This is a genomic window from Pseudomonas sp. 43NM1 (genome assembly GCF_002836905.1).
Taxonomy (GTDB): Bacteria; Pseudomonadota; Gammaproteobacteria; order Pseudomonadales; family Pseudomonadaceae; genus Aquipseudomonas; species Aquipseudomonas prosekii.
Genome location: NZ_MKGS01000151.1, coordinates 57,672 through 115,342, shown reverse-complemented (window position 1 = coordinate 115,342; position 57,671 = coordinate 57,672). Strand labels below are relative to the sequence as shown.

Below are 57,671 nucleotides of genomic sequence, written 5' to 3'. Positions count from 1 at the left end.
TTACCGTTGTCAGTGATTTCCGCAGCCGCGACGTCGCTGCCGGCGGCCAAGGCGCGCCGCTGGTGCCAGCCTTCCACGAAGCGTTGTTTGAACAGCAGCCGGGCAATCGTGCGGTGTTGAACGTAGGCGGTTTCAGCAATTTGAGCCTGATCGAACCGGGCAAAGCGGTCGCCGGTTTTGACTGCGGCCCGGGTAATGTCTTGCTCGATGCCTGGATTCACCAGCAACGCGGCGACAACTTTGATCGCGACGGTCAATGGGCGGCCAGCGGCAAGGTTGAGCCGACATTGCTGAGCGAATTGTTGAGCGATCCCTTCTTCGTGACCAAAGGCCCGAAGAGCACCGGCCGCGAAGTGTTCAACCTGCCGTGGCTGATGCAGCATCTGTCGCACTTGCCGACCTTCGCTGCTGAAGACGTGCAGGCAACGCTGCTCGAACTGACCGCCCTGACGATCATCGAGTCACTGCAAAGCGCCCAATCAAACACCCGGGAATTGCTGGTCTGCGGTGGCGGCGCGCACAACGCTGCGCTGATGGCGCGTTTGACGAGCCTGTTGCCGAACGCCAAGGTCAGCAGCACTGCCGCGTACGGCGTTGATCCGGACTGGGTCGAAGCGATGGCGTTTGCCTGGCTGGCGCATTGCTGCCTCGAAGGCATCGCCGCCAACCGCCCGAGCGTCACCGGCGCGCGCGGCTTGCGCATCCTTGGCGCGATCTATCCCGCGTAGCTCTTCATAAAGGATCCTGGTCATAAAGAGTCCTGGCCACCGCGAATCCCGGACAGCAAAACGCCGCAGAGCTTTTAAGCCATGCGGCGTTTTTTGTTGCGGTAACGCGGATCAGATCGAGAACGACGAACCGCAACCACAGGTGGTGCTGGCGTTCGGATTCTTGATCACGAACCGCGAACCTTCCAGACCTTCCTGGTAATCCACCTCGGCACCTGCCAGGTATTGGAAGCTCATCGGGTCAACGACCAGACTGACACCTTCGCGCTCGACGATGGTGTCGTCATCGGCCACTTCTTCATCGAAGGTGAAGCCGTACTGAAAACCTGAACAACCACCGCCCGTAACAAATACGCGCAGCTTCAAGCGATCATTCCCCTCTTCATCGACCAGGCTCTTCACCTTGTGCGCGGCACCGTGGGTGAATTGCAAAGCCGTGGGGGTGAAGGATTCGACGCTCATGTTAACTATCTCCCGGCGTTACGCCGCCATAATGCGTGATGACGCGCATTATCCGCTTCTCCTAGAAAATTGGTCAACTATTGTTACGGTATATCAATCGATCTAATTGTCAGACCAAAATGCAAGAAGGCCCGAATCACGGGCCTTCTTGTGTAGCGCGATAAAGCCTTAAGGCAACATACCCGCGTGGGACAGACCAAAACGCTCATCGAGGCCGAACAGGATGTTCATGTTCTGCACCGCTTGGCCCGACGCGCCTTTGACCAGGTTATCGATCACCGACAACACCACCACCAGGTCGCCATCCTGCGGACGGTGCACGGCGATTCGGCAGACATTCGCGCCGCGTACGCTGCGGGTTTCCGGGTGACTGCCGGCCGGCATGACATCGACGAACGGTTCGTTGGCATAACGCTTTTCAAACAGTGCCTGCAGATCCACCGAACGATCAACCACAGTGGCGTAAAGCGTCGAGTGGATGCCACGAATCATCGGCGTCAGGTGCGGAACGAACGTCAGGCCGACATCCTTGCCCGAAGCGCGACGCAGACCCTGGCGAATTTCCGGCAGGTGACGGTGACCTTTCACCGCGTAGGCCTTCATGCTTTCCGACGTCTCGGCGTACAAAGAACCCACCGCCGCGCCACGACCGGCACCGCTGACGCCGGATTTGCAGTCAGCGATCAGGCGCGAAGTGTCGGCCAGACCTGCTTCAAGCAACGGCAGGAAACCCAATTGCGTGGCAGTCGGGTAGCAACCCGGCACGGCGATCAGGCGCGCTTGCTTGATCTGCTCGCGATTGACTTCCGGCAGACCGTAAACCGCCTCTTCCAGCAATTGCGGCGCACCGTGCGGCTGGCCGTACCACTTGGCCCACTCATCGGCGTCATCCAGACGAAAGTCCGCCGACAGGTCGATGACTTTGGTGCCCGCCGCCAGCAACTCACCGGCCAGAGCGTGCGCCACACCGTGCGGCGTGGCGAAGAACACCACGTCGCAGGCGCCTAGGGTTTTGGTGTCCGGAACGCTGAACGCCAGGCCGTCGTAATGACCGCGCAGGTTCGGGTACAGATCAGCCACGGCCAGACCGGCCTCGGATCGGGAAGTGATGACCACCACTTCTGCTTGCGGATGCTGCGCCAACAGACGCAGCAGTTCGACACCGGTGTAACCCGTGCCGCCGACGATACCGACCTTGACCATAAACCTGCCCTCAACGAACCACTGGAAAGCCGTCGATAATAGGGGCCGCGCGGCCCTGCGACAACCGCCAAGGTGACGCGCGGCGGCACAAGCCTCTACTATCCCCGCTACCGTGAACCTGGGAATAACTAAAAAATGCTCTATCTATGGATCAAAGCGCTTCACATCATCAGCATGGTCTGCTGGTTTGCCGGCCTGTTTTACCTGCCGCGCCTGTTCGTCTACCACGCGCAAAGTGAAGACACTGTCAGCAAGGAACGCTTCAGCCTCATGGAGCGCAAGTTGTACCGCGGCATCATGGGCCCGGCGATGATTGCCACGCTGATCTTCGGCGGTGCACTCATCTACCTCAACCCGAGCATCTTCAGCAGCGGTGCGTGGATTCACGCCAAGTTGACGCTGGTGGTCCTTCTGATCGGCTACCACCACATGTGCGGCGCGCAGGTAAAACGTTTTGCCCGTGGCGAAAACACCCGCAGCCATGTCTTTTATCGCTGGTTCAATGAAGTGCCGGTTCTGATATTGCTGGCTATCGTAATTTTGGTCGTGGTCAAGCCGTTTTAAACTCAATCAGCCGCAATTAACCGGGGTACTTCCAATGTCGCTGCCCGCTCTGCTCGAACAACGTTTGCGTTTGCCCGTGGTGGTCGCGCCGATGTTCCTGATTTCCAATCCGCAGCTGGTGCTGGCCTGCTGCCGCAATGGCGTGGTCGGCAGCTTCCCTGCGTTGAACCAACGCGAAAGCAGTGGCTTCAAGGCCTGGCTGGAAGAGATCGAAGCCGGGTTGGCGACCTTGGAAAACCCGGCGCCTTACGCGGTGAACCTGATCGTCCACAACAGCAATCCGCGCCTGCAAGCGGATCTGCAGATCTGTATCGAACACAAAGTGCCAATCGTCATCACCAGCCTCGGCGCCGTCAAAGAACTGGTGGACGCCGTGCACAGTTATGGCGGCCTGGTGTTTCACGACGTAACGACCCGCCGTCATGCCGAGAAAGCTGCCGAGGCCGGCGTCGATGGGCTGATCGCCGTGGCTGCTGGGGCTGGGGGTCACGCCGGGACCTGGAGCCCGTTCTCGCTGATCGCCGAGATCCGCCAGTTCTTCGACAAAACGTTACTGCTGGCCGGCTGTCTGAACCATGGCCACGAAGTGCTTGCGGCACAATTGCTCGGCGCTGATTTGGCCTACTTCGGAACGCGATTTATCGGCACCACCGAAAGTCATGCGCCTGACGCCTACAAGCAGATGTTGCTGACATCCAAAGCGGCAGACATCGTCCATACTCCTGCGGTGTCGGGGGTTCCGGCGAGTTTCATGCGCCAGAGCCTGGAAGCGGCCGGTTTTGATATGGCGGCGCTGCAAGGCAAGGGTGAAGTGAATTTCGGCTCCAAATTGAAACCCTTGAGCGACGAAGCCAAAGCCTGGAAGACCGTTTGGTCAGCCGGCCAAGGTGTTGGTGACATCCATGATTTGCCGAGCGTCGACGAATTGGTCGCACGCCTCGACGCGGAGTATCGCCAGGCGCTGGAACGCGCTGCTCAGCTGCCGCAACGCTGGCCACGCTAGCGGTAAAACTTGGCCAGCCACTCGCGGCTGGCCGTACACTGCTCGACCGCCACACCCCACTTTCCAAAATTGCGCGACAAGGATGCCCCGGACATGAGCGAAAACCGTTACAAGATCGTCTTTGACGGCACCCTGTTGCCGGGCGTTGACCTCAGCACAGCCAAACTCAACCTCGCCGACCTGTTCAAAAGTGAAGTCGCGGCCATCGAACGACTGTTCACTGGGCGCACGGTTGCGCTCAAACGCGACTTGTCACAACTCGACGCACAAACTTACCTGCAGGCACTGAGAAAAACCGGGATCGACGCGCGCATCGAAGCCGAACCAGCGATCGAGCTGAACCTGGCCGATGTTCCTGAACATGCGCCGGTCAGTCTGCACAAGGCGCCGGCCGACCCGGAATCGCCTTATGCGCCACCACGGGCCACCGTCGGTGAGGCCGTGCCGGCATTCGCCACACTACGCCCCTTCAGCTTTACCGGCCGCATCGGTCGTGTACGTTTCCTCGCATGGACGATGGCGCTGACCCTGGTAACGCTGGGCATCGGTTCGGTTCTGGCGATTTTCGGCATCGCGCTGATTGGCGCGGACTCGACTGCCGGGCTGATTCTCGGTGGGCTGCTGCTGTTTATCCTGCTGCTGGTGCTGGCGGTCATCAGCATTCAGTTCAGCGTCCAGCGCTTGCACGACATTGGCTGGTCGGGCTGGTTGTGGCTGATCAACCTCGTGCCGTTCGTGGGCAGCTTCTTCCCGTTCGTGATCATGGTGGTTCCCGGCAACACCACGGCCAACCAGTACGGCCCGCCGCCGCCGCCGAACAGCACAGTGGTCAAGGTTCTGGCCTGGTTGTGGCTGGCATTTATCGCGCTGATCTTCGTTGGCGCACTGGCCGGCGGCATCACGGCGCTGCAGCAAGAGTACGAAACGGCTGCCGAGACCAGCTACGACAGCAGCACGGTGATTACCGACGACGTCGAAGTCGAGTCTGCCGACGAGGCTGAAGAGACACCAAATTCCGCCGACGACGCAGCGGATGCAGCCGAAGAAGCCCAGCCCCCTGTAGACTCTGCGCAAGAATGAACAGCGCTCCCCGCCCGTGACACCTGCGTCGCGGGCGCGGAGCTGTTGCGATGGAGAACTGCATGACCCGTTACGCTCTGATCACTGGCGCTTCCAGCGGCATCGGCCTGGCGATGGCCGAAGCGCTGGCCCGGCGCGGCCGCAGCCTGATTCTGGTGGCCCGACAACGTGATCAGCTGGAAAGTATTGCGATTGAACTGACTCAGCGTTTTGGCGTGGAAGTGTTGTTCCGCGCCTGTGACCTCGGCGAACCGTTACGGCTCTCCGGGTTTTTGCTGGAACTGGAAGAAGGTGATCGGCAGATTGATCTGCTGGTCAACTGCGCCGGCATCGGCACCTGCGGACCGTTTCTGGCGCAGGACTGGATGACCGAGCAGGACCTGATCGAAGTCAACATCCTCGCGCTCACGCGCCTGTGCCACGCGATTGGCAACAGCATGGCGTTGCAGGGCGGCGGGCAGATTCTGAATGTCGCCTCGGTGGCCGCGTTCCAGCCCGGCCCGTGGATGAGCACCTACTACGCGAGCAAGGCTTACGTGCTGCATTTTTCCGAAGGCTTGCGCGTCGAGCTGAAGAAATGCGCGGTCAAGGTTTCGGTGTTGTGCCCAGGCCCGACGCGTACGGCGTTTTTTCGCACGGCGCAACTGGACACGGCCAAGGTCAACAACAGTCGAGCGCTGATGAGCCCGGAAGAAGTGGCGCTGTATACCGTTCGCGCACTGGAAAAGAACCGCGCGATCATTATTCCGGGCCGGCGTAATCGCTGGATCACCTGCCTGCCGCGCTTCGGCTCACGGTGGCTGACCCGGACCATCGCCGGCATGGTCAACAAGGCCCATTGCCCGCGCTGAAGCTCAAACAGGTAAAAGGCTGGGCTCCGGTCGACCCCATGGTTACACTCGGGCCAGCCCAAACAACGGAGAAAACAGCTGTGGATACTCTGTTCACCAAGATCATCAACCGGGAAATCCCGGCCAAGATCATCTACGAGGACGACCAGGTTCTGGCCTTCCACGACATCGCCCCACAGGCCCCGGTGCATTTTCTGGTCATCCCGAAAAAACCGGTGCGCACCCTCAATGACCTGACCGAAGACGACAAGGCGCTGGCTGGGCACATCCTGTTCACCGCCCAACGCCTGGCACTGGAACTGGGCTGCGAAGAAGGCTTCCGCGTGGTCATGAATTGCAATGAACTTGGTGGGCAGACGGTCTATCACATTCATATGCACGTGCTGGGACAGCGCCAGATGACCTGGCCACCGGGCTGATTCACCGCCCTGCCATCTGTAGGAGCGAGGCTTGCCCGCGAAGAACGATCACGCGGTCGATCCAAATGACCGCATGAGGCTATTCGCGGGCAAGCCTCGCTCCTACAGGTTCGTGGTGATTGCCACAAATGACCCAGCGCAATCCTTACCCGGCCGATTCAGTTAAACTGGCCGCCGAGATTCCACCGGAGGTCAGCATGACTACCCAGCGTCACTACTCGCCAATTGATCGTCTTCTGCTGCAAGCCGATGCCGCGATGCGCACTTTGCTGCCCTTCAGTGGCCAGCCCTATCGCCCGTCGCCCGCCATCGTGAAGCCCGAAGTGCAAATGAGCGACGAAGACACCCGGCACGTTGCCGGCCTGATGCGCATCAACCATACCGGCGAAGTCTGCGCCCAGGCGCTGTATCAGGGCCAGGCCCTGACCGCCAAGCTGCCGCAAGTGCGCGCCGCCATGGAACATGCCGCTGAAGAAGAAATCGATCATCTGGTGTGGTGCGAACAACGCATTCACCAGTTGGGCAGCCACACCAGCATTCTCAATCCACTGTTTTATGGCATGTCGTTCGGCATCGGCGCCGTTGCCGGGTTGATCAGCGATAAAGTCAGCCTTGGATTTGTCGCGGCGACCGAGCATCAAGTGTGCAAGCACTTGAATGAACATCTGGAGCAACTGCCGGCCGAGGATGAAAAGTCCCGGGCGATTCTCGAGCAGATGCGCATCGATGAAGAACACCACGCGGAAAGCGCGCTGGATGCCGGCGGTTTTCGCTTCCCGGCACCGGTGAAGTTCGGGATGAGCTTGTTGGCCAAGGTGATGACCAAGAGCACCTACCGGATCTGACCGCCGGGCTTTGCTCCCACAAGCCATAAAAAAAGGCGACTGCCGTGAGGTAGTCGCCTTTTTTTGTGCTCGAAAATCTTAAGTCGGCATATTGCGCGCGTAGAAGATTTCCAGCATTTCGTGTTTCACACGGTCGGTCACCTGGGCGCGTTGCTCGGATGACAGGCTGTTGGTCGCGTCGCCGAACAGGTAATCGTCCAGTTCGAAGTTCTTCAACAGCATTTTGGTGTGGAACAGGTTTTCCTGGTACACGTTCACGTCAGTCATCTGGTAACTGTCGCGGGTGTCTTCGGAAAGGTAGTTCTGGATCGAGTTGATCTCGTGATCGATGAAGTGCTTTTTGCCTTCAACGTCACGGGTGAAACCGCGCACGCGGTAATCCACGGTCACGATGTCCGAATCGAACTGGTGAATCAGGAAGTTGAGCGCTTTAAGCGGTGAAATGACGCCGCAGGTCGACACGTCAATGTCCACACGGAATGTTGCAATACCGTCCACCGGATGGATTTCCGGATAGGTGTGCACCGTGATGTGGCTCTTGTCGAGGTGGGCCAGGATAATTTCCGGCAGCGGGCCCGGAGACTCTTCGATCTGGCTGTCGGTCGGCGTGACCGGCTCTTCAGAGATCAGAATCGTGACGCTGGCGCCCTGTGGATCATAGTCCTGACTGGCAATGTTCAGGATGTTGGCACCAATGATATCGACAACTTCCGTGAGGATCTGCGTCAGGCGTTTCGCGTTGTACTCTTCATTGATGTACTCGACGTAAGCCTGCTGGTCTTGCGGAGTTTCCGCGTAGCAGATGTCATAGATGTTGAAGCTCAAGGTCTTTGTCAGGTTATTGAACCCGTGGAGCTTGAGTTTGCTTTTCACCGTTAAAAACTCTCTATGTATTGCGGCCCGGCCGCGTGATCAAGCATGCCCGTCAGATGCGAACAACGCACCTGCGTAGGACGGTTAACACCTCTTCGCGATGGCGATTTTGGTTGTCTGTTCGGGTGCGGGACCTGTCGGAGTGACGGGCCACGACCCTGAAAAAAGTGGCGCATTATGCAGACGTCAGCTGGGGATCGCCAGAGTCTGCACTGCTTTTATGATAGTTGAATGTCGATTCAACCCAGTTCGATGATTTCGTAGTCGTGCGTAATGGCCACGCCAGCCGCGCCGAGCATGATCGAGGCCGAGCAATATTTCTCGGCGGAGAGTTCAATGGCCCGTTTGACCTGGGCTTCTTTCAAGCCACGGCCCTTGACCACGAAGTGCATGTGAATCTTGGTGAACACCTTCGGGTCTTCGCTCGCGCGCTCGGCTTCGAGGAAGGCTTCGCAGCTCTCGACCGCCTGACGGGATTTCTTGAGAATGCTGACCACATCGAAATTGCTGCAACCGCCGACACCCAGCAGGAGCATTTCCATCGGGCGTACACCCAGATTGCGGCCGCCGGCGTCGGGCGGGCCATCCATGACTACCACGTGACCACTGCCGGATTCGCCGAGGAACATGGCTTCGCCAGCCCATTGGATGCGTGCCTTCATCGCCAAGACTCCACTGTATAAAAAAGGGTCGCCAGCTTAGCACAGGGCCCCGCCCGCACAGCGCTCGCGCGTCCTCGGACCGATGTGCCGAGCTTGTAGGCAAATTCTCGAATCATGAGCGAATGTGTCTGTTAAGCTGGCGCCAATTCACTGGCGCATAGCCAGCTATCAAGCGAATGAAAAAATCGCAGGCTTCGCCCGCTCCCACAAAAACACTAAAACACCGTGCAGTCTTTTCGGGATACAACCATGGTTGCTATTACCCCCACACCCAAAATCAAGAACCTCGACAAACTGTTGATGCATTGCCAGCGCCGTCGTTACGCGGCCAAGAGCAACATCATCTGCGCTGGCGACCGCTCTGAAAGCCTGTTCTTCATCATCAAGGGCTCGGTCACCATCCTGATCGAGGACGACGACGGGCGCGAGATGATCATCTCGTACCTGAACGCCGGGGACTTTTTCGGTGAGTTGGGTTTGTTCGAACAGGCTGGCCTGGAACAGCAACGCAGCGCCTGGGTGCGCGCCAAGGTTGAATGCGAAGTTGCGGAAATCAGCTACGCCAAGTTTCGCGAACTGTCCCTGATAGATCCGGACATTCTTTACGTGCTTAGCGGACAAATCGCACAACGCCTGCGCAACACCACGCGCAAGGTCGGCGACTTGGCGTTCTTCGACGTCACCGGACGTGTCGCCCGTTGCCTGCTGGAATTGTGCAAGCAACCGGACGCCATGACTCACCCGGACGGCATGCAGATCAAAGTCACGCGTCAGGAAATCGGGCGGATTGTCGGGTGTTCACGCGAGATGGTCGGTCGCGTGCTCAAGGATCTTGAGGAACGCAACCTGGTGGATGTCAAAGGCAAGACCATGGTGGTCTTCGGCACGCGTTAAGCGCCGAACATCTGCGCCAGCAAGTGGCGATACAACGCGTCGAGACGCTCCAGCGCATCCGGCGCGGCGAACTTCTCATGCAGCGCAATGTGGCTTTCGGCGCGCACCCGCTGCTCGAGGCCGCAGGCTTGATTGAAGCGATTGACCGCCGCCACCATCGAGTCCCGTTCGTTATCCAGCAACAAAGCCCCGTGCACCAAACCGACCGGCCGCGTTCCGCCCTTGCTCTGGCGCCAGCGCTGAGCGGTGCCGACCATCTTGCGCCGATCAAGATTGACGTTGAATCGGCCATCGCAGAATGCGCCTTCGATTTCGCCCAGCGACGCGACGCCGCCCAACTCATCCAGCAACTGACAAATCGGATCGCAGAGTCTTCGGTAGGCAGTTTCGATGCGGTTTTGATCGCCTTCGCTGCGCGGCGCCGCGTAGACCAGGGCGATGTTGACGGTGGCGGCCGATTGCGGAACGGGTTCACCACCGGTTTCGCGCAGTAGCACTGGCCAACCGGCGGCGGCTGATACTTCACACGCAGATTCGAACAGCGGCAAACGGCTCAAGCGACGCGGCATAACCAGTGCGCGGTCGCTGGGTTGCCAGAACAGCAGAGCAAAATCCGAGTCGCCAGCGCACACCGAGGCGAGCAGATCCTGTTCGGCTTGCAGGCCGGCTTCGATGGTCAGCGAGGTAATCAGGGTCATAAGGTATTCCGTCGGACGTTAAGTCTAGGGTGCGTCTTATGCCGTCATCGCGAGCAAGCTCGCTCCCACACTGGATCGCATGTTCAACGAAGATCCCCTGTAGGAGCGAGCTTGCTCGCGATGCTGTTATCAGTCGAGCGTCGAACCACTCACCACACTGCCGCGTTCCGGGAAGAACAAACGCTGCAGTTCGGTGCCCGGGCTTTCGGCGCGCATGAACGCTTCGCCGACCAGGAACGCATACACGTCGCTGATTTCCATCAGCTCGACATCGGCGCGGTTGAAAATCCCGCTCTCGGTAATCACCAAACGGTCACGCGGAATGCGCGGCAACAGGTCGAGGGTGGTTTCGAGGTTGACGTCGAAGGTGTGGAGGTTGCGGTTGTTCACGCCCACCAACGGCGTGTCGAGGGTTTTCAACGCGCGCTCCAGTTCGTCGCCATCGTGCACTTCCACCAACACATCGAGGCCGACACTTTTCGCCACGGCGGCCAGCTCGGCCATTTTCACGTCGTCGAGTGCGGAGACGATCAACAGCACGCAATCAGCGCCGAGCGCACGGGACTCGATGATCTGGTACGGATCGATCATGAAGTCTTTGCGGATCACCGGCAGTTTGCACGCCGCGCGAGCCTGTTGCAGGTAGGCGTCGGCGCCCTGGAAGTAATCGATATCGGTGAGCACCGACAGGCACGTCGCGCCGCCCTTCTCGTAGCTTTTGGCGAGGTCGGCGGGCACGAAGTTCTCGCGGATCACCCCTTTGCTCGGCGAGGCTTTCTTGATTTCGGCAATCACCGCCGGCTGCTTGAGCTTGGCTTGAGCGATCAGCGCCTGGGCGAAACCACGCGGGGCATCGGCAGCCCTGGCCAGGTTTTCCAACTCGGCCAGGCTGACACGGGCGCTACGCTCGGCAACTTCCTGGACCTTGCGGGCCAGAATGTTTTCCAGAACCGTCGGTACACTCATCCCTCATTCTCCACTCGAAATACCGCGGTAAACGCACCCAGCTCCTCGAGTTTCTCCCGAGCGAGGCCGGTGTGCAGCGCGTCGTGCGCCAGGGCAACGCCCTCTTTCAAACTGCTCGCGTGGTCCGCGGCATACAGCGCGGCACCGGCATTGAGCACAATCATCTCGGCGGCTTTCTGGCCGTTCTCGGTCTTGCGTTTACCCAAGGCATCGCGGATCAATTCCAGTGAAGCGGCCGGGCTTTCGACCGACAGACCGTGCAGGCTCTGGCTCTTCATGCCGAGGTCTTCCGGTTCGACCCAATATTCGGTGATCTGGTCGTTCTTCAATTCAGCGACAAAGGTCGGCGCGGCGAGGCTGAATTCGTCGAGGCCGTCCTTCGAATGCACCACCAACACATGTTTGCTGCCCATGCGCTGCAAGACTTCGGCCAATGGCCGGCACAGCGCCGGGTTGAACACGCCGACCACCTGATGTTTGACGCCGGCCGGATTCGTAAGCGGGCCGAGCATGTTGAACAGGGTGCGCAGGCCCAAGTCCTTGCGCGGACCGGCGGCGTACTTCATCGCGCTGTGGTGAGTCTGGGCAAACATGAAACCGATGCCGACGTTATCGATGCAACGCGCGACCTGCACCGGCGTCAGGTTCAGATAGATCCCGGCCGCTTCGAGCAAATCGGCACTGCCACTTTTGCCCGAAACCGCACGGTTACCGTGCTTGGCCACCGTGCAACCGGCTGCCGCGACGACGAAGGAAGAAGCGGTCGACACGTTGAAAATGTTCGCACCGTCACCGCCGGTGCCGACCACATCGACGACGCCGTCGAGGGTCTTGAGTTCGACTTTGTCCGCCAACTCACGCATGACCGACACCGCGCCGACGATTTCGTCGATGCTTTCGCTCTTCATGCGCATGGCCATCATGAACGCGCCAACCTGCGCGTCGGTGCATTGCCCGGTCATGATTTCGCGCATCACATCGCGCATTTCATCGGTGCTGAGGTCGAGGTGATCGACGATACGGCTCAGGGCTGTCTTGATGTTCATGAAAAGTCCTTAGCGCGTGCCGCCGGTTTGTTTGAGGAAGTTTGCGAACAGCTCGTGGCCCTGCTCGGTGAGAATCGATTCCGGGTGAAATTGCACACCTTCGATGTTCAGCGTCTTGTGGCGCAGGCCCATGATCTCGTCGACCGAACCGTCTTCGAGTTGGGTCCAGGCAGTCAGTTCGAGGCAATCGGGCAGAGTGTCGTGCTTGACGATCAGAGAGTGGTAACGCGTAACCGTCAGCGGATGATTCAAGCCTGCGAATACACCCTTGTCCTCGTGGAATACCGGACTAGTCTTACCGTGCATGACCTGACGGGCGCGGACCACGTCGCCGCCAAAGGCTTGGCCGATCGACTGGTGACCGAGGCACACGCCGAGGATCGGCAGTTTGCCGGCGAAGTGCTTGATCGCTTCGATGGAGATGCCGGCTTCGGTCGGCGTGCAAGGACCGGGGGAAACGACGATGCGCTCAGGGTTGAGGGCTTCGATTTCGGCAATGGTGAGCTCATCGTTGCGCACAACTTTGACCTGGGAGCCCAGCTCACCGAGGTATTGCACAACGTTGTAAGTAAAAGAGTCGTAGTTATCGATCATCAGCAACATGGCGAAGAACCTCTTGAATTCACTGACTTATAAGACGGCCTTCGAATGATTGCCCGCAGCGCGCGGCGCTTTGTCTGGTGCTGGAGTGCGCCAGCCAAGCGGCAATTCAAACAGGTAAAGAAGGCGAAGCGGTACAGGTCCGGCGAGGCCGGCAAAAGAATTCAGGCGCGCCAACGCCAGCGGGCGTGTGCCTTGATGACTTGATCCAGGAGTTTGCTGATGATCAACACGGGAAAGGTCTCATTCATACGTCTCGGCACAGTAACTTAGCTGGGCAGAGCGTGCAATATGGCACACGCCAAGGCTGGCGAAACAAATCAGCGCTTCACGACAGATGGCAAAAGGCCGGAAGTTTTTGGTACTGTCGTTTCGTTCACTACAACAATAAATAAACGGACTTGCACATGATCAAACAGACGTTGTTTGTACCGCTCGCCAGTTGCCTGCTCGCCATGGCTTGCGTCCAAGCGTATGCGGCGCCCTCCCCTTATTCGAACTTTGTGGTGTTCGGCGACAGCCTGAACGACGCCGGGACGTTTGCCGACACCGGCGGCCCTGCCGGCTCGACCCAGCGTTACACCAACCGCATTGGCCCGGTGTATCTGGATGGCAGCGGTGAAGTGCGCTCGCTCAATTCCACGCAAATTCTCGGCGGCAAACTGGGTTTCTCGGCGGATCAGACCGCCTCGTCATCCTCCGCAGTACGCGCCAACCAAGGCCTGGCCGACGGTAACAACTGGGCGGTCGGCGGTTATCGCACCGACCAGATTCTCGATTCGATCACCAGCACCTCCGCCACCGGCGAACGCACGCGCGCCGGTTACCTGCCGTCGAACAACTTCCGCGCCGACCCGAACGCGCTGTATTACCTGTCGGGCGGCGGCAATGATTTCCTCCAGGGCCGGGTCACCAGTCTGCCGCAGGCCAGCGCCGCCGCGGATCGTCTGGTCAGCAGCGTACAAACCCTGCAACAGGCCGGCGCGCGTTACATCATGGTCTGGCTGCTGCCGGACATCGGTTTCACCCCGGCCTTCAATGGTTCGCCGCTGCAATCGTTCACCTCGCAGCTCAGCAACCAGTTCAACACTGAACTGGTCAGCCAGTTGCAAAGCGTCAACGCCAACATCATTCCGCTGAACATTCCGGTGCTGCTCAAAGAGACCTTCGCCAATCCCGGCCAGTTCGGTTTGGCCACTGACCAAAACCTCAGCGCGACGTGCTTCAGCGGCAGCGGTTGCCTGGCCAACCCGCAATATGGCATCAACGGCCTGACGCCGGATCCGACCAAGCTGATTTACAACGACGCAGTCCACCCGACCGAAGCCGGGCAGCGGCTGATCGCCGATTACGCCTATTCGCTGCTGGCGGCGCCATGGGAGGCGACGCTGTTGCCGGAAATGGCCCAAGGCACTTTGCGCTCGCATCAGGATGCGCTGCGCAACCAGTGGCTGGCTGATTGGGAAAACTGGCAAGGCGTTGGCCAATGGCGGGCGATTGTTGCCGGCGGTGGCCAGCATCAGGATTTCGACAGCCAACGCAGCGGCGCCAGTGCTGACGGCAATGGTTACAACCTCAACATTGGTGGCAGCTACCGTCTCAACGACGCTTGGCGCGTAGGTCTGGCGGCGGGTTTTTACAATCAGAAACTTGAGGCCGGCGATCACGATTCCGACTACAAGCTCAATACCTACCTGGGCACCGCGTTCGCGCAATATCAGCAGAATCGCTGGTGGGGTGACGCGGCGTTGACCGCCGGGCATCTGGACTACGACAGCCTCAAGCGCAAATTCCAGTTGGGCGTGAATGAGCGTGGTGAGAAAGGTGATACCGACGGTTATGTGGTCGCCATCAGCGGTCGCGTCGGTTACGACATCGCGCCGCTGGCGAGCAGCCCGTGGCACTTGTCGCCGTTCGTGAGCGCGGATTTCGCCAAGGTTGAAGTCGATGGATACTCGGAGAACGGCGCCAACTCGACGGCGCTGACTTTCGATGATCAGTCACGCATTTCCCGGCGTCTGGGCGTGGGCATCCAGGGCAAATACCAGATCACTGCGCAAACCCAGGTGTTCGGCGAACTGGCCCACGAGCGTGAGTACAACGACGACGCGCAAGACGTGACGATGAACCTCAACAGCCTGCCGAACAATCGCTACACGTTGGCCGGTTACACCCCGCAGTCCAATTTGAACCGGTTGAATCTGGGCGTGAGCCATAACCTGACGAAGGATTTGGCGTTGCGGGCGAGTTATGACATTCGCAAGGACGATGACTTTACTCAGCAAGGGGTGAATGTTGGGGTCAGCCTGGACTTCTAAATCACAGGCATAAAAAACGCGGCACCCTCACAGGCGCCGCGTTTTTTATGGCTGATCAACACACATGTTGTGGCGAGTTAGCTTGTTGTGGCGAGGGGGCTTGCCCCCGTTCGGCTGCGCAGCAGTCGCCAATCCAGACCACTCGGTAAATCTGGAAGAATGCCGGGGGCCGCTTCGCGACCCGACGGGGGCAAGCCCCCTCGCCACAAAAGCTCGCTCCCACAAGGGTCTGGTGTTTACTCAGGTGTCCGGGGTTTGCTCGGCCAACGCTACGGCGCGGAACATCGCGCGGCGTTTGTTCAGGGTTTCTTCCCATTCCAGCGCCGGCACCGAATCGGCGACGATGCCGCCACCGGCCTGCACGTGCAGTTCGCCGTCCTTGATCACCGCCGTGCGGATCGCAATCGCGGTGTCCATGTTGCCGTTCCACGCGAAATAACCCACCGCCCCGCCATACACGCCACGCTTGACCGGCTCCAGCTCGTCGATGATTTCCATCGCGCGAATCTTCGGCGCGCCGGACAACGTGCCCGCCGGCAGAATCGCCCGCAGCGCGTCCATCGCCGTCAGCCCGGCCTTCAGTTGCCCGGTGACGTTGGAAACAATGTGCATCACGTTGGAATAACGCTCGATGACCATCTTCTCGGTGAGCTTCACTGAACCGATCTCCGACACGCGACCGGTGTCGTTGCGACCAAGGTCGATCAGCATCAAGTGCTCGGCGATTTCCTTGTCGTCGGACAGCAAGTCCTTTTCCAGCGCGACATCCGCCTCTTCGTTGGCCCCGCGTGGGCGGGTGCCGGCAATTGGGCGCACGGTGATCAGATTGTCTTCGACCCGCACCAGCACTTCCGGCGAACTGCCGACGACGTGGAAGTCACCGAAGTTGAAGAAGTACATATAAGGCGTCGGGTTGAAGCAACGCAGCGCGCGGTACAGATCAATCGGCGCAGCCTTGAAGTCGATCGACATGCGCTGCGACGGCACAACCTGCATGCAGTCGCCGGCCAGAATGTATTCCTTGATCGTGTCGACGGCTTTTTCGTAGTCGTCCTGGGTGAAACTCGAGCGGAACACCGGATCAGCCGACTGTTGTTTGCTGAAGTCCAGACCGCGACGCGGAGTGATCGGCTGGCGCAGTTTCTCCAGCAGTTCCTCCAGGCGTGCCTGACCTTGTTCGAAAGCATCGGCTTGCGCAGGATCAGCCAGAACGATCGCGTGCATCTTGCCGGCCAGGTTGTCGAACACCACGACTGCGTCGGAAACCATCAACAGAATGTCCGGCACGCCCAGCGGGTCCGGGTTCGGGCACTTACCCAAACGCTTTTCCACGTAACGCACGCAGTCGTAACCGAAGTAACCCACCAGACCGCCATTGAAGCGCGGCAGGCCGGGGATGGTCGGCACGTTGTAACGGGCTTTGAATTCTTCGACGAAGGCCAGCGGATCTTCCGCCTCAAGGCTTTCGATCTCGACGCCGTCGTGGGTCACGCTGATCCGGTGATCGTGGACTCGCAACACCGTGCGGCACGGCAGGCCGATGATCGAATAACGGCCCCACTTTTCGCCGCCCTGCACCGATTCCAGCAGATAGGAATTCGGCTCGTCGGCCAGTTTCAGGTAGATCGACAGCGGCGTGTCGAAGTCGGCCAGGGTTTCGCAGGCCATCGGGATACGGTTATAGCCGGCAGCGGCCAAACGCAGGAATTCTTCGCGGATCATGGGGTAGCCTCGTGGCTTGAGGGTCTGACGGTCAGGTATGCAAACGCGCCGGGATACCGGCCAGGAACAAGTCAGGCGCGCCAACGCCAGCGGGCCAGGGCCTTGATGACTTTCATCCAGAGTTTGCGAGTGACCACCACGATGGCGTTTCCAGAAGGGGGTTGATCGGCGTCGGGCAACGTTATCCCAGCCGCCAGATCCAGGCAACCGGGAATTAGCTTGCGCAGATCGTCGATCACCAGCGCCGGCGACTCTTCGGCAATCGGCCGGCCGTGGTTGTAGCCGTAGCTCAGCGCCACGCACTTGACCCCCGCCGCTTTCGCCGCCAGCACATCGCTACGCGAATCGCCGACAAACAACGATTGCGACGCGGGGATGTTGGCCATTTTCATCACGAAGAACAGCGCGGCCGGGTCAGGTTTTTTCTGCGGCAGGGTGTCGCCGCCGATGATCCATTTGAAGTAACGACCGATCTTCATCTGGTCCAGCAACGGCGCGACAAAGCGTTCCGGTTTGTTGGTGATCAGCGCCATCTCGACGCCTTGCTTGTGCAGCCATTTCAGGGTGTCGCGCACGCCGGGATAGACCACGGTCAGCTCATGGCTTTCGCTATAAGCCTGCATGAAAATCTCCAGCGCGCCCTCCGCCTCGCCATCATCGACCGCCGAATGCTCGATGCCACCGGCCAGCGCCCGGCGCACCAACACCGGCGCACCGTTGCCGACCCATTGGCGCACCGACTCGAGACCGGCCGGTTCGCGGCCGAGTTTGAGCAGCATGTTATCCACGGCAACCGCGAGGTCGGGGACCGAATCGATCAGCGTGCCATCCAGATCGAACATCACCAGTCGCGGCAGACGCCCCGGGAACAGCTGCTCAAAGCCACTCATGGACGAGCCAGCGCCAGTTCGGAACGCATCTTCTCGATCACTTCCTGATAGTTCGGCGCATTGAAGATCGCCGAGCCGGCGACAAAGGTGTCAGCGCCCGCAGCGGCGATTTCACGGATGTTGTTGACGTTGACCCCGCCGTCGATTTCCAGGCGAATGTCGCGGCCCGAAGCATCGATCAGCGCCCGCGCCTGACGCAGTTTGTCGAGGGTGCCGGGGATGAACTTCTGGCCGCCGAAGCCTGGGTTGACGCTCATCAGCAAGATCATGTCGACCTTGTCCATGACGTATTCGAGCACGCTCAGCGGGGTCGCCGGGTTGAACACCAGGCCAGCCTTGCAGCCGCCCTCGCGGATCAGTTGCAGCGAACGATCGACATGTTGCGTGGCTTCCGGGTGGAAGGTGATGTACGTCGCGCCGGCCTCGATGAAGTCGCCGACGATGCGATCCACCGGGCTGACCATCAAGTGCGCGTCGATCGGCGCGGTCACGCCGTACTTGCGCAATGCCGCGCAGACCATCGGGCCGATGGTCAGGTTGGGCACGTAGTGGTTGTCCATGACGTCGAAGTGCACGAAGTCGGCGCCAGCGGCCAGGACGTTGTCCACTTCTTCGCCGAGGCGGGCGAAGTCGGCGGAGAGAATCGAAGGAGCAATTACGAAGGGCTGCATGACGCACCTTTTTTGAGCAGAATCACGATGGCGCGCATTGTATACCTCATGCTTTGACGCGCGCACCGTGGCCGCGATGATTGACCCGATCTAGTAGGCCGCTCGGTAAATCTTCTCGATATCGACGGCGCTCAGCTTGCGCGGATTGTTGCGCATCAGGCGCTCGATGCCTGCGGCTTCGACGGCCATGGCCGGGATCGCGTCTTCGGGCACGCCGAAGCTGCGCAAGCCTTGGGGGATTTCCACCGCCGCGCACAACGCCGTCATCGCTTCCACGGCTTGGTCTGCCGCATCGGTCGCGCTCAGGTGCGCCGTCTTGACGCCCATGGCTTCGGCAATATCTTGCATGCGCTCGACGCAGGCGAGTTTGTTCCAGGTCATGACATACGGCAGCAACAGAGCATTGCTGACGCCGTGCGCAATGTTGTAGCGCCCGCCCAGCGGATAGGCCAGCGCATGCACCGCGCCGACCCCGGCATTGCCGAACGCCATGCCGGCCATCAGGCTGGCGGTGGCCATGTCTTCACGCGCTTGCAGGTTGTTCGGGTTGGCGTAGGCCTTGGGCAGCGCCTGGGTGATCAACTTGATCGCGCCAATCGCCAAGGCATCGGTAATCGCCGAGGCATTCAGCGACAAATACGATTCGACGGCATGCACCAACGCATCGACGCCACTCGCGGCGGTGACACTGCGCGGGCAGGTCAGGGTCATTTGCGGGCTGACCAGCGCCACGTCCGGTAGTAGATAGTCGCTGACGATGCCTTTCTTCAACTGCGCGACTTTGTCGGAGAGGATCGCCACGTTGGTGACTTCGGAACCGGTGCCGGCGGTGGTGGGGATGGCGATCAGCGGCGGGCCTTTGCGCGGCACTTGATCGACGCCGAACAGATCTTCCAGCGCACCGTGGTAACCGGCATACGCCGCAACACTCTTGGCGATGTCGATGGCGCTGCCGCCGCCGAGGCCGATCAAGCCGTCATGCCCGCCCTCGCGGTAAACGCGCATGCAGTCTTCGACGATGGCGATTTCCGGGTCGGGCAATACGCGGTCGAAAATTTCGTAAGGGCGATCACCCAACTGCGCCAGCGCCAGCTCGACCGTGCCGGACTTGACCAGCGCGGCGTCGGTGACGATCAGCGGGTTATCGATGTCGAGACGTGTCAGCTCGGCCGCCAGTTGCTCGATGGCAGCCGCGCCGGTGATCAGTTTGTGGGCGATTTTGAAAGAGGAAAGACTCATCTGCGCAGCCTCTTATCGTTGGGGAAGCTGCGCACAATAGTAGCTGGGGATTGGGGTTTGTCTGTTATTCACGGCGCGAATGATTGAGGTGCAATTAAAACTGTAGGAGCGAGGCTTGCCCGCGAAGGCGTCAGCACATCAAACATCTATGTTGACTGACACGCCGTCTTCGCGGGCAAGCCTCGCTCCTACAGGTTCCGGCGAGTTTTCGATCGTTCCCACATTTTTCAGACCTGCGCGGTGCGCAGTTTTTCGCTGCGCCCGCGCAGCCATTCCAGGGTCAGCAGCAGGATCACCGAGAAGGCGATCAATAACGTCGCCGCCGCCGCAATGGTCGGGCTGAGGTTTTCGCGGATGCCGCTGAACATCTGCCGGGGCAAGGTGGCCTGCTCCGGCCCGGCGAGGAACAGCGTCACCACTACCTCATCGAACGAGGTCGCGAAGGCGAACAACGCGCCGGAGATCACCCCCGGCGCGATCAACGGCAAGGTCACCCGACGAAACGCCGTCAGCGGCGAAGCCCCGAGGCTAGCCGCCGCGCGCACCAGGTTATGGTTGAACCCCTGCAACGTCGCCGACACCGTAATGATCACAAACGGCACGCCCAACACCGCGTGCACCACGATCAGCGAGAAGAAGCTGTTGCCCAAGCCCAGCGGCGCAAAAAACAGATAACTCGCCACACCAATGATCACCACCGGCACCACCATCGGCGAAATCACCAGCGCCATCACCAGCGCCTTGCCGGGGAAGTCGCCACGCGTCAGGCCAATCGCCGCCAGCGTGCCGAAAATCATCGCCAGCACCGTTGCCGCCGGGGCGACGATGATGCTGTTCTTCAGCGCGCGCATCCATTCCGCCGAGGCGAAAAAGTCGTGATACCACTGCAGCGAAAAGCCTTGCAGCGGATACACGAGGAAACTCCCCGAGTTGAACGACAGCGGAATAATCACCAGCACCGGCAGAATCAGGAACAGCAGGATCAAGCCGCAGAGAATCCGCAAACTGTAGAACCACACCCGCTCAATGGGCGACATATAAGGACTCAGCATTTCGTTCTCCCCTTAGCTCAGGCGCAGGCGACTGGCGCCCACCAGCCAGCTGTAAATCAGATAAAGCACCACGGTCGCCAACAGCAGCAGGCCGCCGAGCGCTGTCGCCATGCCCCAGTTGATGCTGGTGTTGGTGTAGAACGCGACGAAGTAGCTGACCATCTGATCGTTCGGGCTGCCGAGCAACGCCGGGGTGATGTAGTAGCCGATCGCGAGGATGAACACCAACAGGCAACCGGCGCCGACACCGGCGTAAGTCTGCGGGAAATACACCCGCCAGAAACTAGCGAACGGGTGGCAGCCGAGGGAGATTGCGGCGCGCATGTAGGTTGGCGAGATGCCTTTCATCACGCTGTAGATCGGCAGAATCATGAACGGCAGCAGGATGTGCACCATCGAGATGTAGACGCCGGTGCGGTTGAACACCAGTTCCAGTGGTTTATCGATGATGCCCATGGCCATCAGGCCGCTGTTGATCAATCCGCCAGATTGCAGCAAGACGATCCACGCGGCGACGCGCACCAGAATCGAGGTCCAGAACGGCAGCAGCACCAGAATCATCAGCAGGTTGCTTTGCCGCGAAGGCAAGTTCGCCAGCAGATAGGCCAACGGGTAGGCCAGCACCAGGCAGATCACGGTGATCACCAGGCCCATCCAGAATGTGCGGGCGAAGATGTCGAGGTAGATCGCTTGATCGGGCGTCGCCGGGGCCACTTCGCCGAGGTCGTCGATGCGGTGATCGACCGCCGCCAGCAAGTAGTACGGGGTGATGCTGCTGGTGTTGCGGCGCACGGCTTGCCAATACGCCGGATCGCCCCAGCGTTCGTCGAGTGCTTCCAGCGCTTCTTTATAAGAGGCCGGCTCGCTGGCGAACGGCAAGGCGCGGGCGGTTTTGGTCAGCAGGCTGCGGTAGCCGGCCAGTTCCATGTTCAAGCGCTTGGACAGGTCGCCCAAGGTCTGGTTTTTTCGTGCTTCGGCGAGGTCTTCGCTGGCGGCTTTGTAGACCGGCTCGGCGGGCAAGCCGCGACCGTCCCAACCGGCAATGGCGCTGACGGTGCGCGGCATGCCGCCGACCACTTCAGGGTTGCCGACACTTTTGTAGAGCAGCGCCGCAATCGGCACCAGGAACACCAGCAACAGAAACAGCACCAGCGGCGCAATCAAGGCCTGAGCCTTCCAGCGATTGATCCGCTCGGCGTGCCTGAGCCGCTGCTTCAAGGTGGGGTCAGTGCCCGCGGTCACGGGAACGGCGATAGCCATGGCGTACTCCGGAAATCTTTGATCGTTACAGAGGGTGCCCCCCAATAAAGCAGGTCACCTCTGTTCTTGTTAGCGACACATCGCCCCTGTAGGAGCATGGCTTGCCCGCGAAAGCGTCGGCACATTCAACATTAAATGTCGACTGACACACCGTCATCGCGGGCAAGCCTTGCTCCTACAGGAGTGGATAAGCCCACAGAGTGGGCTTATTTAGCAGCCCAGGAATTGAAGCGCTGCTCCAGTTGCTCGCCGTTGTCAGCCCAGAAGCTGACGTCGATCTGCACCTGGTTGGCGATGTTTTCCGGGGTGGTCGGCATGTCTTTCAGCACGTCTTTGTTCAGCAACGGGACGGCTTGGGTGTTGGCCGGGCCGTAAGCGATGTTTTCCGAATAGGTCTTCTGCTGCTGCGGCGCCACCGAGAACGCGATGAATTTCTTCGCCGCTTCGGCACGGGTTTTATCCAGGCCTTTTGGAATCGCCCACGCGTCGAAGTCGTAGATCCCGCCGTTCCACACCACTTTCAGATTGCTTTCTTTCTGTACCGCCGCGATCCGGCCGTTGTACGCCGAGCTCATGACCACGTCGCCGGAAGCGAGGTATTGCGGCGGTTGTGCGCCGGCCTCCCACCATTGAATGCTTGGCTTGAGTTCATCGAGTTTCTTGAACGCGCGGTCCTGGCCATCCTTGCCGGCCAGCACTTTGTAGACGTCTTTCGGCGCGACGCCGTCGGCCATCAAGGCGAATTCCAGGGTGTACTTGGCGCCCTTGCGCAAGCCGCGCTTGCCCGGGAAGGTCTTGGTGTCCCAGAAATCCACCCAACTGGTCGGCGCGGTTTTCAGTTTGTCGGCGTTGTAGGCCAACACCGTCGACCACACGAAGAAACCGACGCCGCACGGCTGGATCGCGCCTTTGACGTAGTCGTCGGCCTTGCCGAACAGCGCCGGGTCGAGCTGCTCAAACATGTCTTCGTCGCAACCGCGCGACAGCTCTGGCGATTCAACTTCTACCAAGTCCCACGACACGCTTTTGGTGTCGACCATGGCTTTGACCTTGGCCATCTCGCCGTTGTACTCGCCAGCGACGATCTTGCCGTTGCCCGCCGCTTCCCACGGCGCATAGAAGGCTTTGACCTGCGCAGCCTTGTTCGCCCCGCCAAAGGACACCACGGTCAGGTCCGGGCCCGCCGCCATCGCGTGTGCCGCACCGATCATGCCCATTACCAGGGCTGTGAATTTCAGGGATTTCAACATTTATATTGTTCTCCACGTGCAGGGTTGGTGTAGCAGGGGGCGATCAATGCGCCTCTAGAAGTGGGTCGAGCGCGCGAACGTGTTCGACTTGCCAGCCAAGCGGTACCACGTCGCCGACCGCGAGCGATGGATCGAGCTCGGCAATCGGTTGTTTCACAAAAAAATCGGTCTTGCCGCAGACTTCCAGGCGCACCCGCACGTGGTCGCCCAGGTAGATGAATTCCGCCACCCGCCCTGAGAAGCGGTTGACGCACGATTCGCTGGAGCCATTGAGGCTTACGCGTTCCGGGCGAATCGACAAAGTGACGGGTTCGCCGGTCTTGCCGACATTCACCGCCAGCGCTTCAACCTTCTCCCCGCGCGCCAACTCGACCACGCAACGGTCGCCGGTGTGGCTGTGCAAGCGGCCATTGAGACGATTGTTTTCGCCGATGAAGTTGGCGACGAAAGTGTTTTTCGGTTCTTCGTAGAGCGAACGCGGCGCGGCGATCTGCTGGATTTCGCCCTGATGGAACACCGCCACGCGGTCGGACATGGTCAGCGCTTCGCCCTGATCGTGGGTGACGTAAACCACGGTCACGCCGAGGCGTTGGTGCAGGTGTTTGATTTCCATCTGCATGTGTTCGCGCAGTTGCTTGTCGAGGGCGCCGAGCGGTTCGTCCATCAACACCAGTTGCGGCTCGAACACCAAGGCGCGGGCCAGCGCTACACGTTGCTGCTGACCACCGGACAATTGCGCCGGGTAACGTTGGGCAAACGCATCGAGCTGAACCATGCTCAGGACTTTTTTGACTTTGTCGCTGACATCGCTCTTGTTCAAACCGCGCACGCTCAAGGGGAAAGCGAGGTTTTCGGCGACGGTCATGTGCGGAAACAAAGCGTAGTTCTGGAACACCATGCCGATGTCGCGTTTGTGCGGCGGCACGTTGTTGATCGAGCGCCCGGCCAACTGGATTTCGCCAGCGGTCGGCGTTTCAAAACCGGCGAGCATCATCAGGCTGGTGGTCTTGCCGGAACCGGACGGCCCGAGCAAGGTGAGGAATTCGCCTTTGCGAATCTCCAGGTTGAGGTCTTTGACGATCAGGTTTTCGCCGTCGTAGCTTTTTTGCACTCCACGAAAGCTGACCAGAATGTCATTGGCCCCTGTACTTGAATCGACCTGGCTCATACCCACACCTTTGTTAGTGATGACTGCTTGTGAACTAAGCCTAGTGGACGCTGGAGACCACGCAAATCGGGGCGCAGGAGAGAATCGCCTCAGCCGGATGGAAGGTTGGGGGTAGGGATTGCCCTACAAGGATGGCGCGTTTGGATAAACGCAGCGGTAAGCGGCAAGCTATAAGCGGCAAGCACGGGCAAAAGCGGATTTGCGGGGATGTCGCAAATGGATATGCCAACAAGATTCCTGTAGGAGCGAGGCTTGCCCGCGAAGGCGTCCGCACTGGCGCCAAAAGCTTCGCGGGCAAGCCTCGCTCCTACAGGGGACGTGGTGCATTCAGAGGAGTTTGTGCTCCATCGCGTATTTCACCAGTTCCGCCAGGGAGGTGATGTTGAGCTTTTGCATCAGCCGCGCCTTGTGGGTGCTGATGGTTTTGCTGCTCAACGCCAGTTGCTGGGCGATGTCGTTGACGTTGGCGCCCTGGGCCAGGCGCTCGAACACCGAGAACTCGCGCTCGGACAATAACGAGTGCAGCGGTCGCGAATCGGTCAGGCCGACTTCGAAAACCATGCGATCAGCCAGGTCCGGGTCGATATATCGCCCGCCCGCCGCGACCTTGCGAATCGCCGTCAGCAGCAATGCCGGATCGCTGTCCTTGGTCGCATAACCCGCCGCGCCGACCTTCAACGCGCGCGCAGCCATTTGCGCCTCGTCGTGCATCGACAACACCAGAATCGCCGGCGGATTGTTCAGCGCGCGGATCCGCGGGATCGCTTCCAGGCCGTTGACCCCAGGCATGGAGATGTCCAGCAAGACCACCTCGCAGGGCACGTGCCGCAAGGTTTCGAGCAACTGCTCGCCATTACTCGCCTCGCCGACCACCAGCAAATCCTTGGCCAGGCCGATCAACTGCTTGATGCCTTCACGGACGATGGTGTGGTCTTCGGCTACCAATACACGGATCACAAGCTTCTCCAGATTCAAGATCTATCGCGAGCAAGCTCGCTCCCACAGTGATTGGGGTATGGCAGAGATCTGTGCACTGACCCAAATCCCCTGTGGGAGCGAGCTTGCTCGCGATGACGTCAGCCTAAACAGCAAAAAACCATCAGGCTTCATTCACCGGCACGCGCACACTCAAAGTCGTGCCCTCCCCCGGTTCACTCTCGATCACCAACCGCCCGCCCATGATCAACACCCGCTCGCGCATCCCGACAATCCCGAATGACGTCGGCCGACCAGTGGCAGCGACAAATCCTGCGCCATCATCGCTCACGGTCAGGCACAACTCATCGCCCTCCAGCGCCAGCGTGAGCTCGACAGTATGCGCCTGGGCATGGCGCATCACATTGGTCAGCGCTTCCTGAAGGATGCGGAACAGCCCAATCGCCTTGGCATCGCTGAGCAGCGGGAGATTCTCCGGCACCTGCACCAGACACGGAATCTGCGTGCGCGCCTCGAAACGCCGGGCCTGCCACTCAATCGCCGAAGCGATCCCGGCATCAAGAATCGGTGGCCGCAGCGCCGTCGCGACATCGCGCACCAATTGGAACAACTGCGCGATCAGCCGCTTCATGCTGTTCAAGCGCTCACGCAACCCGGGATCCAGTTGCGCGTAGGCCAATTCGCACATGGACGTTTCCAGTTTCAACACTGTCAACATCTGCCCCAGCTCATCGTGAACTTCCCGGGCGATCCGCGCCTTTTCCTCTTCGCGCACGCTTTCAAGATGCGCCGACAGTTCGCGCAGTTGTTCACGGGAACTGGCGAGCTCCAGCTCAATGCGTTTGCTCTCGCTGATGTCCCAGACAATCCCGTCCCAGACATAGGCACCATCCTCCAGCCGCCGGGTGATGGCTTTGATCTCGGCCCAGCGCTGTTCGCCGGAGCGCGTGAGGATGCGGCCCTGCCACGACCAGTCGCTGTCGGTGTCGAGCGCGTGGTCCTGAGTCCGGTGATAACTCGCCTTGTCGTCCGGATGCACCAGGCTGCGCAGGCCTTTATCGCGATGCGCAAGAGTCGCCGGCGCGTAACCGACCAGGCTCTCGCTGCCCTCGCTGATGTAGGCAAAGTCGATCTGGCCTGTCACCGGCGCGCGCTCCAGACGAAAGACCAATCCCGGCACGTTGGCGGCAATCCCCTGCAACCGCGCCTCGCTTTCCTGCAGCGCGGCTAGCGCACGCCGGCGTTCGGTGACGTCGTTGAGGTAAACCACCAGGTATTCGCCCTCGCGGAAACGCAGGAAACTCAACGAAACATCTGCCGGCAAAATACTGCCGTCGGCGCGCAGGCAATTGGTTTCGAAACTTTGCGGCGGCTCTTCGCTGGCGCGAGCGCGTTTCCACAGGTTCAGCCAGCGGTCCATGTGCAAGCCCGGTTCGAAGTCGATCAGCGGACGCTCGATCAACGCGCCGGACTTGTAGCCGAGCATGCTTTCGGCGGCGCGATTGGCGTAGCGCACGTGGCTGTCCCAGTTCACCCAAAGGATGCCGACGGTGCTTTGATCGATGGAAAACTGGGTCAGGCGCAGCGCTTCTTCGCTGGCCGCGCGCAACGCAATGTCTGCGCGGGCGTCGCGCAAACGCTGTTCCAGGCTGTGCTGCTGGCGGCGTTGCCAAAACACAATGGCCGCGGCGCTGAGCAGCAACACCGTCAGCAACATGCAGAGGTTTTGCCAGAACCCCGGCGACTCGGACAAGCGCGGATATTTCGGTTGCAGCCATTGATTGTGCAGTTGCTCCAGGTCCTTGGCCGGGATTGCCCGCAGCGCACTTTCGACAATCCCCGCCAGTTCCGGCCAGTCGCGGCGCGTGGCCACTCGCAGCAACTGCGGCAAGCCGATATCGCCGACCACCACCAGCCCGGCGAATTCGGGCTCGACGGACAATCGCCCGAGTTGCGCCTCATCAACCACCGCGTAACCGGCCTGCTGACTCAGCAACAATTGCAGTGCCTGCCGTTCGATCGGCACGCCTTGCAGGTTCAGGTGCGGGAAGTTGCTGCGCAAATAATCGGCGGTGACGCTGGGCATGCGCACGGCGACGCGGGTCTGGCTGTCGAGTTTTTCCAGCTCCACCGCGCCGGTGCCTTTCTGCTCGCTGACCACCAGTTGCGGCACGCGCATGTACGGATCGGAAAACTGCCACAGCCGCAGGCCGCCCGGTGTTTGCGTCAGCCCTGGGGCAATGTCGACCTCGCCTTCGCGTACCGCCGCTTCAAGTTGTTCGATGTCAGGGAAATTGCGCCAACTGAGCTCGACCTTCAGCGCCTTCGCCAGCCATTTCATCAGCTCGACGTTGACCCCGGACAAGCGCTGCAAACGCCGGTCGTATTGCGCGTACGGCGCCTGCAACACCACGCCGACGCGCAATTCGCGGTGTTGCGCCAGCCATTGCTGCTGCGCCTCCGACAATTGCGCAAGGTGTGCCGGTGGCGCAGGCGCCGCCCAGCCCATCAAGGGAAACCACACCCAGCCGATAACCCACAGGCAGCAAAAACGCATCATTGAAGTCCTGCACACTGACAAATACTGATCAACCCATTAGGCTGCCGGAATAACTTCTGGCCTGGAATATCCGATGCCCCCTGTCTATCGCCTGGCATTGCCAGCATTGTGCCTGTCGCTGATCCTGCCCTGTGCCTTCGCCGAGGCCGCCGACCCTGCGCCCGCCGCTGCGGAGCAATCTGCGAAACAACCCGCAGAACAATCCACGGAACAGAAGCCGGCCGAACGTCAGCCATTGCTTGAGCGTAGTCAGGAAGAAGCGAGCGCACTTGAGCGAAAAATTCCCGCGCAGGAACAACAACAGCTACAGGCCGGCGACGCAACCTTCCTCGCTTTGTGGAAACCGGCCAATACGGCCGAACCCAAAGGTGCGGTGATTATTATCCCCGGCGCCGGCGAAACGGTTGACTGGCCGCAAGCGATCAGCCCTTTGCGCAACAAATTGCCGGACGCCCAGTGGAGCAGCCTGAGTATCACCTTGCCGGACCTGCAAAGCGATGCCATTGCGCCACGCGTGGTCGAAGTCCCGCCAACGATCAAGTCCCCGGACACCGGCAGCAAGGACACGGCCACCGCCACGCCGATCGAACAAGCGGCCGGCGGTGAAGCCGACGCGGCCGATAAAGCCGTGGTGGAAACCGATGAAGTTCAAGCCAAGGATGATTCCGAACGCATCTTCGGCCGCATCGATGCGGCGATTGCTTTTGCCGAACAGCAAAGCGCTCGACGCATTGTGATATTGGGGCATGGCACCGGCGCTTATTGGGCGGCGCGTTACCTCAGCGAAAGACAGCCATCGCAAGTCGAGAAATTCGTGATGGTCGCGGCGCAGACGCCACCGTCGGGTAAACCGCCGCTCGCCGAACTGACCCCGACCTTGAAGCTGCCGACCGCCGATGTCTTCTATAAGGACAAACCACTGGACCGCAAAGCGGCGCTGGAACGGATGCAGGCGAGCAAACGCCTGAAGACTTCGGCATTTACTCAAGTGTCGCTGAAAGCGTTGCCGGGTGATGTGAACGCCGAGCAGGAGCAATTGGTGCGACGCGTGCGTGGGTGGCTGAATCCAAAGCCTGTAACGGATTGATCAATTATTGGCGGCGCCTTCAATCGCGAGCAAGCTCGCTCCCACAGGGATCTTCGGTGTAACGCAGATCGCGAAAACACTGAAAAACCTGTCGGAGCGAGCTTGCTCGCGATGACGGCCTCACAGCCGCCACACAGTCATCCGCCTAACGAAAATCCCGCCGCGCCTTGATCACCGTGTAGGCGTTATGCAATTCCCGGGTCTTGTCCGTCGCCTCGCGCACCTGCAACGCCGACGCCCCCGAACCGGCAATCTTGTCCGGATGATGGCGACTGAGCAGGCGCCGATACGCGCGTTTGATCTGCGCCGGCTCGCTGGTGGCGGACACCCCCAACAAGCGCATCGCGTCCTGATACGTCAGCGCGCTGCTGACTTGCGGGCGTTTCTGCGGTTCGTAATCGTTAGCCAGCGCCAGCACCTGTTGCGGTGTCCAGCCCAGCCATTTGCCCCATTGCGCGAGCAATTCGCGCTCACTGTTGCCCGCACGCCCATCGGCCCAGACCATTCGCCAACAGGCGCGCAAGACACCTTCGGCGGCGTGCGGCTGATTGTTCAAACGGCGCAGATGACTGCGCAAACGGTCGTGCCCGGATTTGCCGCGATTGAACGCGGCAATCGCCCGGCGCTGCGCCGACGCGGTCATTTCCAGCGAACGCATTTCCTGCCGCGCTTGCTGGATATGACCGTCGACCACCCGTCCGTCGCTTTTCGCCAGACGTCCGAGCAGCAGAAACAACAGTTCGTCATTACGCAGCGCCGGCCGGCCACCGAGTTTTTCGCGCAAGTGCGCCCAGCTGTGCAATTGCAGACGCCGGTCAAGCGCCTGTCCCAACAACGCGCCGAGCATGGCCCCCGGAATGCTGGCTATGGCAAAGCCTGCTCCGGCTCCAATCAGAGTCCCTGGCCACAGCATGTCAGCGGCTCGCTTCTATCAGGGCTTCGGCTTCGGCCAGGCGCTCGTAAGTGCCGACATCCACCCATTGCCCTTCGAGGCGCTCGCCCGTCACTTGCCCGTCGGCCATGGCTTTGCGAAACAGCGGCGCGAGTTTGAATGCACCGGCGGTGCAGCCCTCGAACAACTGCGGATGCAAAACCGCGATGCCGCTGTAAGTCAGGGTTTGTGCATCCGCATCGGCGTCACGCACTTGGCCATCGACGAGGATGAAATCCCCGTTCGGGTGATGCGCCGGGTTGTCCGCCAGCACCAGATGCGCGAGGCCGGCAATCGGTTGGCGCAACGCGCGAAAGTCGTAGTCGGTCCAGATGTCGCCGTTGACCACCACAAACGCCTCGTCACCGAGCAACGGCAAAGCGCGGAAAATCCCGCCGCCGGTTTCCAGTGGTTCACCTTCCGGCGAGTACTGAATGCTCAGGCCAAAACGCGAACCATCGCCCAGATAATCTTCGATCTGCTGGCCGAGCCACGCGTGGTTGATCACCACTTCGGTGAATCCGCCAGCGGCCAAGGCTTGCAGGTGATATTCGATCAGCGGTACGCCGCCGGCGCGCACCAGCGGTTTGGGCGTGGTCAGGGTCAGCGGGCGCATGCGCTCGCCTTTGCCCGCAGCCAGAATCATTGCCTTCATGCCGGCACTCCAGCACGCAGACTGGCCAGCAACACGTCGAGTTCGGCCAGTTCCGGACGACGGGCAATCACCGCGTCTATATAAGCAAAGAAGCGCGGCACGTCGGCGAGGTAGCGCGGTTTGCCATCGCGGTGGCAGATGCGCGCGAAGATGCCGATGACTTTCAAGTGACGCTGCACGCCCATCAGGTCGCTGGCGCGGTGGAAGTCTTCGAAATCCGCCTGCACCGGAATGCCCAGCGCGGTGGCCTGTTGCCAATAATCCTGAAGCCAGGCGAACACGCGTTCTTCGGGCCAACTGAGGAAGGCATCTTTGAACAGACACGTCACGTCGTAGGTGACCGGGCCATATACCGCGTCCTGGAAATCCAGTACGCCGGGGTTCGGCTCGCTGAGCATCAGGTTGCGCGGCATGTAGTCGCGGTGCACCAGCACTTTTGGCTGCGCCAGGGCGCTGTCGATCAGCAGATCGCTGGCCTGTTGCCAGAGCATTTGCTGGGCGGCGTCGAACTCGATGCCCAGTTCATGTTTCACGTACCAGTCGGGGAACAGCTCGAGTTCGCGGCGCAGCAGTGCGACGTCATAGCTCGGCAGCGGCGCAACCATCGGCAATTGCTGAAATGCCAGCAGCCCCTGCAAGGCATCCTTGAACAAATCGTCGGCATTTTCGCCATCGATCACGTCCAGATAGGTCTTGTTGCCCAGGTCATTGAGCAAAAGAAAGCCGCGTTCGAGGTCTTCGGCATAAATAATCGGCACATTTATTCCGGATTTCGCCAGCAAAAAGGCGATATCCACGAACGGTTTGCAGTTTTCCTGGGGTGGCGGGGCGTCCATCACGATGAAACTTCTGCCCTCGCCCTCCCAACGGAAGTAGCGCCGGAAACTCGCGTCGCTACTGGCCGCAGTCAACGTGGCCGGGGGCACGGCGCCCCAGCCTTGCGCTGCAAAGAGGGTTGCCAACTGTTCGTCGAGCCAAACTTTCAGGTGTTGCAAGCGTACATCTTGGTCAGGCATTACAAGGGTCTCCGACGGCGCTAGCCGTCAAGCGGGTCATGCTTTATTATCCAGCATCTTTTTCAGACCATCGAGAGGCGTGCGGCCCACACCGCGGGCAGATGGCACGCAGGAAGCCCGGACTAATAAGATGGCATTGAAATCCCCCGCGTTTCGTAAAAAATTTCCGTTGTTGGTTACCGGCAGTCTGCTGGCCCTGCAACCCCTAGCCACTTCCTACGTGGTCGCCGCGGAACAGTATGACTGCTCAGTCTCTGCTTCGGGTGCCTGGGACTGTGCGCCCAAGTCGCCGGCAGCTGCATTGCCGCCGCGACCCGTCCATGACGGCAGCGCCACAGCCACCACAAACGGCGAAGCTCCAGCCCAGAATGGTGCCGGTGAAGACGCTGGCGCGAAAACTGCGCTGGTCACCGAAGCCAAGGGCCGTGGCCTGAAGTCCCGTAGCGCAGACTACAGTCACCTCGACTGGGTTCCGCGCGAGAAGCTCACTGCTGCGCAGTTGGCCGAAACCGGTCCTTACTGCTCTGGTTCCTATATCGAACCGATTCGTCCTGGCATGAATGACAAGACGAATAAAAGTGACGCTCCGACCTTTATCGGCGCCAAAGCCTCGCGCTATAACACCGAAGATCAGGTCGGTACGCTGGCCGGTGACGTTGTCATGCGTCAGGGCAGCATGCAGGTCGAGGCCGATGAGGCCAGCCTGTATCAGGCCGAAAGCCGTGGCGAACTGAGCGGCAACGTGCGCGTTCGCGACAATGGCGCGCTGATCGTCGGCGACCACGCCGATGTGCAGCTCGACACCGGTGAAGCCAAGGTCGACAACGCCGAATACGTGTTGCACAAGTCGCGCATTCGCGGCAGTGCGCTGTACGCCAAACGTGCCGAAAACGCGATCATCCGCCTCAAGGATGGTACGTACACCACGTGCGAACCGAACAGCAACGCCTGGCAGCTCAAGGGCAACAACATCACCTTGAACCCGGCCACCGGTTTCGGTACCGCGACCAACGTGACGCTGCGGGTCAAGGACATTCCGATCCTGTATACGCCGTATATCTACTTCCCGATCGATGACCGTCGCCAGTCAGGTTTCCTGCCGCCGACCATCGGCACCGGCACCGATACCGGCTTCATGCTGGTCACGCCTTACTACTTCAACCTGGCGCCGAACTACGACGCCACGTTGTATCCGCGTTACATGAGCAAGCGCGGCATGTTGGTGGAAGGCGAGTTCCGTTACCTGACCGAGTCCAGCGAAGGTCAGTTCGGCGCCGCGTACCTCAACGACGACGACACCGAGCGCAGCAAGCAGACCGATTACGAAAAAACCCGCTACATGTACAACTGGCAGCACAAGGGTGGCCTCGATTCGCGCGTCCTCACGCAAGTCGACTACACCAAGATCAGCGATCCTTATTACTTCCAGGATCTGCAGACTGACCAGATTGGCGTGAAGGGTGACGACTACGTCAACCAGCAGGGCTCCGTTACTTATCGTGGCGAAGGCTATACCGCTCAATTGAATGCCCAGGCTTATCAATTGGCGACCGTCTCGAACATTACGCCTTACGACCGCTTGCCGCAGATCACCTTTAACGGTGCGCTGCCGTATCATCCGGGCGGGCTGGATTTCGCTTACGAGACCGAAGTCGTGCGGTTTGACCGAGATCTGAAAACAGGCAACTTCACCGATGAAGACGGGGACGTCACCCGGCGCCTGGATACCAACGTGGCCGGTCTCGCCCGCGCCAATGGTAACCGTCTGAACCTCGCACCGGCAGTGAGCCTGCCGCTGAACGCGTCGTATGGCTACATCAAGCCAACGCTCAAATATCAATACACCCAGTACGATCTGGACCTTGATCAGCAAGGTAAAAACACCTTGCTGGCCGACGAAAGCTACAGCCGCAATCAGAATCGTGGCGTGCCAATCGCCAGTATCGACAGCGGCCTGTACTTCGATCGCGATACCCAGTGGTTCGGCAAGAACTACCGCCAGACACTCGAACCGCGCCTGTTCTATCTCTACGTTCCAGAGAAAGACCAGTCCGACATTCCAGTGTTCGACACCGGCGAGAACACCTTCAACTATTCGTCGCTTTTCCGCGACAACCGTTTCTCCGGTTCTGACCGTGTCGGCGACGAGAACAAACTGTCGCTGGGCGTGACTAACCGCTGGATCGAAGAGAACGGTTTTGAGCGTCAACGCATCAGCGTCGGCCAAGCCTTCTACTTCAAGGACCGTAAAGTGCAATTGCCGGGCGTTGTGTTCGAAGACCGCGACGACGCCAAGTCCGACGTTTCGCCTTACGCGCTGGAATACGAATACCGCTGGAACCGCGATTGGCGCACCACGGCCGACTACAACTGGGACCCGGACAGCCGCAGCCCGCGCTCGGGCAGCGCGATGTTCCACTATCAGCCTGAAGACAACCCGAACAAGGTCGTAAACGTTGGCTACCGCTATCGCAATGACCAGGTTCGTTACGACCAGAACACCGGTAAGTGGACCGTGGGTGGTGGTGATTACGGCGTACCTGGCCAAGCCAACTACGTGAAGGATTACTACAAGATCCAGCAGCACGACTTCTCGGTTATCTGGCCGATCGTGCCGCAGTGGAACGCCATCAGCCGCTGGCAGTATGACTACAACCGTAACCGTACCCTGGAAGCCTTCGGTGGTTTCGAGTACGACAATTGCTGCTGGAAACTTCGGGTGATCAGCCGTTACTTTGTCGATTACGACGAAACCAGCCAAGACGCTCCGGAAAACGAAAAAGGCGACCATGGCGTCTTCCTCCAAATTGTTCTGAAGGGACTCGGCGGCCTCACCGGCGCCAAAGTAGAGAGCTTCCTCGACAAAGGCATTCAAGGTTATCGTGAACGTGAAGACCAAGCTTTCTGATTGTCTGCGCCCGCTGATGCTGGGCGCGCTGTTCCTGGGTACCGCGGCTAACGCCGCGGTGCAGTCCATCGATAAAGTGGTGGCGATCGTCGACAACGACGTGGTCATGCAGAGCCAACTGGACCAACGCGTCCATGAAGTTCAGCAAACCATCGCCAAGCGCGGCTCTGCCGTGCCGCCGGCCAACGTGCTGGACAAACAGGTTCTGGAGCGTCTGATCGTCGAAAACCTGCAACTGCAGATCGGCGAACGTTCCGGCATCCGCATCACCGATGAAGAGCTGAACCAGGCTGTCGGCACTATCGCCCAGCGCAACAACATGTCGATCGAGCAGTTCCGTGCCGCTCTGGCCCACGACGGTTTGTCTTACGACGACGCGCGTGACCAGATTCGTCGCGAAATGATCATCAGCCGTGTCCGCCAGCGCCGTGTCGCCGAGCGCATCCAAGTCTCCGAGCAGGAAGTGAAGAACTTCCTCGCCTCCGACCTGGGCAAAATGCAGCTGTCCGAAGAATACCGTTTGGCCAACATCCTGATTCCTACGCCGGAAAGCGCTAATTCCGACGCAATTCAGGCAGCAGCCAAACAAGCGGACGCGGTTTATCAGCAACTCAAGCAAGGCGCGGACTTCGCTCAGTTGGCAATCGCCAAATCTGCCAGCGAAACCGCACTTGAAGGCGGCGACATGGGCTTCCGCAAAGCGGCCCAACTGCCACCTCCGTTCGATCGCATGCTGAGCACCATGGCTGTCGGCGACATCACCCAGCCAATGCGCACCCCGGGCGGCTTCATTATCCTGAAGGTTCTGGACAAGCGTGGTGGCGAGACGCAAACCCGTGATGAAGTGCACGTGCGCCACATCCTGGTCAAGCCAAGCCCGATCCGCGACGAAGCTAAAACCAAGGCGTTGGCCGAATCGCTCTACACCCGTATCGAAGCAGGTGAAGATTTCGGCGAACTGGCGAAAAGCTTCTCGGAAGATCCGGGTTCCGCGCTTAACGGCGGCGACCTCAACTGGATCGACCCGAACGCGCTGGTGCCTGAGTTCCGCGAAGTGATGGCCAATACTCCGCAAGGTCAGCTGTCCAAGCCGTTCCAGACTCAATACGGCTGGCACGTGCTGGAAGTCCTTGGCCGTCGCGCCACCGACAGCACCAGCCAGGCGCGTGAGCAGCAAGCGATGACCGTACTGCGTAACCGCAAATACGACGAAGAGCTGCAAACCTGGCTGCGTCAGATCCGTGACGAAGCGTACGTCGAGATCAAACTCCCTGGTGCAGACCAGGCAGCGCAGTGAAACCCAAGCGTTTTGCTCTGACACCCGGCGAGCCGGCCGGCATAGGTCCAGACCTGTGCCTGCTACTCGCCTCGCAACAACAGCCACATCCCCTGATTGCCATTACCAGCCGCGACCTGCTCACCGAGCGGGCCGCGCAGCTGGGCGTGGTTGTCGATTTGCTGGCGGTCACCCCGGATAACTGGCCGGACGCGCCCGCGCCCGCCAACAGCTTGTATGTCTGGGATACCCCGCTCAACGCCAAGGTCACCGCCGGGCAACTGGACAAGGCCAATGCGGCGTTCGTCCTGGAAACCCTGACCCGTGCCGGCCAGGGCTGCCTCGACGGGCATTTCGCCGGGATGATCACCGCGCCCGTGCACAAAGGCGTGATCAACGAATCCGGGATCGCCTTCTCCGGGCACACGGAATTCCTCGCTGACCTGACCCACACCGCACAAGTGGTAATGATGCTCGCCACGCGTGGATTGCGTGTCGCGCTGGTTACCACTCACCTGCCGCTGCGCGAGATTGCCGATGCAATCACCCCGCAGCGTCTGGAGCGGGTTACGCGGATTCTGCACGCCGACCTGCAAGAAAAATTCGGCATCGCCCAGCCACGCATTCTCGTCTGTGGACTCAACCCCCACGCCGGTGAAGGCGGACACTTGGGCCATGAAGAAATCGACATTATCGAACCCACATTAGAGCGCCTGCGCGGCGAAGGCATGGACCTTCGTGGTCCCCTGCCCGCCGACACTCTGTTTACCCCCAAATATCTGGAGCACTGCGACGCGGTGCTGGCGATGTACCACGACCAGGGCTTGCCGGTGCTGAAGTACAAAGGCTTCGGCGCGGCAGTCAACGTGACCCTCGGCTTGCCGATCATCCGCACATCGGTGGACCACGGCACAGCCCTGGACCTGGCCGGTAGCGGCAAGATCGACACCGGCAGCCTGCAGGTCGCCCTGGAAACCGCCTACCAGATGGCCGAGACCCGTTTATGACCGAGCATTACCAACACAAGGCGCGCAAACGCTTTGGCCAGAACTTCCTGCACGATGCCGGCGTTATCGACCGCATCCTGCGCGCTGTCCGCGCAAAACCCGAAGACCGCCTGCTGGAAATCGGTCCGGGCCAGGGTGCACTGACCCAAGGTTTGCTCAACAGCGGCGCGCAACTGGACGTGGTGGAGCTGGACAAGGACCTGATACCGATCCTCAACCAGCAATTCGCCGACAAAAGCAATTTCAACCTGCACCAGGGCGATGCGCTGAAGTTCGACTTCAACAGCCTCAACGCCGCGCCGAACAGCCTGCGGGTGGTCGGTAACCTGCCGTACAACATCTCGACGCCGCTGATTTTTCACCTGCTGAACAACGCCGGGATCATTCGCGACATGCACTTCATGCTGCAAAAGGAAGTGGTCGAGCGTCTGGCGGCGGGTCCTGGCGGTGGTGATTGGGGTCGTCTGTCGATCATGGTTCAGTACCATTGCCGCGTTGAGCACCTGTTCAACGTTGGCCCGGGCGCGTTCAATCCGCCGCCGAAAGTCGACTCGGCGATCGTTCGTCTGGTGCCGCACGATGTACTGCCGCACCCGGCCAAGGATCACAAACTGCTGGAGCGCGTCGTTCGCGAAGCCTTCAACCAGCGCCGCAAGACCCTGCGCAACACCCTCAAATTGCTCCTGAGCAACGACGAAATCGAAGCCGCCGGTGTCGATGGCAGCCTGCGTCCCGAGCAACTCGACCTCGCCGCTTTCGTGCGCCTGGCGGACAAGCTCAGCGAACAAGTGCTGCAAGCCCGCGCGGTCGACTGACAGGCCTGAGCGTTATCGGGTAGGACGCCAGACGCGATGTCTGGTTTACTACCCGATACTTGGCCTAGACTGATGCCCTTCAGCTACGCCCCGCGTCCCGCATCGTTTTTAAGGCCTTTTGCATGTCCGATCCTCGTTATCAGGTCGACGTCAGCGTCGTCACTCGCTATCTGGCAGAACAATCGCAACCCGATCAAGCGCGCTTTGCCTTCGCCTACACCATCACCGTGCACAACAATGGCCAGCTCCCGGCCAAGCTGTTGTCGCGGCACTGGGTCATCACTGACGGTGACGGGCATGTCGAAGAAGTGCGCGGCGCTGGCGTCGTCGGTTTGCAGCCATTGATCAAGTCCGGTGAAAACCACACGTACAGCAGCGGCACGGTCATGACCACCAAGGTCGGCACCATGCAAGGCACTTACGAAATGGTCGCCGACGACGGCAAACACTTCGATGCCATCATTGCGCCTTTCCGTCTGGCGGTGCCCGGAGCCCTGCACTGATGGCAACCTATGCCGTCGGTGACCTGCAAGGCTGCCTCGAACCGCTGCAGTGTCTGCTCAAGCAAGTGGCTTTCGATCCGGCGCAAGACAAGCTGTGGCTGGTCGGTGATCTGGTCAACCGAGGCCCGCACTCGCTGGAAACCCTGCGCTTCCTCTATGGCATTCGTGAATCGCTGGTCTGCGTGCTCGGTAATCATGACCTGCACTTGCTGGCCGCCGGCCGCAACATCGAACGCCTGAAGAAAGGCGATACCCTGCGCGAAATTCTCGAAGCGCCTGATTGCGCGGACTTGTTGGAGTGGCTGCGCCAGCAAAAACTCATGCATTACGACGAAGCGCGCGAGATCGCTCTGGTGCATGCCGGCATCCCGCCGCAATGGTCGCTGCGCAAAGCCTTGAAGTGCGCCGGCGAAGTCGAAGCAGCATTGCGTGATGACAATCTGTTGCCACCGTTTCTGGATGGCATGTACGGCAACGAGCCGGCCAAATGGAACAGCGACCTCACGGGCGTCGACCGCTTGCGGGTGATCACCAACTACTTCACCCGGATGCGTTTCTGCACCAGCGAAGGCAAGCTCGAACTCAAGGGCAAGGAAGGCGCCGACAGCGCGCCGCCGGGTTACGCGCCGTGGTTCCAGCACAAGGAACGCAAAACCAAAGGCCTGAAGATCATCTTCGGCCACTGGGCAGCGCTCGAAGGCAAATGCGCCGAGCCTGGCGTTTACGCCCTCGACACCGGTTGTGTCTGGGGCGGTGCGCTAACGCTGCTGAACGTCGATACGCTGCAGCGCATCAGTTGCAAATGCGACGAACGCGGCAACGCCGAGCCGTCAGTCGCGCCACTTATTTCCGAACAAACCAGCGCCGGCGCCCAGCGCTAAACTGCGCGTTCTGCCGAGCCACAGGAGCCCGCCCATGAGCGAATTCAAACGAATCCCCCCACAAAAAGCCCAGGCATTGCGCGAGAAAGGCGCGGTGGTCGTCGATGTCCGCGACGCAGCTACTTTTGCCGCGCTGCACATCGCCGGCTCGAAGCATCTGGACAACGTTTCCATTGCCGACTTCATCCGCGCCGCCGACCTCGACGCACCGATCGTGGTGGTCTGCTATCACGGCAATTCCAGCCAAAGCGCCGCAGGCTACCTGATCAGCCAGGGCTTCTCCGACGTCTACAGCATGGACGGTGGTTTTGAGCTGTGGCGCACGACTTATCCGGCGGAAACCGCGCAAGGCACCTCCGAATAATTTTTTTGTAACGCGCAAGACCCCGGCCCTCGCGGGCTGGCGCGGTGGCAGACGAACGGTCTGCCACAACTAATTACGTATCTCGCCTTTACCTCCTGAATTCCCAACTATCCTTAAGCGCAGGCCATCCAAAACAGGGGAGAGCCGGTACACCGGCGCGCGGATCATCGGGAGTAACTTTCGGGGTAGTCAGCTCTGAAAGAGTTCTGGGGGGTAAACAGCCACTGAGTATTCAGCGGCTGCCAGCATCGACTGAATGATTCGGCGTCGGCTCCACGTATCGAGCGAGGTGACGTCATGAGTATCTTTAGCCACTTCCAACAACGCTTCGAGTCCACACGCCAGGAAGAATTCTCGCTGCAAGAATATCTTGAGCTGTGCAAAAAGGACCGCAGCGCCTACGTTTCCGCCGCCGAGCGTCTGCTGCTGGCCATCGGAGAACCGGAGCTGCTCGACACCTCGGCCAACTCGAGATTGTCGCGAATCTTTTCCAACAAGGTAATCCGCCGCTATCCGGCCTTTGAAGACTTCCACGGGATGGAAGAATGCATCGACCAGATCGTCTCGTATTTCCGCCATGCCGCTCAGGGCCTCGAGGAAAAGAAACAAATCCTCTACCTGCTCGGTCCCGTCGGTGGCGGTAAATCGTCGCTGGCCGAGAAGCTCAAACAGCTGATCGAAAAAGTGCCCTTCTACGCCATCAAGGGCTCGCCGGTATTCGAATCGCCTCTGGGTCTGTTCAACGCCACTGAAGATGGCGCGATCCTCGAGGAAGACTTCGGCATCCCGCGCCGCTACGTCAACACCATCATGTCGCCGTGGGCGACCAAACGCCTGGCCGAATTCGGCGGTGACATCAGCCAGTTCCGGGTGGTGAAACTGTATCCGTCGATCCTTAACCAGATTGCCGTGGCCAAGACTGAACCTGGCGATGAAAACAACCAGGACATCTCGGCGCTGGTCGGCAAGGTCGATATCCGCAAACTCGAGGAATACCCGCAGAACGACGCCGACGCTTACAGCTACTCGGGCGCGCTGTGCCGGGCCAACCAGGGCCTGATGGAATTCGTCGAAATGTTCAAGGCGCCAATCAAGGTGCTGCACCCATTGCTGACTGCCACGCAGGAAGGCAACTACAACAGTACCGAAGGCCTGGGGGCGATTCCGTTTACCGGGATCCTGCTCGCCCACTCCAACGAATCGGAGTGGCACACCTTCCGCAACAACAAGAACAACGAAGCGTTCATCGACCGGATCTACATCGTCAAAGTCCCGTACTGCCTGCGCGTCAGCGACGAAGTGAAGATCTACGACAAACTGCTGTTCAACAGTTCGCTGGCCAAAGCGCATTGCGCGCCCGACACCTTGAAAATGCTTGCCCAGTTCACCGTGCTCTCGCGCCTCAAAGAGCCGGAAAACTCCAACATCTATTCGAAGATGCGCGTGTACGACGGCGAGAACCTCAAGGATACCGATCCGAAAGCCAAGTCGATTCAGGAATACCGCGACAACGCCGGTGTCGACGAAGGCATGAACGGCCTGTCGACCCGCTTTGCGTTCAAGATCCTGTCGAAGGTCTTCAACTTCGATCCGCACGAAATCGCCGCCAACCCGGTGCATTTGCTCTACGTGCTGGAACAACAGATCGAACAGGAACAATTCCAGGCTGAAACCCGCGAGCGTTATCTGCGCTTCCTTAAGGAATACCTGGCTCCGCGCTACATCGAGTTCATCGGCAAGGAGATCCAGACCGCCTACCTCGAGTCTTACAGCGAGTACGGCCAGAACATTTTCGACCGCTACGTGCTGTACGCCGACTTCTGGATTCAGGACCAGGAATACCGCGATCCGGAAACCGGCGAGATCCTCAATCGCGTCGCACTGAACGAAGAACTGGAGAAAATCGAGAAACCGGCCGGCATCAGCAATCCGAAGGATTTCCGCAACGAAATCGTCAACTTCGTGCTGCGCGCCCGCGCCAACAACAACGGCAAAAATCCAACCTGGCTCAGCTACGAAAAACTGCGTGTGGTCATCGAGAAGAAAATGTTCTCGAACACCGAGGACCTGCTGCCGGTCATCAGCTTCAACGCCAAGGCCAGCAAAGAGGACCAGCAGAAGCACAACGACTTCGTCACCAGGATGGTCGAGCGCGGCTACACCGACAAACAGGTACGTCTGCTGTCCGAATGGTACCTACGGGTCCGGAAATCGCAGTGACGCAGCAACAAGCTACAAGCCACAAGCTGCAAGGAACAAGCGCCTGAGCCCTGTTATCCGGGCGACTGCTTCGACCTGCAGCTTGCAGCTCACAACTTGAAGCTGCCCGGAGGGCCCTATGAGCTATGTGATCGACCGACGTCTCAATGGCAAAAACAAGAGCACGGTGAACCGCCAGCGGTTTCTGCGGCGCTACCGTGATCACATCAAAAAGGCTGTCGAAGAGGCGGTCAGCCGCCGCTCCATTACGGACATGGAGCATGGCGAACAAATCAGCATCCCCGGTCGCGACATCGACGAACCGGTGCTGCACCACGGGCGCGGCGGCAAACAGACCGTCGTGCACCCCGGCAACAAGGAATTCACCAGCGGCGAACACATCGCCCGGCCTCCGGGGGGCGGCGGCGGCAGAGGTCCAGGCAAGGCCGGCAACTCTGGCGAAGGCATGGACGAGTTTGTCTTCCAGATAACCCAGGAAGAATTCCTCGAATTCATGTTTGAAGACTTGGAGCTGCCGAATCTGGTCAAGCGCAACCTGACCGGCACCGACACTTTCAAAACCGTTCGCGCGGGCATCAGCAACGAGGGCAATCCGTCGCGGATCAACATCATCCGCACCTTGCGTTCCGCCCACGCGCGGCGCATCGCCCTGTCCGGCAGCAGCCGCAAGCGCTTGCGCGATGCCAAAGAAGAACTGGCCCGGCTCAAAAGAGAGGAGCCGGACAACTTCGGTGATATCCAGGAAATCGAAGCCGAAATCGAAAAACTCAGCGCGCGCATTCACCGCGTGCCGTTTCTCGACACCTTCGACCTCAAATACAACTTGCTGATCAAGCAGCCCAATCCGAGCTCGAAAGCGGTGATGTTCTGCCTGATGGACGTATCCGGCTCGATGACGCAGGCGACCAAGGACATCGCCAAACGCTTCTTCATCCTGCTGTACCTGTTCCTCAAGCGTAACTACGACAAAATCGACGTGGTATTCATTCGCCACCACACCAGTGCGCGCGAAGTCGACGAAGAGGAGTTTTTCTACTCACGGGAAACCGGCGGCACCATCGTTTCCAGTGCATTGAAACTGATGCAGGAAATCATGGCCGAGCGTTATCCGAGCAATGAGTGGAACATCTATGCCGCCCAGGCTTCCGACGGCGACAACTGGAACGACGACTCGCCAATCTGCCGCGACATCCTGATCAACCAGATCATGCCGTTTGTGCAGTACTACACTTACGTCGAAATCACCCCACGCGAACATCAGGCTTTGTGGTTCGAGTACGAACGCATTGCCGACGCCTTTTCTGACACTTTTGCCCAGCAGCAACTGGTCTCGGCCGGGGATATCTATCCGGTCTTCCGTGAACTCTTCCAGCGCAGGTTAGTGACATGACCGCCAAAGAGCAGAAGCGCCAACCCATTTCCACCGGCTCCGAGTGGACGTTCGAGCTGATCCAGGCCTACGACAAGGAAATCAGTCGTCTGGCGGCTCGTTACGCCCTGGATACCTATCCCAACCAGATTGAAGTGATCACCGCGGAACAGATGATGGACGCTTACGCCTCTGTCGGCATGCCGCTGGGCTATCACCATTGGTCCTACGGCAAACACTTCCTCAGTACCGAAAAGTCCTACAGTCGCGGTCAGATGGGCCTCGCCTACGAGATCGTGATCAACTCCGATCCATGCATCGCCTACTTGATGGAAGAAAACACCATCTGCATGCAGGCGCTGGTCGTGGCGCATGCCTGCTATGGCCATAACAGCTTCTTCAAGGGCAATTACCTGTTCCGCACCTGGACCGACGCCAGCTCGATCATCGATTACCTGGTGTTTGCCAAGCAGTACATCATGCAGTGCGAGGAGCGCCACGGCATCGACGCGGTGGAGGACTTGCTCGATTCGTGCCACGCCTTGATGAACTACGGCGTCGACCGTTACAAACGTCCTTACCCGATTTCCGCCGAGGAAGAGCGGCGGCGGCAGAAGGATCGTGAAGAGCATCTGCAGAAACAGATCAACGACCTCTGGCGCACGATTCCCAAAGGCGCGGACAAGTACAGCGACAAGGACAACGCGCGCTTCCCCGCCGAACCTCAGGAAAACATCCTGTACTTCATCGAAAAACACGCGCCGCTGCTGGAGCCGTGGCAGCGCGAAATTGTGCGGATCGTGCGCAAGATCGCGCAGTATTTCTACCCGCAACGCCAGACACAGGTAATGAACGAAGGCTGGGCGACGTTCTGGCACTACACGCTGATGAACGACTTGTACGACGAAGGCCTGGTGACTGACGGCTTCATGATGGAATTCCTCACCTCGCACACCAGCGTGGTGATGCAGCCCGGTTTCGACAGCCCCTACTACAGCGGCATCAACCCCTACGCACTGGGTTTTGCCATGTACCGCGACATCCGGCGCATGTGCGAGCACCCGACCGAAGAGGATTACCGCTGGTTCCCGGACATTGCCGGCACCGATTGGCTGTCGACCATCAAGTTCGCCATGAGCAGCTTCAAGGATGAGAGTTTCATCCTGCAATACCTGTCGCCCCAGGTGATCCGCGACCTCAAGCTGTTCAGCATTCTCGATGATGACCAGAAGGACGATTTGCTGGTCCCGGCCATTCACGATGAACCCGGTTACCGGACCATACGTGAAACCCTGGCCGCGCAATACAATCTGGGCAATCGCGAACCTAACGTGCAGATCTACAGCATCGACCGGCGTGGTGATCGCTCGCTGACCCTGCGCCACCAGCAACACGACCGCAAACCGCTGGGCGAGTCCACCGAAGAAGTGCTCAAACACTTGCATCGCTTGTGGGGCTTCGACATTCATCTGGAAACCCTGCAAGGCGACCAAGTGACGAAAACCCACCATGTTCCGCCCAGAAGCGAACACGCCGAGGGCGATTACGGTCGGCTGGACTTGGCTGTCATTCATCTTTGATTGGTTTTGTGCCTCCGAAAGCGCGATGCAACGGTTATTCTGTCGCGCTAACGGAGGTTTTTTATGCAGATTTATAAAGTCGGCGGCGCCGTACGCGATCGCCTGCTAGGCATCCCGGTCACCGACATTGACCGAGTGGTGGTCGGCGCTACCGCCGAAGAAATGCTCGCTTTGGGCTATCGTCCGGTCGGGTCGGATTTCCCGGTGTTCCTTGACCCGAAAACCGGCGACGAATACGCCCTCGCCCGCACCGAACGCAAAAGCGGTCGCGGTTACGGCGGCTTCGTTTTTCACGCCAGCCCAGAAGTCACCCTCGAAGAAGACCTGATTCGCCGCGACCTGACAATCAATGCCATGGCCGAAGACGATCAGCTAAATCTGACCGATCCGTACCATGGCCAGCGCGATCTCGCCGCGCGCGTGCTTCGTCACGTTTCCCCCGCGTTCGCCGAAGATCCGCTCCGAGTTCTGCGCGTTGCACGCTTCGCTGCGCGTTATGCCGGGCTCGGTTTTAAAGTCGCGCCAGAGACCTTGGAGTTGATGCGCCAGCTCAGTGATTCCGGCGAATTGGAGGCACTGACGGCGGAACGCAGCTGGAAAGAAATCTCCCGCGCGCTGATGGAAGATCAGCCACAGGTGTTTATCCAAGTCTTACGTGAATGTGGCGCGTTGAAGGTGCTGCTGCCGGAAGTCGATGCGCTGTTCGGAGTGCCGCAACCCGAAGCGCACCACCCGGAAATCGATACCGGCGTGCACACTTTGAGCGTGCTGGAGCAAGCGGCACTGCACAAGCAACCGCTGACCGTGCGCTGGGCCTGCCTGCTGCACGATCTCGGCAAAGGCCTGACCCCGGAAAAAGACTGGCCTCGGCATATTGCCCATGAACACACGGGGCTGAAGCTGATCAAAGCGGTCAACGAACGCTTCAAGGCACCGAAGGATTGTCAGGAATTGGCTTTGCTGGTTGGCCAATATCACACCCACGGCCACCGCGCGCTGGAGCTGAAAGCATCAACGTTGCTGGAGTTGCTGCAGAGTTTTGATGTGTACCGGCGGCCACAGCGGTTTGAAGAGTTTGTGGTCGCCTGTGAGATGGATGCGCGCGGGCGCAAAGGTCTGGAACAGAGAAGTTATCCACAAGCGGATTATTTGCGCGGCGCGGCGAGTGCTGCGCGCGGCGTGGCGATTCAGCCGTTGCTGGAGAAGGGCTTCAAGGGGCCCAAATTGGGTGAGGCGATCAAGCGCGAGCGGTTGAAGGTGCTGAAGGCCTACAAGGACGCGGCATCTGTTTGAAAAGCTTCGCGGGCAAGCCTTGCTCCTACAGGTTCTGCGCTAAACCCTGTAGGAGCGAGGCTTGCCCGCGAAAGCGTCACCCGCCTCACAACAAATTCGAAGGCGTCAGTTGCTGCCCACGCCACTCAAACGCCACCGGCGCCAACACCTGATCAATCTGCGCCTCGGCCCACAACGTCGCGAAGCTTTTGCCTACACCCGGATGCACTCGGTCCGGCGCAATCAGCGACAACGGCCACAGCACAAAGGCGTTTTTCAGAATTTCGGCTCGGGGCAGGATCAAACCGTCGAAGTTGCCCACCTGATCGCCGAACAACAACACGTCAATATCCAGCGGCAAACCCTTGCGGTCCGGCGCATAACGGCCGTTGTCCGCTTCGATGAATTTGAGTCGGCGGTCCAACTCCATCAGCGGCAAATCGGTATAAGCCGAGACCACGAAGTTGAAGAACGGACCGCTTTTGATTCCCACCGGCTGGCTTTCGAACACCGCCGAGCAGCGGATATCCACCAGAAAACCCGCGAGCGCTTCCAGGCCTGCCTGCAAATGGGCTTCGCGCTCGATATTGCTCCCGAGCCCGAGGTGAACCTGAGTCAGCGACATCCGCGCTCGATCTCCACGCCCACGCCACCCGTGGCCGCTGGCACCGCGCCGGGCTTGGTCAGCTTGAGGCGCATCCAGGTGATCTTGAATTCGCTCATCAACACTTCCACCAAACGTTCGGCAAAGGTCTCGACCAACTGGTATTGCGCCTGCTCGGCGAACGCCTGGATCCGCGAGGAAACGCTCGCGTAATCGAGCGCCAGGGTCAGGTCATCACCCGCGGCTGCCGGGCGATTGTCCCAAGCGAAGCTCAGATCAAGTCGCAGGCACTGGCGGATGCCGCGCTCCCAGTCGTAGGCACCGATTACGGTGTCGACTTCCAGGCCCTCGATAAACACTCTGTCCAAGCACTTCTCTCCGCTGCACGACAAGGGCGCATTGCGCCGTTAGAATCAGGGCGTCCTCGCCCGGAATAGTTAGCATGTTTTGGTTATTGGCGACCTTCGCCTACCTGCTCGGCTCGCTGTCCTTCGCCATTTTGCTCAGCCGCCTGACCGGTAATCCGGATCCGCGAATGAGTGGCTCGGGCAATGCCGGCGCCACCAACATGTTGCGTCTGGCCGGCAAAAAACTCGCCGTCCTGACCTTGCTCGGCGACCTGTGCAAAGGCTTGGTGCCGGTGCTGATCGCCGCTGCTGCCGGCCTTTCAGTGCAAGAACAGGCCTGGATTGGCGTGTGCGCCGTGATCGGTCACCTATTCCCGCTGTACTTCCGCTTTCGCGGCGGCAAAGGTGTCGCCACCGCCGCCGGCATGCTGCTGGGCCTCTACCCGCCCGCCGCACTGTTGGCGGTGTGCGCGTGGCTGCTGACGTTCTACCTGACCCGCACCAGCTCACTGGCGGCGCTGATTGCCACGCCGCTGACCCTGCCGCTGCTGGCCTGGCAGGAACCGGCGGCGCTGCTGCCGATGAGCGCACTCACGGCGCTGATCGTCTGGCGTCATCGCGGCAATCTACGCGACCTGTTTGCCGGGCGCGAACGGCATTTTTAAATACCGCCCATGAGCCCCGCTCATCTCGCTCGTCGTTACAGCGCCGACAATTGCTCCATCGGCCAGCGTGCCTGCACGCTGATCGCCAGGCTTTCGTGCTGACCGGCCTGTAAACGCTGGCAACCGGCAAACGCAATCATCGCGCCGTTGTCGGTGCAGAATTCGGGACGCGCGTAAAACACGTCACCCTGCATATCGCCGAGCATTTTCTCCAGCGACGTGCGCAATGCCTTGTTGGCGCTGACGCCGCCGGCAATCACCAGACGACGCATGCCCGCCGCTTTCAGGGCGCGCTTGCACTTGATGGTCAAAGTCTCCACCACGGCCTGCTGGAACGCCAGCGAGATGTCGCAACGGGCTTGCTCGCTGTCGTCCCCGGCGCTGACGCATTGTTGCCAGGTGTTCAGCGCGAAGGTTTTCAAACCGCTGAAACTGAAGGCCAGCCCCGGCCGATCGCACATTGGTCGCGGAAATGTGAAACGTCCGGCCACGCCCTGTTCAGCCAGACGCGCGATTTCCGGACCGCCCGGATAATTCAGGCCCATCATCTTCGCAGTCTTGTCGAACGCTTCGCCGGCGGCATCGTCGAGGGTCTCGCCCAACAACGTGTATTGGCCAATGCCGTCGACCTGAACCAGCTGCGTATGCCCGCCCGACACCAACAAAGCGACGAACGGGAATTGCGGCGGTTGCGACTCCAACATCGGCGCCAGCAAATGGCCTTCCATGTGGTGCACGCCGAGCGCCGGAATGCCCCAGGCAAACGCCAGCGCCTGAGCACAGGACGCGCCGACCAGCAGCGCCCCGACCAGGCCCGGACCCGCGGTATAAGCGATGGCGTCGATCTCGGTCGGCACGCAGTCAGCCTCGGCCAACACCTGACGAATCAAGGGCAGCATGCGTTTGACGTGGTCACGCGAGGCCAGCTCCGGCACCACGCCACCATAGGCGCGGTGCAGGTCGATCTGGCTGAACAGCGCGTCGGCGAGCAGCCCGCGTTCACTGTCATATAATGCGACACCGGTTTCGTCGCAGGAGGTTTCTAATCCCAGTACTAGCATGGGTTTGCGCCTTGTTTAGGCTGAATTCGAAGGCGCGCATAATAGTCGCCATGGGATGCCCCGACTAGCGGTTTTCGATCAGAGGCTTTGCATTCCGGTCGATGAGGAGTTAACATCCGCAACCCTTAAAAACCGACGTCTTCAAGTGCTCTTTTGCCGCGAGGATGTTGACCCCGGTAATGAATGAAGGTAGCTCTGGATGCCAGCCGTCAAAGTAAAAGAGAACGAACCCTTCGACGTAGCTCTGCGTCGTTTCAAGCGCTCCTGCGAAAAAGCCGGTGTACTGGCTGAAGTTCGTAGCCGCGAATTTTACGAGAAGCCAACTTCTGAGCGTAAGCGTAAAGCAGCAGCCGCTGTTAAGCGTCACGCCAAGAAAGTACAGCGCGAACAGCGCCGCGCCGTTCGTCTGTACTAATACACAGACGTTCGTAGCAAGCTTCTGCCAAGCCCGGCCCTCAGCCGGGCTAATGGCATTTGCGGAAATCGCTTGATGCTTCACCGTCAAAGTCGCAGACGCGACCAAGACAAATCTGCTTCACAGCGTCAGACCTGGCTCTTTTGCCAGCGGTGCACGTCTTTTCTGACGAGCCTTCCAAGGCTACTGACGAGCACACCCACTGATTCCTCTCACGACGATCAGCCCAAGGCACCTTCTTGCGTGCCCGCTTATGAGCGATCCGAGGGCCATCAACTGGCCACAGCGGATTTCAGCGCAATACTTTCAAACAGTCGAATACTGATTGGTACTAACCTCAGTGGATTTTCGGCAGATACACTTCCCGACAGCGATTACGCAGACGACACTGGTCGAGCCACATTCCTGTGTGCCTCATCCAATGACCCGCGTTTGTTCGCCGTTCGTTTTGGATCCGTTTCAGCGCAGATGACGAGAACGCCATGGCCGGGCTAATTCCCCAGAGCTTCATTGACGACCTTCTGAACCGTACCGACATCGTCGACGTGGTCAGCTCTCGCCTGCAAATGAAAAAAGCCGGCAAGAACTACACTGCCTGCTGCCCGTTTCACAAAGAGAAAACCCCGTCCTTCAGCGTAAGCCCCGACAAACAGTTCTATTACTGCTTTGGTTGCGGCGCTGGCGGCAACGCCCTCGGCTTCATGATGGACCACGACAACCTGGATTTCGTCCAGGCCGTCGAAGAACTGGCCAAAGCCGCCGGCATGGAGATACCCCGCGAAGAGAGCGGCCGCCCGCATAAACCGCGGCAACCGACCGATTCGCCGCTGTACCCGCTGCTCACCGCCGCCGCTGATTTTTACCGGCAGGCGCTGAAAAGCCACCCCTCGCGCAAAGCCGCCGTGGACTATTTGAAGGGCCGTGGCCTGACCGGTGAAATCGCCCGCGACTTCGGCCTCGGCTTCGCCCCGCCCGGCTGGGACAATCTGTTCAAGCACTTGAGCAGCGACACCCTGCAACAAAAAGCCATGGTCGACGCCGGACTGCTGATCGAGAACGCCGAAACCGGCAAACGCTATGACCGCTTCCGCGATCGCGTGATGTTCCCGATCCGCGACAGTCGCGGGCGCATCATCGCTTTTGGCGGTCGCGTACTGGGCGACGACAAACCGAAATACCTCAATTCACCGGAAACCCCGGTATTCCATAAAGGCCAGGAGCTTTACGGCCTCTATGAAGCGCGCAAGAACAATCGCAACCTCGACGAAATCATCGTCGTCGAAGGCTACATGGACGTTATCGCCCTCGCCCAGCAAGGCTTGCGCAACGCCGTGGCGACCCTGGGCACGGCGACCAGCGAAGAGCACTTGAAGCGACTGTTTCGCGTGGTGCCCAACGTGCTGTTCTGTTTCGACGGCGACCAGGCAGGCCGCAATGCCGCATGGCGAGCCCTCGAAGCCACGTTGCCGTGCCTGCAGGACGGGCGACGCGCACGCTTTTTGTTTCTGCCCGAGGGCGAAGACCCGGATACGCTGGTTCGCTCGGAAGGCACTGACGCTTTTCGCGCGCGGATCAATCAACACGCGCAACCGCTGGCAGATTATTTCTTTCAGCAACTGACCGAGGAATCGGACCCGCGCTCGCTCGAAGGCAAGGCCCACATGGCCACCCTCGCGGCGCCGCTGATCGATAAAGTCCCGGGCGCCAACCTGCGCATCCTGATGCGTCAGCGTTTGACCGAAATCACCGGCCTGACCGGCGAAGCGATGAGCCAACTGGTGCACAGCGCTCCGCAGGACGCGCCGCCCGCCTACGATCCGGGCATCGATTACGACGCGATGCCGGATTACAGCGACTACCATCAGCCGCAAGCGCAAGACGCCTACGCGCCGCAGCAGGAATGGACGCCAAAGAAACCCGGCGCCGGCGGCAAGAAGTGGGACAAAAAGCCTTGGGACAAGAACGGCAAGCGCGGTGATCGCGATCAACCAAGTGCCCCGCGCACGCCGATCGCCGTCGAAGCACCAACACTGATCGCTTTACGTACGCTGATTCATCATCCAGACCTGGCCGGCCGGGTAGAAACCGCCGACCACTTCGCCAATGAAAGCAATACGTATGCGCAGTTGCTGGTGGCCCTGATCGGGGCCGTGCAAAAAAATCCTAAGCTAAACTCAATTCAGCTGATGGCCCGATGGCACGGGACCGAACAGGGCAAATTGCTCAAGGCTCTGGCGGAAAAGGAATGGTTGATTGACGGCAACAACCTTGAACAACAGTTTTTAGACACCATTACTAGGTTATCAGCCGCTCAACACACGGATAGCCTGGAAGCACTAATCAGAAAAGCAAGGCAGCCAGGACTGACCGCGGAGGAAGCAAATCAGATCGCAAATCAGATGCGCGACCTATTAAAACGCAATATGGCTGTATCAACCCCGACCTCAACTGGCGCGTGAGGTCATAGCTCAGGTATAATCCTCGGCTTGTTTTTTGCCCGCCAAGACCTTCAGTGGATAGGGTGTTATGTCCGGAAAAGCGCAACAGCAGTCTCGTATCAAAGAGTTGATCACACTTGGTCGTGAGCAGGGTTACCTGACTTACGCGGAGGTCAACGACCACCTGCCGGAGGATATTTCAGATCCGGAACAGGTGGAAGACATCATCCGCATGATCAACGACATGGGGATCAACGTATTCGAGGTTGCGCCAGATAAGGATTCCCTTATGCTGGCCGACGCCGATACCGACGAAGCCGCGGCCGAAGAGGCAGCAGCAGCGTTGGCAGCGGTCGAGACCGACATTGGTCGCACCACCGACCCAGTGCGCATGTACATGCGTGAAATGGGTACGGTAGAGCTCCTCACTCGTGAAGGCGAAATTGAAATCGCCAAGCGTATTGAAGAGGGCATCCGCGAAGTGATGGGCGCAATTGCGCACTTCCCTGGCACGGTTGACCACATTCTGTCCGAATACACTCGCGTCACCACCGAAGGTGGTCGCCTGTCCGACGTTCTGAGCGGTTATATCGACCCGGACGACGGCATTGCGCCGCCTGCAGCCGAAGTGCCGCCGCCAGTCGATCCGAAAGCCGTGAAAGCGGAAGACGATACCGACGAAGACGAAGCTGAAGCCAGCACCGACGACGAAGAAGAAGTCGAAAGCGGTCCTGATCCTGTTATCGCCGCACAGCGTTTTGGCGCTGTCTCCGATCAGATGGAAGTGACCCGCAAGGCGCTGAAAAAGCATGGTCGCGGCAACAAGGCGGCAATTGCCGAACTGGTGCTGCTGGCTGAGCTGTTCATGCCGATCAAACTGGTGCCGAAGCAATTCGAAGGCCTGGTCGAGCGTGTTCGCAGTGCCCTGGATCGTCTGCGTCAGCAAGAGCGCGCGATCATGCAGCTTTGCGTTCGTGATGCGCGCATGCCGCGTGCCGACTTCCTGCGCCAGTTCCCGGGCAATGAAGTTGACGAAAGCTGGTCCGATGGCTTGGCCAAAGGCAAAGGCAAATACGCCGAAGCGATTGGTCGCCTGCAACCGGACATCCTGCGTTGCCAGCAGAAGCTGATCGCGCTGCAAACCGAAACCGGTTTGACGATCGCCGAGATCAAGGACATCAACCGTCGCATGTCGATCGGTGAGGCCAAGGCCCGCCGCGCGAAGAAAGAGATGGTCGAAGCGAACTTGCGTCTGGTGATCTCCATCGCCAAGAAGTACACCAACCGTGGCCTGCAATTCCTCGATCTGATCCAGGAAGGCAACATTGGTTTGATGAAAGCGGTAGACAAGTTCGAATACCGCCGCGGCTACAAATTCTCGACTTATGCCACCTGGTGGATCCGTCAGGCGATCACTCGCTCGATCGCCGACCAGGCCCGCACCATCCGTATTCCGGTGCACATGATCGAGACGATCAACAAGCTCAACCGTATTTCCCGGCAGATGTTGCAGGAAATGGGTCGCGAACCGACCCCGGAAGAGCTGGGCGAACGCATGGAAATGCCTGAGGACAAGATCCGCAAGGTATTGAAGATCGCTAAAGAGCCGATCTCCATGGAAACCCCGATCGGTGATGACGAAGACTCCCACCTGGGTGACTTCATCGAAGACTCGACCATGCAGTCGCCAATCGATGTTGCAACCGTTGAGAGCCTTAAAGAAGCGACTCGCGAAGTTCTCTCCGGCCTCACAGCACGTGAAGCCAAGGTTCTGCGCATGCGCTTCGGTATCGACATGAATACCGACCACACCCTCGAGGAGGTTGGTAAGCAGTTCGACGTTACCCGTGAACGGATTCGTCAGATCGAAGCCAAGGCGTTGCGCAAGCTGCGCCACCCGACGAGAAGCGAGCATTTGCGCTCCTTCCTCGACGAGTGATCACAGAACCCCCGGCCCAGGCCGGGGGTTTTGCTTTCTACAGATTAAATCCCCCGCACCACCCTCCTGCCGAATTGCCCGTCTACACTCGAAACATTCCCCCGAGCCATAACGAGACCGTTATGCCCAGATTGCCGACCGTGCTTTTTTTGCTGTCGCTGATGACCTGGACCGCAACGGCTGGCGCGCTGACTCTGACCGACGAAGAACGTAGCTGGCTGGCGGCTCACCCGGACTTGCGCCTGGGTGTCGATGCGTCGTGGCCGCCGTTCGAATTCCGCGACGAACACAACCGTTATCAGGGCTTGGCGGCCGACTACATCAACGTCATTCGCCAGCGCTTGGACATCAAACTCACACCGATCGAGCCGGTCAGTTGGACCGTGGTTCTGGAACAGGTCAAACAGGGCAAACTGGACCTGCTGCCGGGCATCATGTCGACGCCCGAACGCCAGAGTTACCTGTCATTTACCCGCCCCTACCTGGATTTCCCGATTGTCATCCTCGCCCACGTCGGCGGCCCTCAACCGCGCAAGATCGAGGAACTGTACGGGCTGAAAATCGCCGTGGTGGAAAACTATGCGCCGCACGAATTGCTGCGCACGCATCACCCGGACCTGAATCTGGTGGCGATGCCCAACGTCAGTTCGGCGCTGCAAGCGCTGGCCACCGATGAAGTCGACGCAGTGGTCGGTGACCTTGCCTCCAGCGTCTGGAGCCTGCGCCAACTCAAGCTCGATGGCCTCTACGTCAGCGGCGAAACGCCCTATCGCTATCAACTGGCGATGGCCGTGCCGCCCAACAACAAAATCCTCGTGGGCATTCTCGACAAAGTGCTGGCGGACATGAGCGCCAGCGAAATCAGCGCAATTCAGGAACATTGGGTCGGCAACGTCCTCGATCACCGCACGTTCTGGTCGGATTTGCTGGTCTATGGGCTGCCGGGTCTGCTGATTTTGTTCACCGTGCTGGCCGTGGTGATTCGGATCAATCGGCGTTTAAGCTCGGAAATTGCCCGGCGCATCGATCTGGAACAGGAACTGCGCAGCAGCGAATATCACTATCGCGGATTGGTCGAGAGCCTGTCGGCGATTGCCTGGGAAGCGCGGATCAGCGATTTCACCTACAGCTATGTGTCGCCGCACGCCGAAGATTTGCTCGGCTATCCCCTCTCCCATTGGTTGATTCCGGGTTTCTGGCGCAACATCATTCACCCCGCCGACCTGACCCGTGCGCAGAATTTTTGCGATCACGAAGTCCTCGCCGGCCGCGATCACAGCGTCGATTATCGGGTCATCACCGCCGATGGCCGCTGCCTGTGGGTGCGCGACATCGTCAGCCTGATCGAGCACGGCCACGAACCGGTGCTGCGCGGGTTGATGATCGACATCAGCGACGCCAAACGCACCGAAGAAGCGCTGCGCCTTTCCGAACAGAAGTTCGCCTCGGTGTTCCAGCAGTGCCCGGACATCCTGGTGATTGCGCGGTTGTCCGACGGCTGTTTGCTGGAGGTCAACGAGGCGTTCGAAGAGCAGATCGGCCTAAAGGCCAGCGATGTCATCGGCCAGACCGCCACCAATTTAAACATTTGGGGCATTCCCGGCGTCGGCCCCGGCCTGCTGCAACGCTTGCAGGCCGGCAGCATTCGTAACCTGGAAATGCCTTTTCGGCGCAACAATGGCCAGGTGTTCACCGGGCTGATTTCCGCTGAACCGTTCGACCTCGATGAAACACCGGCGCTGGTGGTGGTGGTGCGCGATATCAGTCAGCTCAAGGAAACCCAGCAACAACTGCAAACCTCCGAAGAGAAGTTCGCCAAAGCCTTCCACGCCTCGCCTGACGGCTTGCTGCTGTCGCGGCAGAGCGACGGCATGCTGCTGGAGGTCAACGAGGGCTTCAGCCGCATTACCGGCTTCAACAGCGCGATGTCAGTGGACCGCTCGACGCTGGACTTGGGCATCTGGGTCAATCTCAACGAACGCAAACACATGCTCGACTTGCTGCACCGCGATGGTTTCGTCCGCGATTTCAGTTGCCACATCCGCCGCAACGACGGTCAGATTCGTCTCTGCGAAGTGTCGAGCCGGCCGCTGCCGATTGGCGACGAAGATTGCATGCTGACCATCGCCCGCGACATTACCGAACGTCACTTGATGCAGGAAAAACTGCAACAGGCGGCCACTGTGTTCGAGAGCACCGCGGAAGGCGTGTTGATCACCGACACTCAGCAGCACATCAGCGCGGTCAACCGCGCCTTCACCGAAATCACCGGTTACAGCGAAAGCGAAGCGTTGGGCCACACCCCGCGCCTGCTTGCTTCCGGGCTGCACGACAGCGCGTTTTACGCGGCGATGTGGCATCAGTTGACTGACGAAGGTCACTGGCAAGGCGAGATTTCCAATCGGCGCAAGAACGGCGAGCTGTACCCGAGCTGGCTGACCATCAGCGCCGTGCGCAATCGCGAGCAGTTCATCACACACTTTGTCGCGGTGTTCGCCGACATCTCCAGCCTCAAACACGCGCAGGCCAAACTCGACTATCAGGCGCACCACGACCCGCTGACCGGTCTGCCGAATCGCACTTTGTTCGAAAGCCGACTGCTCACCGCGCTGAACAATCAGCAGGAAAACGGCGGCCAGGGCGCCGTGCTGTTCCTCGACCTCGACCGCTTCAAACACATCAACGACAGCCTCGGCCACCCGGTCGGCGACCTGTTGCTCAAAGGCATCGCCGTGCGCCTCAAGGAGCAACTGCGCGACATCGACACGGTTGCGCGACTCGGTGGCGATGAGTTCATCATTCTGCTGCCGGGCCTGCAGCAAGCCACCGACGCCGACCACATCGCGAACAAACTGCTCAACTGTTTTGCCGCGCCGTTCCAGGCCGGCGAGCACGAGTTTTTCATCAGCGCGAGCATCGGCAGCAGCCTGTACCCCAAGGACGGTTGCGACGTTGCGACGCTGGTGAAAAACGCCGACGCAGCGATGTACCGCTCCAAAGCCAAGGGCCGCAACCGCGTCGAAAGCTACACCCGCGACCTGACGGCCCAGGCCAGCGAACGCGTGGCGCTGGAACACGAACTGCGCCGCGCCATCGAGCGCAACGAATTGCACCTGTATTACCAACCGAAAATCAGCCTCGACGACCATCGTCTGGTCGGCGCCGAAGCGCTGATTCGCTGGCGTCACCCGACGTTCGGCGACGTGCCGCCGGAACACTTCATTCCGCTGGCCGAAGAAAACGGCATGATTCTGCAGATCGGCGATTGGGTGCTTGAGACAGCGTGCCGACAGATGTTCGAGTGGAATCAGGTCTATGAAAGCCTCGGCCCACTGTCGGTCAACCTCGCCGGCGCACAATTGCGCCAACCGAATCTGCTCGGCCGCATCGAACAACTGCTCCGGGACAACCGCCTCAAGCCCGGCTTTCTGCAACTGGAAATTACCGAAAACTTCATCATGAGCCAGGCCGAAGAGGCGCTCGCGGTGTTGCATCAACTCAAACATCTGGGCGTGCAACTGGCGATCGACGACTTCGGCACTGGCTATTCATCCCTCAGCTACCTCAAGCGCCTGCCGCTGGACATCCTCAAGATCGACCAGTCTTTCGTCCGCGGGTTACCGGATGATCCCCACGACGCGGCGATCGTGCGGGCGATCATCGCGCTCGGCCGCAGCATGCAATTCACCATCATCGCCGAGGGCGTCGAAACCCAGGCCCAACAGCAATTCCTCGCCGCCGAAGGATGCGAACAGATCCAGGGCTACATCGTCAGCCTGCCCCTGCCGCCCGAGGAATTCGCCGCGACGTTTCTTCGTATCGCAGTTTCAGACTTTTCGGATAGCACAGCAGAGAAACCGTCGTTATAATCCGCGGCCTACTGAGGGCCTATAGCTCAGTTGGTCAGAGCAGAGGACTCATAATCCTTTGGTCCACGGTTCTTATGTGGTATGAATGCCAGTGTGGTGTTTGAATCGCGGATTTGATAGCTTCATGATGTATTTTGGGCCTCTAGCTCATGTTGGTTAGAGCAGCGGACTTAATAGATCAGCACCTAAACCCTCCAGGGCATGGCGCTGAACAAATGGGTTGCCTTGGGGTAAGTTGACTCTGTCCCTTGGTAGAATCGCTCAAATTCGGGGAAGCCTCTGCTTAGGCGTGGTAATCCCGAGCCAAGCCTCGAAAGAGGAAGGTGTAGAGACTGTACGGGCGAGCCGAAAGGTAAGAGACAGTCCAGACCACAAACCCGAAAGGGGCAGTGAAAGCTGTAGTGGTACGCATAATCCGTTGGTGCCCGGTTCGACTCCGGGGAGGCCCACCACTCTCAAAGCCAGACCACCAGGTCTGGCTTTCTCGTT

Annotated in this window: 50 protein-coding genes (1 of these 50 only partly in view); 26 read left to right on the top strand and 24 right to left on the bottom strand. The window is 59.7% G+C overall.

The genetic code is table 11. From position 1 onward, the window contains the following. A protein-coding gene (locus BI292_RS17475) for an anhydro-N-acetylmuramic acid kinase (protein WP_101208603.1) crosses the window boundary here: on the top strand, positions 1-728 show its 3' portion. The gene continues 364 nt to the left of window position 1, outside the view; the window shows 728 of its 1,092 coding nt (coding positions 365-1,092); the start codon falls outside the window, past its left edge; its stop codon occupies positions 726-728. Between the two features lie 111 nt (positions 729-839). Here BI292_RS17475 and erpA read toward each other — a convergent pair whose 3' ends face one another. Together erpA and argC are read right to left on the bottom strand one after the other, a co-directional pair. Beyond that, positions 840-1,190, bottom strand: coding sequence for an iron-sulfur cluster insertion protein ErpA (gene erpA / locus BI292_RS17470; protein WP_007947969.1), 351 nt, complete (start codon positions 1,188-1,190; stop codon positions 840-842). 168 nt (positions 1,191-1,358) lie between these two features. Then, a complete protein-coding gene (gene argC, locus BI292_RS17465) occupies positions 1,359-2,393 on the bottom strand; it encodes an N-acetyl-gamma-glutamyl-phosphate reductase (RefSeq protein WP_092277373.1) in 1,035 nt (344 codons plus the stop codon). 135 nt (positions 2,394-2,528) lie between these two features. Between argC and hemJ the strand changes: the two genes are divergently transcribed. The 6 genes from hemJ (at position 2,529) to coq7 (ending at position 7,155) form a co-directional block, all read left to right on the top strand. After that, positions 2,529-2,957: a protoporphyrinogen oxidase HemJ gene (gene hemJ, locus BI292_RS17460; RefSeq protein WP_101208602.1), complete on the top strand. Its 429-nt coding sequence runs from the start codon at positions 2,529-2,531 to the stop codon at positions 2,955-2,957. Positions 2,958-2,991: 34 nt separating this feature from the next. After that, a complete protein-coding gene (locus BI292_RS17455) occupies positions 2,992-3,960 on the top strand; it encodes a nitronate monooxygenase family protein (protein ID WP_101208601.1) in 969 nt (322 codons plus the stop codon). A 93-nt stretch (positions 3,961-4,053) separates the two neighbouring features. Further along, complete coding sequence (locus BI292_RS17450) at positions 4,054-5,040, top strand: DUF805 domain-containing protein (protein WP_101208600.1); 987 nt, start codon at positions 4,054-4,056, stop codon at positions 5,038-5,040. A gap of 62 nt (positions 5,041-5,102) precedes the next feature. Then, positions 5,103-5,891, top strand: coding sequence for an SDR family oxidoreductase (locus BI292_RS17445; protein WP_101208599.1), 789 nt, complete (start codon positions 5,103-5,105; stop codon positions 5,889-5,891). Positions 5,892-5,971: 80 nt separating this feature from the next. Then, positions 5,972-6,310 (top strand): histidine triad nucleotide-binding protein, encoded by a 339-nt coding sequence (locus BI292_RS17440; protein WP_092277358.1) that lies wholly within the window; start codon positions 5,972-5,974, stop codon positions 6,308-6,310. 197 nt (positions 6,311-6,507) lie between these two features. Then, on the top strand, positions 6,508-7,155 hold the full coding sequence (gene coq7 / locus BI292_RS17435) for a 2-polyprenyl-3-methyl-6-methoxy-1,4-benzoquinone monooxygenase (RefSeq protein WP_101208598.1): 648 nt from the start codon (positions 6,508-6,510) through the stop codon (positions 7,153-7,155). Positions 7,156-7,233: 78 nt separating this feature from the next. Here coq7 and speD read toward each other — a convergent pair whose 3' ends face one another. Next, entirely contained in the window at positions 7,234-8,028 is a 795-nt protein-coding gene (speD, locus tag BI292_RS17430) for an adenosylmethionine decarboxylase (protein ID WP_092277355.1), read from the bottom strand. Positions 8,029-8,267: 239 nt separating this feature from the next. Further along, positions 8,268-8,690, bottom strand: a complete 423-nt coding sequence (locus BI292_RS17425) for an OsmC family protein (RefSeq protein WP_092277352.1) — start codon at positions 8,688-8,690, stop codon at positions 8,268-8,270. Positions 8,691-8,939: 249 nt separating this feature from the next. Between BI292_RS17425 and crp the strand changes: the two genes are divergently transcribed. Next, positions 8,940-9,584, top strand: coding sequence for a cAMP-activated global transcriptional regulator CRP (gene crp, locus BI292_RS17420; protein WP_092277349.1), 645 nt, complete (start codon positions 8,940-8,942; stop codon positions 9,582-9,584). On the opposite strand, the gene BI292_RS17415 is transcribed toward crp, so the two are convergent. From BI292_RS17415 to BI292_RS17400, 4 genes are all read right to left on the bottom strand, one after another. Next, a complete protein-coding gene (locus BI292_RS17415; RefSeq protein ID WP_101208597.1) occupies positions 9,581-10,282 on the bottom strand; it encodes a lipoate--protein ligase family protein in 702 nt (233 codons plus the stop codon). The two genes, crp and BI292_RS17415, sit on opposite strands and share 4 nt — an antisense overlap. Before the next feature lie 129 nt (positions 10,283-10,411). Beyond that, entirely contained in the window at positions 10,412-11,248 is an 837-nt protein-coding gene (gene trpC / locus BI292_RS17410) for an indole-3-glycerol phosphate synthase TrpC (RefSeq protein WP_092277343.1), read from the bottom strand. After that, the gene (gene trpD, locus BI292_RS17405) at positions 11,245-12,294 is read right to left on the bottom strand and encodes an anthranilate phosphoribosyltransferase (RefSeq protein ID WP_092277340.1); all 1,050 of its coding nucleotides are present in this window, start codon (positions 12,292-12,294) and stop codon (positions 11,245-11,247) included. Before trpD ends, trpC begins: the two co-directional genes overlap by 4 nt. 9 nt (positions 12,295-12,303) lie before the next feature. Beyond that, on the bottom strand, positions 12,304-12,897 hold the full coding sequence (locus tag BI292_RS17400; protein WP_092277337.1) for an aminodeoxychorismate/anthranilate synthase component II: 594 nt from the start codon (positions 12,895-12,897) through the stop codon (positions 12,304-12,306). Between the two features lie 404 nt (positions 12,898-13,301). Here BI292_RS17400 and estP point away from each other — a divergent pair, with 404 nt between their 5' ends. Further along, the gene (gene estP, locus BI292_RS17395; protein WP_101208596.1) at positions 13,302-15,212 is read left to right on the top strand and encodes an esterase EstP; all 1,911 of its coding nucleotides are present in this window, start codon (positions 13,302-13,304) and stop codon (positions 15,210-15,212) included. A gap of 240 nt (positions 15,213-15,452) precedes the next feature. Here estP and trpE read toward each other — a convergent pair whose 3' ends face one another. The 10 genes from trpE to BI292_RS17335 all read right to left on the bottom strand — a co-directional run bounded on the left by trpE (position 15,453) and on the right by BI292_RS17335 (position 27,960). Beyond that, entirely contained in the window at positions 15,453-16,934 is a 1,482-nt protein-coding gene (trpE, locus tag BI292_RS17385) for an anthranilate synthase component I (RefSeq protein ID WP_101208595.1), read from the bottom strand. 71 nt (positions 16,935-17,005) lie between these two features. Continuing rightward, the gene (locus tag BI292_RS17380) at positions 17,006-17,824 is read right to left on the bottom strand and encodes a phosphoglycolate phosphatase (protein ID WP_101208594.1); all 819 of its coding nucleotides are present in this window, start codon (positions 17,822-17,824) and stop codon (positions 17,006-17,008) included. Next, entirely contained in the window at positions 17,821-18,495 is a 675-nt protein-coding gene (rpe, locus tag BI292_RS17375; RefSeq protein WP_092277324.1) for a ribulose-phosphate 3-epimerase, read from the bottom strand. The genes BI292_RS17380 and rpe overlap by 4 nt, the downstream gene beginning before the upstream one ends. 90 nt (positions 18,496-18,585) lie before the next feature. Continuing rightward, a complete protein-coding gene (locus BI292_RS17370; protein WP_101208593.1) occupies positions 18,586-19,734 on the bottom strand; it encodes an iron-containing alcohol dehydrogenase in 1,149 nt (382 codons plus the stop codon). Positions 19,735-19,961: 227 nt separating this feature from the next. Beyond that, positions 19,962-20,786 (bottom strand): ABC transporter permease, encoded by an 825-nt coding sequence (locus BI292_RS17365; RefSeq protein WP_008084123.1) that lies wholly within the window; start codon positions 20,784-20,786, stop codon positions 19,962-19,964. A gap of 12 nt (positions 20,787-20,798) precedes the next feature. Continuing rightward, positions 20,799-22,046, bottom strand: coding sequence for an ABC transporter permease (locus BI292_RS17360; RefSeq protein WP_092277318.1), 1,248 nt, complete (start codon positions 22,044-22,046; stop codon positions 20,799-20,801). 206 nt (positions 22,047-22,252) lie between these two features. Continuing rightward, complete coding sequence (locus tag BI292_RS17355; RefSeq protein WP_092277315.1) at positions 22,253-23,296, bottom strand: ABC transporter substrate-binding protein; 1,044 nt, start codon at positions 23,294-23,296, stop codon at positions 22,253-22,255. Between the two features lie 43 nt (positions 23,297-23,339). Continuing rightward, entirely contained in the window at positions 23,340-24,464 is a 1,125-nt protein-coding gene (locus BI292_RS17350) for an ABC transporter ATP-binding protein (protein WP_092277312.1), read from the bottom strand. A gap of 327 nt (positions 24,465-24,791) precedes the next feature. Next, the gene (locus BI292_RS17340) at positions 24,792-25,421 is read right to left on the bottom strand and encodes a response regulator transcription factor (RefSeq protein WP_003210977.1); all 630 of its coding nucleotides are present in this window, start codon (positions 25,419-25,421) and stop codon (positions 24,792-24,794) included. Positions 25,422-25,563: 142 nt separating this feature from the next. Further along, positions 25,564-27,960 (bottom strand): PAS domain S-box protein, encoded by a 2,397-nt coding sequence (locus BI292_RS17335; protein ID WP_101208592.1) that lies wholly within the window; start codon positions 27,958-27,960, stop codon positions 25,564-25,566. A gap of 73 nt (positions 27,961-28,033) precedes the next feature. Here BI292_RS17335 and BI292_RS17330 point away from each other — a divergent pair, with 73 nt between their 5' ends. Further along, the gene (locus BI292_RS17330) at positions 28,034-29,047 is read left to right on the top strand and encodes an alpha/beta hydrolase family protein (protein ID WP_101208591.1); all 1,014 of its coding nucleotides are present in this window, start codon (positions 28,034-28,036) and stop codon (positions 29,045-29,047) included. Positions 29,048-29,192: 145 nt separating this feature from the next. Here BI292_RS17330 and BI292_RS17325 read toward each other — a convergent pair whose 3' ends face one another. The 3 genes from BI292_RS17325 to BI292_RS17315 are packed head-to-tail and all read right to left on the bottom strand — an operon-like array spanning position 29,193 to position 31,649. Then, entirely contained in the window at positions 29,193-29,960 is a 768-nt protein-coding gene (locus BI292_RS17325) for a DnaJ domain-containing protein (protein WP_092277303.1), read from the bottom strand. Between the two features lies 1 nt (position 29,961). Next, positions 29,962-30,633 (bottom strand): N-acetylmuramate alpha-1-phosphate uridylyltransferase MurU, encoded by a 672-nt coding sequence (gene murU, locus BI292_RS17320; protein WP_092277300.1) that lies wholly within the window; start codon positions 30,631-30,633, stop codon positions 29,962-29,964. Further along, complete coding sequence (locus tag BI292_RS17315; protein WP_101208590.1) at positions 30,630-31,649, bottom strand: aminoglycoside phosphotransferase family protein; 1,020 nt, start codon at positions 31,647-31,649, stop codon at positions 30,630-30,632. Before BI292_RS17315 ends, murU begins: the two co-directional genes overlap by 4 nt. A 130-nt stretch (positions 31,650-31,779) precedes the next feature. Here BI292_RS17315 and BI292_RS17310 point away from each other — a divergent pair, with 130 nt between their 5' ends. The 11 genes from BI292_RS17310 (at position 31,780) to BI292_RS17260 (ending at position 45,865) form a co-directional block, all read left to right on the top strand. After that, a complete protein-coding gene (locus BI292_RS17310; protein WP_101208589.1) occupies positions 31,780-34,557 on the top strand; it encodes an LPS-assembly protein LptD in 2,778 nt (925 codons plus the stop codon). Next, positions 34,532-35,854: a peptidylprolyl isomerase SurA gene (gene surA, locus BI292_RS17305; RefSeq protein ID WP_178076593.1), complete on the top strand. Its 1,323-nt coding sequence runs from the start codon at positions 34,532-34,534 to the stop codon at positions 35,852-35,854. The genes BI292_RS17310 and surA overlap by 26 nt, the downstream gene beginning before the upstream one ends. Further along, complete coding sequence (pdxA, locus tag BI292_RS17300) at positions 35,851-36,840, top strand: 4-hydroxythreonine-4-phosphate dehydrogenase PdxA (protein ID WP_092277288.1); 990 nt, start codon at positions 35,851-35,853, stop codon at positions 36,838-36,840. The genes surA and pdxA overlap by 4 nt, the downstream gene beginning before the upstream one ends. Beyond that, positions 36,837-37,655 (top strand): 16S rRNA (adenine(1518)-N(6)/adenine(1519)-N(6))-dimethyltransferase RsmA, encoded by an 819-nt coding sequence (rsmA, locus tag BI292_RS17295; RefSeq protein WP_092277285.1) that lies wholly within the window; start codon positions 36,837-36,839, stop codon positions 37,653-37,655. Before pdxA ends, rsmA begins: the two co-directional genes overlap by 4 nt. A gap of 122 nt (positions 37,656-37,777) precedes the next feature. Then, positions 37,778-38,158, top strand: a complete 381-nt coding sequence (gene apaG, locus BI292_RS17290) for a Co2+/Mg2+ efflux protein ApaG (protein WP_092277282.1) — start codon at positions 37,778-37,780, stop codon at positions 38,156-38,158. Further along, complete coding sequence (locus BI292_RS17285; RefSeq protein ID WP_092277279.1) at positions 38,158-39,039, top strand: symmetrical bis(5'-nucleosyl)-tetraphosphatase; 882 nt, start codon at positions 38,158-38,160, stop codon at positions 39,037-39,039. Before apaG ends, BI292_RS17285 begins: the two co-directional genes overlap by 1 nt. A 34-nt stretch (positions 39,040-39,073) precedes the next feature. Then, complete coding sequence (gene glpE, locus BI292_RS17280) at positions 39,074-39,403, top strand: thiosulfate sulfurtransferase GlpE (protein WP_101208588.1); 330 nt, start codon at positions 39,074-39,076, stop codon at positions 39,401-39,403. A gap of 297 nt (positions 39,404-39,700) precedes the next feature. Then, positions 39,701-41,623, top strand: coding sequence for a PrkA family serine protein kinase (locus tag BI292_RS17275; RefSeq protein ID WP_092277272.1), 1,923 nt, complete (start codon positions 39,701-39,703; stop codon positions 41,621-41,623). Positions 41,624-41,741: 118 nt separating this feature from the next. Next, on the top strand, positions 41,742-43,013 hold the full coding sequence (locus BI292_RS17270) for a YeaH/YhbH family protein (RefSeq protein ID WP_092277269.1): 1,272 nt from the start codon (positions 41,742-41,744) through the stop codon (positions 43,011-43,013). Continuing rightward, positions 43,010-44,572 carry a SpoVR family protein gene (locus tag BI292_RS17265; RefSeq protein ID WP_092277266.1) on the top strand — a complete coding sequence of 521 codons (1,563 nt, stop codon included), beginning with the start codon at positions 43,010-43,012 and terminating at the stop codon, positions 44,570-44,572. The genes BI292_RS17270 and BI292_RS17265 overlap by 4 nt, the downstream gene beginning before the upstream one ends. Before the next feature lie 63 nt (positions 44,573-44,635). Then, positions 44,636-45,865: a multifunctional CCA addition/repair protein gene (locus tag BI292_RS17260; RefSeq protein WP_101208587.1), complete on the top strand. Its 1,230-nt coding sequence runs from the start codon at positions 44,636-44,638 to the stop codon at positions 45,863-45,865. Positions 45,866-45,950: 85 nt separating this feature from the next. Here the strand turns inward: BI292_RS17260 and folK are convergent, their stop codons facing one another. Next, positions 45,951-46,469: a 2-amino-4-hydroxy-6-hydroxymethyldihydropteridine diphosphokinase gene (folK, locus tag BI292_RS17255; RefSeq protein WP_101208586.1), complete on the bottom strand. Its 519-nt coding sequence runs from the start codon at positions 46,467-46,469 to the stop codon at positions 45,951-45,953. Further along, on the bottom strand, positions 46,460-46,816 hold the full coding sequence (gene folB / locus BI292_RS17250) for a dihydroneopterin aldolase (protein WP_015097071.1): 357 nt from the start codon (positions 46,814-46,816) through the stop codon (positions 46,460-46,462). Before folB ends, folK begins: the two co-directional genes overlap by 10 nt. 74 nt (positions 46,817-46,890) lie before the next feature. Here folB and plsY point away from each other — a divergent pair, with 74 nt between their 5' ends. Beyond that, positions 46,891-47,460 (top strand): glycerol-3-phosphate 1-O-acyltransferase PlsY, encoded by a 570-nt coding sequence (gene plsY / locus BI292_RS17245; protein ID WP_092277255.1) that lies wholly within the window; start codon positions 46,891-46,893, stop codon positions 47,458-47,460. A 35-nt stretch (positions 47,461-47,495) separates the two neighbouring features. Here plsY and tsaD read toward each other — a convergent pair whose 3' ends face one another. Continuing rightward, positions 47,496-48,521 carry a tRNA (adenosine(37)-N6)-threonylcarbamoyltransferase complex transferase subunit TsaD gene (gene tsaD, locus BI292_RS17240; protein ID WP_092277252.1) on the bottom strand — a complete coding sequence of 342 codons (1,026 nt, stop codon included), beginning with the start codon at positions 48,519-48,521 and terminating at the stop codon, positions 47,496-47,498. Positions 48,522-48,720: 199 nt separating this feature from the next. On the opposite strand from tsaD, the gene rpsU reads away from it, so the two are divergent. The 4 genes from rpsU (at position 48,721) to BI292_RS17220 (ending at position 57,182) form a co-directional block, all read left to right on the top strand. Further along, positions 48,721-48,936 (top strand): 30S ribosomal protein S21, encoded by a 216-nt coding sequence (gene rpsU / locus BI292_RS17235; protein WP_002551877.1) that lies wholly within the window; start codon positions 48,721-48,723, stop codon positions 48,934-48,936. A gap of 482 nt (positions 48,937-49,418) precedes the next feature. Continuing rightward, positions 49,419-51,395, top strand: a complete 1,977-nt coding sequence (gene dnaG / locus BI292_RS17230) for a DNA primase (protein WP_092277249.1) — start codon at positions 49,419-49,421, stop codon at positions 51,393-51,395. A 67-nt stretch (positions 51,396-51,462) separates the two neighbouring features. Further along, the gene (rpoD, locus tag BI292_RS17225) at positions 51,463-53,313 is read left to right on the top strand and encodes an RNA polymerase sigma factor RpoD (protein WP_092277246.1); all 1,851 of its coding nucleotides are present in this window, start codon (positions 51,463-51,465) and stop codon (positions 53,311-53,313) included. Between the two features lie 122 nt (positions 53,314-53,435). Further along, positions 53,436-57,182: a bifunctional diguanylate cyclase/phosphodiesterase gene (locus tag BI292_RS17220; protein ID WP_101208585.1), complete on the top strand. Its 3,747-nt coding sequence runs from the start codon at positions 53,436-53,438 to the stop codon at positions 57,180-57,182. Positions 57,183-57,671: the final 489 nt, after the last annotated feature.

What these genes read in the sequence shown, in the direction of transcription:
- BI292_RS17220 (WP_101208585.1), top strand. Translation starts at nt 53,436, where the DNA reads ATGCCCAGATTGCCGACCGTGCTTTTTTTGCTGTCGCTGATGACCTGG.
- BI292_RS17360 (WP_092277318.1), bottom strand. Translation starts at nt 22,046, where the DNA reads ATGGCTATCGCCGTTCCCGTGACCGCGGGCACTGACCCCACCTTGAAG.
- BI292_RS17450 (WP_101208600.1), top strand. Translation starts at nt 4,054, where the DNA reads ATGAGCGAAAACCGTTACAAGATCGTCTTTGACGGCACCCTGTTGCCG.
- BI292_RS17365 (WP_008084123.1), bottom strand. Translation starts at nt 20,786, where the DNA reads ATGCTGAGTCCTTATATGTCGCCCATTGAGCGGGTGTGGTTCTACAGT.
- erpA (WP_007947969.1), bottom strand. Translation starts at nt 1,190, where the DNA reads ATGAGCGTCGAATCCTTCACCCCCACGGCTTTGCAATTCACCCACGGT.
- BI292_RS17355 (WP_092277315.1), bottom strand. Translation starts at nt 23,296, where the DNA reads ATGTTGAAATCCCTGAAATTCACAGCCCTGGTAATGGGCATGATCGGT.
- BI292_RS17400 (WP_092277337.1), bottom strand. Translation starts at nt 12,897, where the DNA reads ATGTTGCTGATGATCGATAACTACGACTCTTTTACTTACAACGTTGTG.
- BI292_RS17425 (WP_092277352.1), bottom strand. Translation starts at nt 8,690, where the DNA reads ATGAAGGCACGCATCCAATGGGCTGGCGAAGCCATGTTCCTCGGCGAA.
- tsaD (WP_092277252.1), bottom strand. Translation starts at nt 48,521, where the DNA reads ATGCTAGTACTGGGATTAGAAACCTCCTGCGACGAAACCGGTGTCGCA.
- BI292_RS17315 (WP_101208590.1), bottom strand. Translation starts at nt 31,649, where the DNA reads ATGCCTGACCAAGATGTACGCTTGCAACACCTGAAAGTTTGGCTCGAC.
- crp (WP_092277349.1), top strand. Translation starts at nt 8,940, where the DNA reads ATGGTTGCTATTACCCCCACACCCAAAATCAAGAACCTCGACAAACTG.
- rsmA (WP_092277285.1), top strand. Translation starts at nt 36,837, where the DNA reads ATGACCGAGCATTACCAACACAAGGCGCGCAAACGCTTTGGCCAGAAC.
- coq7 (WP_101208598.1), top strand. Translation starts at nt 6,508, where the DNA reads ATGACTACCCAGCGTCACTACTCGCCAATTGATCGTCTTCTGCTGCAA.
- BI292_RS17415 (WP_101208597.1), bottom strand. Translation starts at nt 10,282, where the DNA reads ATGACCCTGATTACCTCGCTGACCATCGAAGCCGGCCTGCAAGCCGAA.
- BI292_RS17260 (WP_101208587.1), top strand. Translation starts at nt 44,636, where the DNA reads ATGCAGATTTATAAAGTCGGCGGCGCCGTACGCGATCGCCTGCTAGGC.
- BI292_RS17445 (WP_101208599.1), top strand. Translation starts at nt 5,103, where the DNA reads ATGACCCGTTACGCTCTGATCACTGGCGCTTCCAGCGGCATCGGCCTG.
- rpoD (WP_092277246.1), top strand. Translation starts at nt 51,463, where the DNA reads ATGTCCGGAAAAGCGCAACAGCAGTCTCGTATCAAAGAGTTGATCACA.
- BI292_RS17335 (WP_101208592.1), bottom strand. Translation starts at nt 27,960, where the DNA reads ATGATGCGTTTTTGCTGCCTGTGGGTTATCGGCTGGGTGTGGTTTCCC.
- estP (WP_101208596.1), top strand. Translation starts at nt 13,302, where the DNA reads ATGATCAAACAGACGTTGTTTGTACCGCTCGCCAGTTGCCTGCTCGCC.
- rpe (WP_092277324.1), bottom strand. Translation starts at nt 18,495, where the DNA reads ATGCAGCCCTTCGTAATTGCTCCTTCGATTCTCTCCGCCGACTTCGCC.
- trpC (WP_092277343.1), bottom strand. Translation starts at nt 11,248, where the DNA reads ATGAGTGTACCGACGGTTCTGGAAAACATTCTGGCCCGCAAGGTCCAG.
- BI292_RS17325 (WP_092277303.1), bottom strand. Translation starts at nt 29,960, where the DNA reads ATGCTGTGGCCAGGGACTCTGATTGGAGCCGGAGCAGGCTTTGCCATA.
- BI292_RS17270 (WP_092277269.1), top strand. Translation starts at nt 41,742, where the DNA reads ATGAGCTATGTGATCGACCGACGTCTCAATGGCAAAAACAAGAGCACG.
- BI292_RS17330 (WP_101208591.1), top strand. Translation starts at nt 28,034, where the DNA reads ATGCCCCCTGTCTATCGCCTGGCATTGCCAGCATTGTGCCTGTCGCTG.
- BI292_RS17380 (WP_101208594.1), bottom strand. Translation starts at nt 17,824, where the DNA reads ATGAGTGGCTTTGAGCAGCTGTTCCCGGGGCGTCTGCCGCGACTGGTG.
- argC (WP_092277373.1), bottom strand. Translation starts at nt 2,393, where the DNA reads ATGGTCAAGGTCGGTATCGTCGGCGGCACGGGTTACACCGGTGTCGAA.
- BI292_RS17370 (WP_101208593.1), bottom strand. Translation starts at nt 19,734, where the DNA reads ATGAGTCTTTCCTCTTTCAAAATCGCCCACAAACTGATCACCGGCGCG.
- BI292_RS17265 (WP_092277266.1), top strand. Translation starts at nt 43,010, where the DNA reads ATGACCGCCAAAGAGCAGAAGCGCCAACCCATTTCCACCGGCTCCGAG.
- BI292_RS17350 (WP_092277312.1), bottom strand. Translation starts at nt 24,464, where the DNA reads ATGAGCCAGGTCGATTCAAGTACAGGGGCCAATGACATTCTGGTCAGC.
- BI292_RS17275 (WP_092277272.1), top strand. Translation starts at nt 39,701, where the DNA reads ATGAGTATCTTTAGCCACTTCCAACAACGCTTCGAGTCCACACGCCAG.
- BI292_RS17310 (WP_101208589.1), top strand. Translation starts at nt 31,780, where the DNA reads ATGGCATTGAAATCCCCCGCGTTTCGTAAAAAATTTCCGTTGTTGGTT.
- BI292_RS17285 (WP_092277279.1), top strand. Translation starts at nt 38,158, where the DNA reads ATGGCAACCTATGCCGTCGGTGACCTGCAAGGCTGCCTCGAACCGCTG.
- trpE (WP_101208595.1), bottom strand. Translation starts at nt 16,934, where the DNA reads ATGATCCGCGAAGAATTCCTGCGTTTGGCCGCTGCCGGCTATAACCGT.
- trpD (WP_092277340.1), bottom strand. Translation starts at nt 12,294, where the DNA reads ATGAACATCAAGACAGCCCTGAGCCGTATCGTCGATCACCTCGACCTC.
- apaG (WP_092277282.1), top strand. Translation starts at nt 37,778, where the DNA reads ATGTCCGATCCTCGTTATCAGGTCGACGTCAGCGTCGTCACTCGCTAT.
- BI292_RS17455 (WP_101208601.1), top strand. Translation starts at nt 2,992, where the DNA reads ATGTCGCTGCCCGCTCTGCTCGAACAACGTTTGCGTTTGCCCGTGGTG.
- folK (WP_101208586.1), bottom strand. Translation starts at nt 46,469, where the DNA reads ATGTCGCTGACTCAGGTTCACCTCGGGCTCGGGAGCAATATCGAGCGC.
- rpsU (WP_002551877.1), top strand. Translation starts at nt 48,721, where the DNA reads ATGCCAGCCGTCAAAGTAAAAGAGAACGAACCCTTCGACGTAGCTCTG.
- murU (WP_092277300.1), bottom strand. Translation starts at nt 30,633, where the DNA reads ATGAAGGCAATGATTCTGGCTGCGGGCAAAGGCGAGCGCATGCGCCCG.
- glpE (WP_101208588.1), top strand. Translation starts at nt 39,074, where the DNA reads ATGAGCGAATTCAAACGAATCCCCCCACAAAAAGCCCAGGCATTGCGC.
- dnaG (WP_092277249.1), top strand. Translation starts at nt 49,419, where the DNA reads ATGGCCGGGCTAATTCCCCAGAGCTTCATTGACGACCTTCTGAACCGT.
- plsY (WP_092277255.1), top strand. Translation starts at nt 46,891, where the DNA reads ATGTTTTGGTTATTGGCGACCTTCGCCTACCTGCTCGGCTCGCTGTCC.
- hemJ (WP_101208602.1), top strand. Translation starts at nt 2,529, where the DNA reads ATGCTCTATCTATGGATCAAAGCGCTTCACATCATCAGCATGGTCTGC.